24 protein-coding genes are annotated in these 55,634 nt (G+C 62.9%); 10 read left to right on the top strand and 14 right to left on the bottom strand.

Annotated elements, in window-relative coordinates; translation table 11 throughout:
• Window positions 1–2,506: 2,506 nt before the first annotated feature.
• The 9 genes from UNPF46_RS15895 to UNPF46_RS15855 all read right to left on the bottom strand — a co-directional run bounded on the left by UNPF46_RS15895 (window position 2,507) and on the right by UNPF46_RS15855 (window position 11,327).
• The gene (locus tag UNPF46_RS15895; protein WP_142250633.1) at window positions 2,507–2,800 is read right to left on the bottom strand and encodes a hypothetical protein; all 294 of its coding nucleotides are present in this window, start codon (window positions 2,798–2,800) and stop codon (window positions 2,507–2,509) included.
• The gene (locus UNPF46_RS15890) at window positions 2,797–3,990 is read right to left on the bottom strand and encodes an ERF family protein (RefSeq protein ID WP_142250632.1); all 1,194 of its coding nucleotides are present in this window, start codon (window positions 3,988–3,990) and stop codon (window positions 2,797–2,799) included. The genes UNPF46_RS15895 and UNPF46_RS15890 overlap by 4 nt, the downstream gene beginning before the upstream one ends.
• Window positions 3,974–4,828 carry a YqaJ viral recombinase family protein gene (locus UNPF46_RS15885; RefSeq protein ID WP_142250637.1) on the bottom strand — a complete coding sequence of 285 codons (855 nt, stop codon included), beginning with the start codon at window positions 4,826–4,828 and terminating at the stop codon, window positions 3,974–3,976. Before UNPF46_RS15885 ends, UNPF46_RS15890 begins: the two co-directional genes overlap by 17 nt.
• A 200-nt stretch (window positions 4,829–5,028) precedes the next feature.
• A complete protein-coding gene (locus UNPF46_RS15880; RefSeq protein ID WP_246668670.1) occupies window positions 5,029–5,628 on the bottom strand; it encodes a DUF5681 domain-containing protein in 600 nt (199 codons plus the stop codon).
• A gap of 17 nt (window positions 5,629–5,645) precedes the next feature.
• A complete protein-coding gene (locus tag UNPF46_RS15875) occupies window positions 5,646–6,194 on the bottom strand; it encodes a DUF5681 domain-containing protein (protein WP_142250631.1) in 549 nt (182 codons plus the stop codon).
• A complete protein-coding gene (locus UNPF46_RS15870; RefSeq protein ID WP_246668669.1) occupies window positions 6,191–7,465 on the bottom strand; it encodes a site-specific DNA-methyltransferase in 1,275 nt (424 codons plus the stop codon). The genes UNPF46_RS15875 and UNPF46_RS15870 overlap by 4 nt, the downstream gene beginning before the upstream one ends.
• Window positions 7,466–8,159: 694 nt before the next feature.
• Window positions 8,160–9,056 (bottom strand): DMT family transporter, encoded by an 897-nt coding sequence (locus UNPF46_RS15865; RefSeq protein ID WP_142250629.1) that lies wholly within the window; start codon window positions 9,054–9,056, stop codon window positions 8,160–8,162.
• Window positions 9,057–9,110: 54 nt separating this feature from the next.
• Window positions 9,111–10,412, bottom strand: a complete 1,302-nt coding sequence (locus tag UNPF46_RS15860) for an MFS transporter (protein ID WP_246668673.1) — start codon at window positions 10,410–10,412, stop codon at window positions 9,111–9,113.
• Between the two features lie 120 nt (window positions 10,413–10,532).
• Window positions 10,533–11,327, bottom strand: coding sequence for a protein-L-isoaspartate O-methyltransferase family protein (locus tag UNPF46_RS15855; RefSeq protein ID WP_142250627.1), 795 nt, complete (start codon window positions 11,325–11,327; stop codon window positions 10,533–10,535).
• 68 nt (window positions 11,328–11,395) lie between these two features.
• Between UNPF46_RS15855 and UNPF46_RS15850 the strand changes: the two genes are divergently transcribed.
• From UNPF46_RS15850 to UNPF46_RS15815, 8 genes are all read left to right on the top strand, one after another.
• Entirely contained in the window at window positions 11,396–16,657 is a 5,262-nt protein-coding gene (locus UNPF46_RS15850) for a non-ribosomal peptide synthetase (protein ID WP_142250626.1), read from the top strand.
• Between the two features lie 188 nt (window positions 16,658–16,845).
• Complete coding sequence (locus UNPF46_RS15845) at window positions 16,846–17,826, top strand: LLM class flavin-dependent oxidoreductase (RefSeq protein WP_142250625.1); 981 nt, start codon at window positions 16,846–16,848, stop codon at window positions 17,824–17,826.
• A 47-nt stretch (window positions 17,827–17,873) separates the two neighbouring features.
• Complete coding sequence (locus tag UNPF46_RS15840; protein ID WP_142250624.1) at window positions 17,874–21,902, top strand: non-ribosomal peptide synthetase; 4,029 nt, start codon at window positions 17,874–17,876, stop codon at window positions 21,900–21,902.
• Window positions 21,903–22,205: 303 nt separating this feature from the next.
• Complete coding sequence (pks2, locus tag UNPF46_RS15835; RefSeq protein ID WP_246668672.1) at window positions 22,206–28,484, top strand: sulfolipid-1 biosynthesis phthioceranic/hydroxyphthioceranic acid synthase; 6,279 nt, start codon at window positions 22,206–22,208, stop codon at window positions 28,482–28,484.
• Window positions 28,459–29,901, top strand: a complete 1,443-nt coding sequence (locus UNPF46_RS15830; protein WP_181769958.1) for a condensation domain-containing protein — start codon at window positions 28,459–28,461, stop codon at window positions 29,899–29,901. Before pks2 ends, UNPF46_RS15830 begins: the two co-directional genes overlap by 26 nt.
• Before the next feature lie 71 nt (window positions 29,902–29,972).
• A complete protein-coding gene (locus tag UNPF46_RS15825; protein WP_142250621.1) occupies window positions 29,973–31,280 on the top strand; it encodes a hypothetical protein in 1,308 nt (435 codons plus the stop codon).
• Entirely contained in the window at window positions 31,273–32,658 is a 1,386-nt protein-coding gene (locus UNPF46_RS15820; protein ID WP_142250620.1) for a hypothetical protein, read from the top strand. The genes UNPF46_RS15825 and UNPF46_RS15820 overlap by 8 nt, the downstream gene beginning before the upstream one ends.
• 449 nt (window positions 32,659–33,107) lie before the next feature.
• The gene (locus UNPF46_RS15815) at window positions 33,108–34,142 is read left to right on the top strand and encodes a hypothetical protein (protein WP_142250619.1); all 1,035 of its coding nucleotides are present in this window, start codon (window positions 33,108–33,110) and stop codon (window positions 34,140–34,142) included.
• 58 nt (window positions 34,143–34,200) lie between these two features.
• On the opposite strand, the gene UNPF46_RS15810 is transcribed toward UNPF46_RS15815, so the two are convergent.
• Genes UNPF46_RS15810 through UNPF46_RS15795 form a run of 4 tightly spaced genes read right to left on the bottom strand, consistent with a single transcriptional unit; the run spans window position 34,201 to window position 38,515 of the window.
• The gene (locus tag UNPF46_RS15810; RefSeq protein WP_100179292.1) at window positions 34,201–35,367 is read right to left on the bottom strand and encodes an ABC transporter permease; all 1,167 of its coding nucleotides are present in this window, start codon (window positions 35,365–35,367) and stop codon (window positions 34,201–34,203) included.
• 2 nt (window positions 35,368–35,369) lie between these two features.
• Window positions 35,370–36,530: an ABC transporter permease gene (locus UNPF46_RS15805; protein WP_142250618.1), complete on the bottom strand. Its 1,161-nt coding sequence runs from the start codon at window positions 36,528–36,530 to the stop codon at window positions 35,370–35,372.
• A gap of 9 nt (window positions 36,531–36,539) precedes the next feature.
• Window positions 36,540–37,229 carry an ABC transporter ATP-binding protein gene (locus tag UNPF46_RS15800; RefSeq protein WP_245448441.1) on the bottom strand — a complete coding sequence of 230 codons (690 nt, stop codon included), beginning with the start codon at window positions 37,227–37,229 and terminating at the stop codon, window positions 36,540–36,542.
• 38 nt (window positions 37,230–37,267) lie between these two features.
• The gene (locus UNPF46_RS15795; protein ID WP_100179294.1) at window positions 37,268–38,515 is read right to left on the bottom strand and encodes an efflux RND transporter periplasmic adaptor subunit; all 1,248 of its coding nucleotides are present in this window, start codon (window positions 38,513–38,515) and stop codon (window positions 37,268–37,270) included.
• Between the two features lie 154 nt (window positions 38,516–38,669).
• Between UNPF46_RS15795 and UNPF46_RS15790 the strand changes: the two genes are divergently transcribed.
• Window positions 38,670–39,983, top strand: coding sequence for a glycosyltransferase (locus UNPF46_RS15790; RefSeq protein ID WP_210248338.1), 1,314 nt, complete (start codon window positions 38,670–38,672; stop codon window positions 39,981–39,983).
• Between the two features lie 88 nt (window positions 39,984–40,071).
• Here the strand turns inward: UNPF46_RS15790 and UNPF46_RS15785 are convergent, their stop codons facing one another.
• Window positions 40,072–41,172 (bottom strand): helix-turn-helix transcriptional regulator, encoded by a 1,101-nt coding sequence (locus UNPF46_RS15785; protein ID WP_142250617.1) that lies wholly within the window; start codon window positions 41,170–41,172, stop codon window positions 40,072–40,074.
• Window positions 41,173–42,194: 1,022 nt separating this feature from the next.
• On the opposite strand from UNPF46_RS15785, the gene UNPF46_RS37520 reads away from it, so the two are divergent.
• Complete coding sequence (locus tag UNPF46_RS37520; RefSeq protein ID WP_181769957.1) at window positions 42,195–55,316, top strand: VCBS domain-containing protein; 13,122 nt, start codon at window positions 42,195–42,197, stop codon at window positions 55,314–55,316.
• Window positions 55,317–55,634 lie beyond the last annotated feature (318 nt).

The raw sequence follows: 55,634 nt of genomic DNA, 5'->3' as shown, positions 1-55,634 counted from the left end.
CGTCAAAGTTAATGTCAACTAGCGGCTACGCAGTTCCTCATATCATGATACTTCAAATTCGATCGTGGCGAGTTAGTCGCGCTCCGACAATACATATAATCAATGGCCTATTCCCGATTGTGCTCAGAATAGACTATAGCGCTCCAGAGCATCCACGAGGGAGGTGAGGACTGGATTTGAGTTGTCGAGCCCAACATTGCATGCCTCTTACGAACTAGAAGTGAGGTGATGCTCTCTAGTTTGCGTGCATCACGACTTCTGCAAGAAGGGCGGAACTGGGCTGGTCAAAACGGAGCCAAGAGATGGCGTTTGTTGACAGCGTAGTCGCGCAGTTGCAATCTGACGAAAATATCCGCCATTCCGCATACGGCGGAATCCCGCTCTCTCCACCGCTGAGCGGATGGCTCTAACTCTGCGATCATTGTGGCGCCGACCGTGATCGGGGTACTCGATGCAAAAGCCGGAAAAACGACAGCGGTGGGGTCATCGCCGCTTGGGACTCGTAGTTTGAATAGTCTCACCGGCAGCAGGCCAATTCCGACCTTGCTGCATCTTTGGCCGGCTGGCAAAGCGCCTCGGGTCAGGAGGTGCATAGTGTGCTTTAGCAAGCGGCGAGAGCTTTCCGCACGTCATCCCTGGTCCACAATGCGAGGCGCCGCGGTGGAAAGGGGTCTACGTAGTCAACGATGGAGTCGCGGAAGGAAGGTAGGTTGAACGGCGGCCGCCGCAGATTGATGAGCCTGAAGCTTCCAACGGCAATGTCGGTGTTCCGTCTGCCAAAATTGTATTGTGTTGTGAGCAGATAGCTGATCTCGGACTGTGCAAAGTTACGCAGCGCAGCGAGTACCAAATCATTTGGAAGATGGATGAAACAATCTCGGCACATCCAGAGGTCCGCTCGTGGTAAAGGAGACGAAGTTATATCGATTTGCAAGAAGGTTCGGTTGTCGTTTCCGTACCGTTGGTTAAGTTCATCGATCAACGGCGGGACGATGTCGCCCCCCACGTACCGTTCGACGGGAAGAGAAATGGAGCGCATCCAGGCAAAGTCACCGCAAGGCGCGTCTAGGAAGGTCTTTACGTCTAGCTTTGCAAGCATGTTAGGCAGCTGAGATTGAAGTCGGTCTGTGTAACCCGGTATAGACCCGGAGCCGCTAAGTGAGGCGCTCTCGCCCCAAATATTCTCCGTATAGATCTTGGTGAAGCTTTCGGTCGTTCCTGCGCCACCCAGTTCAACCGGTCTGGAATAGAGCGGTCTCGACAGATATTTGAGATCCAACAGAGCCTCGTGGGCAGCAGGAAAACGACTAAATGCTTTTCGTAAAACTGACATCAAGCCCCTCAGAGCATCGTGTTGAAAATCTACTCTATATTGCCACCCCGTCTATTCGATGCATAGAGGGTGGCAGCGGCATGTTTCAGCCATAGGTCGTATGGTTAAGTGCTCAGTTTGCGGGAACGGCGAACGGATGACCGCGGTCAGGGTCTTTTTAGGGTTGGTTAGATTGGCCTGGGCGCGGGCGAGGGCGGCCGCGATCGTTCCGATACGCTCACTGGATTGGTGCATTGACAGCCTCCTGAGCAAGTGCCTCGAAGCTGATCGAGCCCGACTTCAAGCGCTTGGCCTTGATGCCGTGGCCACTGGCCTCCTTGGCGCATCCTGGATCAGCTTTTTGAGCTCGGCTTTGGCCGGCTCGCGCTCTGCGTGTGCATCCTTAGTGCGGAGGTGGGTCGCGACGAAATCCGCCCACGCATTTAATGAAGCCATATCCACGACCCTGACCGCTTCCCGCCTGGGCGAGGCGTTTCGACGTTGAAAAGGGCGGGGTGATCGCCGGCACGAGAACCGCTTTTCCTCACGCGCGAGCAGTACAAGGTGGGTGCTCTCCGCTTGCTCGGAGGACGACCTCGGCAAGAAGGAGTGCCGAAGTGGGCCAGCCGGATAGTAGCCGCAGATGGCGCTTGGTGACGGCTTAGTCGCCGTAATTGCCGACGTCAGAGAATATTTGCCATTCCGCGTCGCGTCGACTTGCGGGCGGATCCTTTGGGGCTATGCCGAAATTCACCGTCGCATTGATCTGGGCGAGCTCGCGCCAACGCTGAATTTGAGGAGCGGAAGTCTCGGATCCTGCGATCGTCGTGACGCTGGCAGTCCTCAGGATATTGAATGCAGAATTGCGAGAAAGACAGCGGTGGCGTCACCGCTTGAGATTCATAGCTCGAACAGGCGGGCTGGCTGCAAACGCAATACATCATGGCCAGCACGCGGACCGCATGTCGGATCATCGAAAGTTCGCCTGACATTTCTGATTGCTAGGCGAATTATATTGCGATGCGGTGGAAGCGCTATGACAATTGCGAGGCAATGATGCCCAATTGTGGAGCAGCGCGCGGACCCGAGCCGATCGGCGAGGTATGACGATCATGCCGACGAAACGTTATTCAGAGGCATGATCGTCGTGCGTCTCAGCAACTAGCTTCCAGAGGGCGGGGGACCGCATGGACGCTAGTCGATGCGTTTCACCTTGTATCCGTCGATCAACAGAGACTTGCTCGGCTTCGAAGTATGTGCGTGCTGCGGCTCGCCGAACAACACGCTGGTGGCTCGCTCCTTCGCGCTGCCCGCAAGCAGGAGCGCGAGGAGCAGGAGTGCGAGCGCTCCAACCGAGACGATCAGTTCAGCGAAAAACGGTGCGGCCCCTGGACCGAAGAATGGCTCGTGCTGCTGTTCGTGGCCACAGGACGAGCTGTGCTGCTTTGGTCGGACTGTAGGCCCCTGTGTTTTCACGGGATCGTTCATTGCTGGGCTCCCGTTTCGAGCATCGATATCACCATGCGTTCCGGCATGCCGATGCCGCCGGCAACAGCGTGCGCGGGACTCGATGCCCACAATCCGCTCGCGACAGGCAGGGGCGACATCTGAACGTCAGCCCACCATGTGCGTTCATCGCCGTGTCGGTGCAGGGCTTGATGATGCGTTCGGCAAAGCGGCACAGTGAACTCGTCGCTGACCTTGCGGCCCAAGGTTCTCGGCTGGGCGAATTTGAGATGATGGGCGTCGGACGGGGTTTGCTTGCAGACAAGGCACGGCTGCGCGCGGATGAAGGCGAGATGTGCCTTGCTCCTTTTTCGGGGAGGCTCTTTGGGGAAGGCGAGGGCGCTGTCAGCCCTGAGGGCGGCGATGCCCGGCTCGGCCGCGGGCGTATCGCCGCTGGGCGGCCCGGCCGCGTGTGCCGGGTCGGTCGCCACCGTGTGAGCTGACTCGTCGCCAACCGTGTCAAGAGACGCAGGAGCATCAGCCGCCTCAAGCCTTTCCTGATAGGCGCCCTCCACGGCTCGCGCGTCGGCTTGGAGCAGAGTGTTTTTCAACGGAAGGCTTTTCTTCGCCCAGTCCAGGAGGTCGCCGCCGCCTGCGAATTGTGCGAGCTCGGTCATCAGGCGCTCGCGCAGCTCGGCTGAGTGTTCAGGAGGAAGCACCGAAGGGCGGTTCAAGGTGCCCTTGGACCGGTTTCCCTTCGGGCCCGAACTTGTCTGTAGTCGAGGGGCCGATGGCGGTCCGGCGACGATGTCCGGAGCATCCAGATCGTCCTCGCCGGCGATGCCGACCAGGGCGAACAGGGCGTAGCGGCGGGCATAGGTGAGCGCTGCGCCCATCCGGTGCGGGGCTTCGACGTCCTTGCCGGCACAGACCGGCAGATCGGAGGAGATCCACTCGCCAGAGGCGTGGGCGAGCAGGGTGGTGAGGTGAATCTGGCCGGTGGCCTGCTCGATCCGGGTGGTCTGGATGGTTGCGATTTCCTGCCGGCTCAGTGTCTTGCGGACGATGTCGAGGCCCGCCGCCAAGGAAGCATAGCGGAAGGTGCGATCATCCTCGCGCGGGAAGGGGGAGCGGATGACCGCGGTCAGGCTCTTCTCTGGGTTGGTCAGATCGGCCTGTGCGCGCGCGAGCGCAGCCGCCATCGTTCCGATGCGTTCACTGGATTGATGCATCGGCGGCCTCCTGAGCGAGTGCTTCGAAGCTGATTGCGCCCGACTTCGAGCGTTTTGCCTTGATGCCGTGGCCGCCGGCCTCCCTGGCGTCTTCCGGGATGAGCTTCTTGAGCTCGGCTTTGGCAAGCTCGTGCTCTCCGTGTGCCTCCTTGGTGCGGAGGTAGGCCGCGGCGAAGTCGGCCCAGGCATTCGACGAAGCCATGTCCGCGACCTTGACCGCTTCCAGCCTCGGGCGCGGCGTTTCGATGTTGAACAAGGCGGGGCGCTCGCCGCTCTGGACGCATCGCCAGAACTTCTTTTCGGCGGTGAGCAGCAGGTGCTGGTACAGCGGATCGGCGTGAACCTTGATCTCGACCCATTTGCCGCCGCCGGTGATGATCGAGAGAACGGCGCCGCGGGACGTCGTGACCCACATGTTGTGCTGCAGCTGGGCCATGTGCTTCTCGGCCGCGGCTTCTTCCGTGAAGGCCCATGGCAGCATGAACTTGGCCTCGAACACCGCGCCGGTCTGTTCGACCATGCCGTCGAGGGTTGCGGCCATCCATTTGTGGACGGGATGGCGTACGCGCTTCTGGATGTCCTTGATGGTCGTGCCCGTCGACCGTTGATACCAGGCTCGATTGAGAACCTCCGTCACCGTGCCGAGCTGGACGATCAAGTTGTCGCCGAGGTCTTCCGGCTCTATCTCGCCGCGTTTCTCGCGCCAGAGGCGGATGAGGCGGTCTTCGTCGTCGCCCATGATAATGCGGGCGTCCGAGCCGCCGATGAAATTGCGCCGGTCGTGCGGATTGAACCTGATAATGTCTGGATGTGCGGTGGGAACGTTTGGCGCTTCGATATGGGTCGTACTCAACGGAATCTCCTGCTCTGGGCTTGCGCGGCTTGGCCGCCGCACTGCCCAAAACCCCGCATCCGCGAGGTGAGATCCGATGCCGTTTTGCGCCCGGCAGAATCAGTAACGCTCCGTTTGACTTCGGATGCCAGTCATTTCCGGAGCAAGATTCTTGCTCTTTTGCGCGGCTCCTGACCCAAAGATGATCAAGGGTGCTCGCTCCACCATCCCGGCCATCGCACCTTCTGCGGCGAGCGCGTAGCCTTCACGATGATGCTTTGCTCTGCCGGGGCAAGGGGCCGTTTTAGGCGCTCCAGCGCAGCTTGCACAAGCCACGCCTCCAGCACCATCCGAGCCGTCTCGCGATACGGATCGAGCTTTGTTGCCATCCGCAGCGCTTCGAGTGCTGCCGTGACGCCGCCGGGACTCACCAATGCCAGCACGATGGTCAGCGGTTCGTTACTGTAGCGTCCATCTCTGGCCTGCTCGATGAGCGCCAAAGATGCGCGCGCCGCTGCGCCGTCGCCCTCCATCCCGCGCTTTGCAAGCTGAAGCACGAATGCCTCCGCTGCCGTGATGCTGCGCTCCCGTCCACCTTCGCGGATGGTGACGGTCTGACCGAGTACCGCCTCGTAGGGCGCCTGCCTGCGGCGCCCGCGGGGGCGACCGGCAGGATTTCCGCTGTGGCCCTTCTTGAAGCGCGTGCTCCGAGGCGGCCGTCGATAACCGACGTGCTCGTTCTCCGCGTCAGTGTTGCGTTCGTCGATGCCCGGTTTGCAGTTGTTCCCTCGCTCCGGAGCGCTCACTGATTTGGCCCGACCGCTCACGTATCGCGTTTCCGCGTAAGGGCGAGAGCATCGGGATTGCGCGTGCAGCGCCTCACCGCCGCGCGCTCGTCGTCGTCAAGGTTGGCGCCGCCGCGCTCGCGGTGGAGCGCAGCCTCGACCGCCCAGGGTTCGAGAAGAAGTTGCGCCCGATCAGCACCGATATCTGCGCGCACCGGATTGGGGGCGGCAATGCCGAGAAGCACGAGGGCCTCATCGGCATTATCAGGATCCGGCGAGATGTGCTGGGTGACCTTGCGAGGGAGAGGTGGGCCAGGATGGCTCTTCTTCAGCAAGGCTTCGCGCTTGATGATCCATTTCACCACTTCGCGCATGGCCGTGCGCTTGCCCGCAAGGGCGTCCTTGAAGAGCCGCTGCTGCAGCGCCTCCTCCGCGGAGATCTCACGCGTCTTTCCGCCAAGACTGACCGTAAGGGTCTTGTGCAGTAGGACCTCGAGCGTCGAATTCACCATGGAGCGCTTGCCGGACCCTCGCGGCCGTCCCCGGGGATTGCCGCTTCGGCCCTTTTGAAATCGGCCGGTGTTCATGACGGAGCTCCGTCGCGCTCGAGCCGTGGTTCGCGGCCCGTCAGGGCAGTCCAGCGCTCGATTGCGACATCCACATAGGCCGGATCGATTTCAAGTCCGCGGAAACGGCGCGCGGTGCGTTCGGCGGCAAGCAGGGTCGTGCCGGAGCCCACAAAGAGGTCGAGCACAAGATCGCCGTGCCGCGTGACGTCCTTGATGGCGTCGGCGACGAGGCCGATGGGCTTGACGGTCGGATGCAGGGTGAGGTCTTCCCGCCGGCTGCCGCGCATCGAGTTGGCGGATGCATAGTCCCAGACATTGGTCCGGTTGCGACCATGCTTGCCAAGCTCGATCATATTGAGATGACCTGCGCGCCCCACCCGGTAGACGAAGACCAGCTCATGCTTGGACCGGTAAAGCGAGCCCATCCCTGCGTTGGACTTGTTCCAGATGCAGAGGTTGAGGAGGTCGCCATAGATGGCCTGGCCGACCGCGGAGATGCTGTCCATGTGTCGCCAGTCCATGCAGACGAAATGGACGGCACCCTCGCGCGAGACCGCGGCTGCCGCGCCAAGCGTGTCCTTGAGAAAGGCGCGGAATTCGCCTTCGCTCATTTCGCCTGAGGCCATGGTAAATTCGCCGTGGCGGCCTGTAGGGCTGGCGTTGCCTGCGATCTTGACGTTGTAGGGAGGATCGAGAAACGCCGCATCGATGCGCATGCCTTCGCCAATGATCTTTCGAAGGAAGGCCGCATCGCGGCTATCACCGCACCCGATCCGGTGCTCTCCGAGGATCCAGACGTCTCCGGGCTTTGCTCTCGGAGTTGTCGGGACCGGCGGAACGACTTCCTCCTCCGGATCTGCGGGCTTTGCGAGAATGACGTCGATCTCGCCGGTCGAAAAGCCGGTCAGCGTGGGATCGATATCGAGGTCGATCGCGGCGAGCTCCCCGAGTTCGGCTTGCAGGATTTCAATGTCCCAGCCGGCATTGAGCGCAATCTTGTTGTCGGCGATCCGCAGCGCCCGCTTCTGCGGCGCGGAGAGACCTGCCAGGGTGATGGTGGGGACCTCGGCAAGGCCGAGCGTGCGGGCGGCCTGCAGCCTGCCATGGCCCGCGATGATGTGGCCATCGGGGTCGATCAGGATCGGGTTCGTGAACCCGAACTCCTGGATGGAGACCTTGAGCTGATCGATTTGCCGTTTCGGATGCGTCCGCGCATTGCGCGGATCGGGAACGAGATCATTGATTGGGCGATAGGCGATGGAGAGCTGCAGATGGGCAGCGAGTGGCATTGAGTTGTTCATGCGTGAAGGGATAAGGGTCGAGCCCTGCGGAAATGTTTCCTTCCAATGTTGCGCGCCAACAGGCGATAAGCACCCCTGTTGACCGCCTGCGGGATAAGTGCGCCTGCGGATATGATCCCTGTTTTTAGCCTGTTATCTGCAGGATCAGGAAACTGTGCTTTTCAATGCATAAGTTGCGGCAAACAGGCCTCTATTTCCCGGAATTTGGCGCCGGTACCGCGCAGAGATGCCTGTTCTCCTGGCCAAAATTTGAGAAATTCCCTGTTCCCCCCGCCCCATGTTTTTCCCGGCCTATCATGCGAGGACGCGCCAGGAAACGCGTGGTGGCGAGATATCAGGCAACAAGCGCACTGTTTCTCTTGCCCATGAATGCATCCGTGGCGGTTCGCAGCCGTAGATGAAAAGGTGAAGCGCAACCCTCAGGCCACGACCGTGTGCAGGTCGAGGTCATGCTTCGAGCCAAGAAGGAACATGCGTTGCTCGCCGGACTCGAGGGACTGCCGCTATTAGCCGTGGATTGGGCATGATGAAAACGTACGGGGCGCTTGAACCCGGGCACCATGTGGGATCAAGGCGAGATGTACCTTGCGGCTCCTGCTTCGGAGAAGCTGGCGTGAAGGCGAGCGAGTCTTCGCCACTTCGAACGGTGGAGCCCTTCTGGTCGCGGCCGCATGGCCGTAAACTACGCCCTCGTCGCCAGCACGACGCTTGCGAGCGTGAACAGAAGGGCGGCGATTTGGCCGGCACCGAGCGGTTCGTGCAGGGTCGCTGCGGATGCCACCACGCCGACGACGGGAACGCCGATCGTGCCGATCGAGGCGATCGATGCCGGAAGCCGGGCCAGCGCCGCGAACCAGCTCACATAGGCGACACAATATTGCATGATCGTCACATAGACGATCAGGATCCAGCCGAGCTGCGTAATGGCGAAAACGTCAGTGGTCTCAATCGCAAGTCCGATCAAAGTAATTGGAAGACAGCCGATCAGGATCTGCCAGGCAGCCGACGAGAGCGGCGGCATCTGGATCGGCAGTTTCTTGGCGAAGACGGTGCCGAATGCGAATCCGATCGCGCCGCCTAGAGCCAATACAATGCCCGGAAGCTTTTCCCAGCTCGCGGAGATGCCATTGCCGCCCATGATGGTCGCAAGCCCGGCGAGCGCCATGAACAACGCTGTCGTGCGCAACACGGTCGGCTTCTCGCCGAGCACCGGCCAGGCAATGATCGCGGCCCACACCGGCATGGTGTAGCCGATCAGCGCGACTTCGCTCGCGGGTAACCAGAGTAGAGCAAACCCGATCAGGACCATCCAGCAGGTGACGTTGAAGGTCGCCGACAGAACGATGCGGCCCCACATGCCTTCCGGCACGCGAAGGCTTTGGCCCCGAAGCCCGGCCAGAATTGCGAGCAGCGCCGCACCGACGAGCCCCATGACGCCTCGATAGGTCAGCGGTGGAAGCTGCCCAAGCAGGTATTTGGTCGCGGGCCAGTTGCTGCCCCAGCCAATCGATGTGATGGCAAGGAATGCGAGCCCCGCGGGAGCGATGCGCGCTTTCGCCTTGGATATCGGCTCGTGCATCGGATCACCAGAGGGGCGAGTAGCGGAATCCAAACTGAACTTCTGGCGCTCGTCTCAGTACTTGAGCGGAAGCCGGGCAGTCTCCGGTGCGGCAAGGACGGACACCAGCGTGAGCATGGAAAGCGCGATGATGAAGATGGAGATTGCCCAGGCCCCGCCGGTCCAGACCAGCAGTGCAGTTGCGATCAGCGGTGAAAGCCCTCCGCTAAGTGCGGCGGCGATGTTGGCACCGAGCGAGGCACCGCTGTAGCGCAGCCTCGTGCCAAACAATTCGGGCATGTACGCGGCCTTCGGTCCGAACAACAGCGCGTGGGTCAGGGTCATCGTGACGATCAGCGCGAGCGTCACGATGGTGGCATCCTTTGTGTCGAGCAGCCAAAACAGGGGAAAAGCCATAACGATGGAGGCGATGGCGCCGGCGAGATAAAGCGTCTTCCTGCCATAGATGTCGGATAGCCACCCCGCCAGCGGCAGCGTCACGAACTCAACCAGAGCCGCATAGACGACGGAATTGAGGACGGTCTGCCGCGGCATTCCAAGCTTCGTCGTCGAATAGGTGATCACGAACACGGTCAGGAGATAAGCCAAGCCGACCTCGGATACCGTGATGCCGATGGCGAGCAGAAGGTTGCGCCAGTCGCGTCGGAAGATTTCGAAGATCGGTTGGCTTACGACGTCCTTTCGCTCGAGAACCTGTCTGAACTCCGGCGTTTCCGTCAGGCTATATCTGGCGAACAGCCCCACCAAGACCAGGACGATACTGAGAAGGAAAGGGACGCGCCAACCCCAGCTCAGAAAGCTTGCTTCGGGCAGCTGCGTAACGAGCGCAAAGATGCCTGTCGAGGCGGCCACTCCCATTGGAAAGCCCACCTGCACCAGGCTGCCCCAAAATCCGCGCCGTTTGCCCGCGTGCTCGATCATCATCGTCACCGCGCCGCTCCATTCGCCGCCGATCCCGATGCCCTGAACAAAGCGAAGCGCCACCAGCATGATAGGCGCCCAGATGCCTACCTCCGCATAGGTGGGAAGGCAGCCGATCAAGAACGTGCCGATTCCCATCATCAGCAGTGTTGCGACCAGCATCGACTTGCGTCCGATGCGGTCGCCAAAATGACCGATGATCGCGCCGCCGATCGGGCGGGCGATGAACCCGACGGCATAGGTGCCAAAGGCGGCCACGGTGCCGATCAAAGGGTCGAATGCCGGGAAGAACAGCTTGTTGAATACAAGCGCCGCGGCCGTTCCATAAATAAGGAAGTCGTACCACTCGATCGCGGTACCCAGAACACTCGCCCACGCTACCTTTGCGATCGAAGGAGTTCGCACGGACCATTGGTCCGCGACGTCGTCGGTGATGATCGTCAAGGTTGATCCCCTGCTCAGACCGCGCCACAATCCCTGACAGAATTGAAATCCAAGCCGAGCGTACAGGCAAGCGAAATCTCGATCGGATCGGCAAACCGGTGGAGTGGGCTTTCAACTGTCCGAAGGAAGGCCATGTTCGATTGCCTGAAAGCGAACCGGCGCGAGAACGGAGGCCTGCTCCCACCAATCGGCGACCTGCTCGTCTAGCTCGGTCTCGCCGCGCCCCTTGCAGGGGAATATCTCGACGCGCCTAACCGCCTCCGCGTGAAATCCATCGACTTTTCGCGTGACCTTCACCACCGTTCCTTCGCGGTTATGTTTGGTCAGTGGCACCAGGAGCCGTCCGTCAGGGCGAAGCGACTGCAGCCAGAGCGGGTGGGGGTGCGTGAAGCCGGCGTGGACTACGATGACGTCCGCCGGTTCTCCGATATTGCGGCACGCATCAGTGCATAGCGCGCGGACATTCCTGTAGCCGCGCAGGTGCGCTTTTGCTTGGGCGACAAACTCCTTTTCGCAGTCGATCGCGAGGACCTTGCCATGCGGGCCGACAAGTTCGGACAGGATCGCCGAGAAATAGCCGAGGCCGCACCCGATCTGGACAACCCGCTCGCCGGCCTTGATATCGAGAATTTCGAACAGATTGGCCCAGAGGCTGGGAAGGCCGGTGTGCAGCCGTCGCTTTTCGTCGATCGCAACCAGTACGTCATCGTAGAGATGGACCGGATCGGCGTCTGGCGTGGTTTCATATTCGCGACCTTCGGAGGCTCGCACCCGCCAAGGCCCTGGGCCGGCAAAGTGTTCGCGCGAAACAGATGTGAACGCATCAAGCAATCGCGATGATGAAACTCGTCCACGCTTCTTGATTTGCTCGACGTAACGTTTTCGCGCAGCCGCGATGTCGCTCATCTTGCTTCTTCCGATCACCGACGATATCGTCGTGCACGATAGCTCAGGCCCGAAGAAAAGGCACGACCTTGGCCGCTCGAGTCGCATCATCGCAGCGATCGCCGTCGGATCGCGACACGTTCTCCAGCATTGCTGGCCTGCTCGAGTTCTATGCGCGAACCGCGCCGACGCAAAACGCCATCATGGATTCATCAGGTGTTTCCGTCAGTTATGCGGAGCTTTGGGTTTGCGCGGAGCGTGTCCGACAGCGGCTGCGGCAGTCTGGCATTGCTAGTCACCATCGCGTTGCAGTTGTGCTTCCGCGTGGTGCTGAAAACGCTATCGCGCTGGTTGTGATAGCCGCCGCAGCGGTTTGCGTGCCGATCAATCCTGATTTTACGCCGGATGAGCTGCAGCGATATTTTGCCGATTTGAAGCTGGCAGCGCTCGTCACAAGCGGTGAGGCGAAGCCCGCGAGTAGAAATGTTGCCCAGGCGTTAGGAATTCCGGTTCTCGACGTGGCTTCGCGATCGAGAGCAGTCGACTTCGAGCTTTCCAGCAGCACTCGTGGATCACGAGTAGCAGCCGGAGAAGTCGGTCCGGATGACGATGCATTCGTCCTTCTCACCTCCGGCACCGCCGCTCGTCCAAAGATGGTGCCGATTACCCAGGCAAGTGCCTGCCTTTCCGCCAGGAATGCTGGAGCCGTTCTGTCCTTAACAAAGGCCGACCGGCTGCTGAACGTGCTCCCGCTCTTTCATGCGCATGGCCTGATCTCTGGACTCTTGACCGCACTTGCCGCTGGGTCCTGCGTGATATGCACGAAAGGCTTCGACGGAGCGTCCTTCTTCAGCTGGCTGAGGGATTTGCAGCCAACTTGGTATACGGCCGTACCGACCATCCATCGCGCAGTGATAGCGGCTGCGCCTGTGGATGGTCGCGCGGCGGGGCGGAGCTCCTTGCGCATCATCCGCTCTGCTTCATCCTCCCTCGCTCCGGCAACGCTTGACCGGCTTGAAGCATTGTTTGCGGTTCCGGTTGTCGAGACTTATGGAATGACGGAAGCCGCCTCGCAGATTGCCGCCAATCCCCAGCATCTGCGCAAGTCCGGCTCGGTCGGCGTGGCTTCCGGCCCGGACATCGCGATCATGGATGGTGACGGCTGCTTACAGGCGAGCGGCCAGCATGGCGAGATCATGCTGCGCGGTCCGACCATCACGCGCGGTTACGACAATGACCAGGAGGCGACGAAAGCAGCGTTCAGGGACGGCTGGTTGCGCACCGGCGATCTCGGTTATCTCGATGAGGACGGCTATCTCTTTATCGTCGGACGCATCAAAGACGTCATCAACCGGGGAGGCCAGAAGGTTTCGCCGCTCGAGGTCGAGGAAACCCTGCTGACGCACCCCGACGTCCTAGAGGCCGGAGCTTTCGGTATCCCTCACGACAGGCTCGGTGAAAACGTTGCGGCGGTCGTGGTGCTGAGGCGGGGGGCCGACGTCACGCCGCAACAGATGCGGCAATTGGCGGCAAGCCGGCTCGCCGCCTACAAGGTACCGAGCTTGATCCACATCGTCGACGAAATTCCCAAGGGGGCCAGCGGAAAGATCACGCGAAGCGCGCTCCCCGGCCTGATCGCCTCGAGTCCCGGAGCGCCAACCGTCGCGGCTCGCTCGAAGTTGGAGGCCGAACTCGCCGCGATCTGGTCCACGGTCCTCGAAGTGGACCGCATCGGGATCGATCAGGATTTCTTTGCGCTTGGCGCCGATTCCCTGGCGGTGACGCAGGTATTGTCGCGCCTACGCGAGCAGTTCGGGGTCGACCTTACGTTCGGCGATGTCTTTGACGCCGGAACGATCGCGGCACTAGCGGCCCGATTGCAGGCGGCATCGGTCCGCCATGAAGAAGCCGCGCCCAAATGGAGGGTTGCACCCGATGGGGGGGCCGGCCCGCTCTCGTTCCAGCAGCAGAGGATGCACATCCTCAGTAAGCTCGATCCGACCAAGTACAATTACAATGTCGTTGAGGTGGCGCGATTGTCTGGCCGGCTCGACGTGAAGGCTCTGGAAGCGGCTATCAAGGCCGTTGCCCGGCGTCACCAGGTCCTAAGATCTACTTTCTCCGAGGCTGATGGTGAGCCGCTGCAGAAAGTCGGCCGCGTCTCGCCGGAGCTCGAGCAGGTCAGGTTGGCCGGCTATGCGGGCGGAAAGCGGTCGGGCGCAATCCGGCGCGAGGCAATGAAGGTTGCCCAATATTGTTTCGATCTCGAACGAGAGCCGCCGTTCAAGGCAACGCTCTTACGATTTGACGCGACGGATCACGCTCTTATCGTCACGCTGCATCACATCGCGACCGACGGCTGGTCTCAGCGGTTGTTATGGCAGGAGCTCGCGGCTCACTACTCGGCCGGGCGAGACGGAAAGCGGACATCGGTTCCCCATCTCAGATACCAGTATCAGGACTATGTCGGTTGGCAACAGGCGTGGGCGCGGACGCAGGCGGCCGGCCAACAGCTCGACTATTGGCGTAAGCAGCTGGATGGTGTGACCACGCTGCCGCTTCGCACGGATCGCCCCCGCGGCGAGAGCTGGACGGGGCGCGGCGCCAGACACTACGTCAAGATTCCGCGGGCGCTGTCCGTCCGGATCAAGGAGCTTGGCCAGCACAACAGTGTTACCCCCTTCATGACGCTGCTGGCCGCGTTCCAGTGTTTTCTGTGTCGGTACACAGGTCATGAGGACGTGGCTACGGGTTCCCTGATCGCCAATCGCAACCAGATCGAAGCCGAGCCGCTCATTGGCATATTTGCCAACAGCGTGATTATGCGGACAGACCTGTCCGGCGATCCGAGCTTTCGCGAACTGCTGCAACGCGTACGCCGGGTTACGCTCGATGCCTATCGCAATCAGGATGTCCCCATCGAAACGGTTTTGCGTGCGCTCCAGGCATCGCGCCGGGACGGCAGCCCACCGTTTCAGATCATGTTCATCCTGCAAAACGCCGCGGTCGAGGCCGGCCGTTTCCCTGGCTTGTCGACGCAACGGATCGAGATCGACCCGGCGGTTGCCCGGTTCGATATCACCCTCGAGCTCCTTGAGACCGACGGGCAGTTCTCGGGATTCTTCGAGTACGCCACCGATCTGTTCGACGCGGACACGATTGTGCGGATGGCGGGTCATTTCCAATCGCTGCTCCAGGGCATCGTGACCGATCCCGACATGAGAATATCCCGCCTGCCTTTGCTCGGTTCGGTGGAACGGCAACGCCTGCTCCAGGACTGGAAGGGCGCAAGCCTTGCCCGACGTGGCAATTTCATCGAGCGCTTTGATCGTCGGGTGGCGCGTGATCCCAAGATGACGGCCGCCAGCGACAGCTACGGCAAATCGAGCTATCACGAGCTCGCCAGCCGAAGCCTTGCCATCGCGCAGCGGCTGGCCCGGGAGGGCGTCGGGGAGGATATGATCGTCGCGCTCCTCGCCGAGCGGAGCGTCGACCTGCTTGCGGCAATGATCGCGGTCCAGCGTGCCGGCGCGGCATTTCTCTGTCTGGACCCGGCGCAGCCTGCTGCGCGGCTTGCCGCAATCATCCAGTCCGCGCGACCCCGGCTGCTCTTGAGCTCGCGCAGCTGCGCCGCTCGGCTCCATGAGATGTTATCGCTCTCTTCGGCTGCTGGTCTGCCCTGTGCGACGCTCGAGGACATCAAAGGGCGCAGCCAGGGCAAGCCGATGAAGGCACGTGCGCCATCGGGCCTTGCGTATCTCATCTACACATCGGGCTCGACGGGCGCGCCGAAGGGCGTGATGATCGAGCAGCGGGGTTTGTCGAATCATCTGGCTTCGCTGGTGTCCGAGCTCGCCCTCTCAAATAAGGACGTGATCGCTCAGACGGCGCCGCAAAGCTTCGTCATCTCGGTCTGGCAGTTCCTGGCCGGCCTGACCGCCGGCGCGCGTGTCCACATCTGCGCAGATTCAATTGTTCAGGATCCCCTGTTACTCGCACAAGACATGCATCGTGAAGGCGTCACGGTCCTGCAGATCGTTCCGTCGCTCCTCAGGTTGATCCTTGAGCGGGTGAATGAGACCGCAATCTATCGTGCCTTTGCGGGCCTTCGGTTGTTGATCTCGACGGGCGAGCCGCTGCCAGCCGATGTCTGCCGGAGCTGGTTCCAACATTTTCCGGGCGTGCCGGTGATCAATGCCTACGGCGCATCGGAATGTTCCGACGATGTTTCGCTGCATCGTTTGGATGCGGCCCCAACAGGGTCCGTCGTGTCCGTCGGTCGCCCCCTGCCGAATGTCCAACTCTATGTTCTTGACGCCGGGCTGCAACCATTGCCGATCGGCGTGACCGGCGAGCTGTATGTCGGCGGCGACGGCGTGGGCCGAGGCTACGTTGGAGACAACGAGCAGACCAGCGCGCGTTTTCAGCGCGATCCCTTCACTGATCGTGCACACGCGCGGCTCTATCGTACGGGTGACCTCGCGCGCTGGCGCGTGGATGGAACCATTGAGTGTCTCGGTCGGGCTGATCATCAGGTAAAGGTCCGCGGCTATCGCGTCGAGCTCAAGGAAATCGAGCATGTCCTTCTGGATCATCCACGGATCGGCGCCGCGGTGATTGAGCCGCGCCGTGAGGCAAGTGGCGACATCAAGCTGTTTGCCCATGTCGTTGCCACGGGCGCGCATCAGCCGAGCGCGACCGATCTGCGCGAATTTCTCAAAGCCAGGCTGCCAAGCCAGGCGGTGCCGTCGGCCTTCCTGTTTTTGGAGCGGATGCCCCTCAATGGGCACGGCAAGGTCGATCGCGCAGCAATCGCCGCGTCCCCCCGATCGGAGCCGATTGTCGTGCCTCCGGCGGTCGAGCCGTCCCGATCTACCGAGAAGGCCATCCGCGACATCTGGAGTGACCTGCTGAATGTGAGCGATATCAAGGTCTCCGACGATTTCTTCGATCTCGGCGGTCACTCCCTGCTGGCGGGCCGTGCGATGGCCCGCATCAAGCAGGCCTTCGGGGTGACGCTGCCGATCCGGACGATCTTCGATCTGCCAACGATCGAGGCGCTCGCCAAACGGGTCGACGAGGCCCGCGGTGTAAAGGTGCCCACTGAGGCTGCGTTGCTTTCGAAAGACGAGCAAAGTAGTCCGGCCGCACTATCGTTTGCACGGGCCGAAATGACGGCCGAGCAGGAAGACGATGTGAGGGACCTGCTCGCACGCCGCAAGCGCGAGCTTCAGGATGCCATTCGCAATGCGGGAGCAGGCATTGGCTCACCAGTCCCGCGCTCCGGCAAGTCAAATGCGAAAGCCGGCAGGAAGAATGCGATCGAGCAGATGCCGGATGCCCAGGATTAGGCGTTTTGGGGCGGGGGAATGGCACACGAACGGATCGGCCTCGATAGCGGACTGCTCGATGTCCTCGACTCCCGACGGGCTCTGAGCGTCTGCGCGCGATCCTGTCGCCGGCGGAGCCGGATCGTGCGGCGCGGTTCGCGTTCGACGCCCATCGCCGTCGCCGCTGGCCCCCGTCCAGGAGCGCCTAGATGAACAATGCAAGTCTTCGTGTCTTTCCCGCCATTTCGCGCAATCGGGATCCCGGCAAATATGTCGACGAACTGATGCACGTCGCGCATTTTGCGGATCTCCATGGTCTCGCGGGAATCCTGCTCTTCGAAGGCAATGACGTGCTCGTCCAGCCTTGGGCGATGGCGCAGCACATCGTGGCCCAAACCAAGCGCAGTTCGCCGTTGATCGCGGTCAACCCCGTCTACATGCATCCTTTCACCGCGGCCAAGCTGGTGTCGTCCTTTGCGCAGCTCTATGGGCGTAAGCTGTATCTGAATATGATCACCGGTACCGCCGTGAGCGACTTGCAGGCGTTGGGCGACCAATGTGTGCACGCCGACCGGTATGTCAGGCTGGGCGAGTTTATCAAAGTAGTCCGCCTGCTACTTGAAAGCTCCCGCCCGGTCGATTTTCGCGGAAACTTCTACACGGCGTCCGGCCTGCATCTTCACTACCGGCCTCCGGCCAACCTGCTGCCCGAATTCCTGATTGCCGGCCAATCCGACGCAGCCCAGCGCATCGCCTCTGAATCCGGTTGTATCAAGATGCAAATGCTACCGACGGATCACGACCGCGGCATCAAGGCGCCCGGCTTGAACTTCGGGATCTTTGCCCGGCAGGGCCGTGAGGCCGCGCGTCGGGCCGCGCGTGAGCGCTTCTGCGACAGTGCAGAGGGTCGCGAACTGCTCACGCTTACGATGGAGAATACAGATTCGGTGTGGAAGCGGCGGCTCTTTGAGGGACAGACGGCCGAGATGCAACACAACGGGTATTGGCTACTGCCGTTTCTCACCTTCCAGGCGGATTGTCCCTATCTGGTCGGCAGCTATGCGGAGATCGGTGAAAAACTCAGAACGTTCGTGGCCCAGGGCCTTACGACGATCATGCTCGACATGATCGCCGACGAAGCCGAGATGCGGCATGTGGGCAACGCGCTGGAGGCGAGCGGCTTGTTCTGAGCCGGGAAGCTCGTCTTCGTTCGGACAATCAACCTGAGTTGCGAGTGATGTCGGATATTCGTTCTCCACCCCTCGAACTGTCGGATCCGCCGCCACTGACAGTGCGCTCGGCTGGCAGTCGGGTGCCGCTGTCCCACGCGCAAGAAGGGCTATGGTTCCTTGAGCAGCTTGGGCTCGTGGGCGCGGCTTACAACATGCCCTGGATGCTGCAACTCGAAGGAGCGTTGGATGCTCTCGCTCTGGAGCAGAGTTTCGGAGAAGTCGTGCGACGTCATGAAAGCCTCCGCACCAGGTTCGAGACAGTGGACGGCCGCGGCTTTCAGGTGGTCGACGAGGCGGGAGCCTTCCGCCTCGATACGGTCGATCTTTCGGCGCTTGGAGACGACGAGCGGCGGGCGGAGACCGGGCGTTTGATGTCGGAGGATGGACAGCGCTTGTTTGACCTGTCGGCCGGGCCGCTATTTCGCGTCACGCTGCTTCGATTGACACAGAACCAGCACATCGTGCTGGTCAACATGCATCACATCATATCGGATGCCTGGTCGATCGGCGTGATGTTGGCCGAGGTTACAGCCCTGTATGCAGCCCGAGTAGCGGGACGAGTGTCGCCCCTGGAGAGCTTGCAGGTTCAATACGCGGATTACGCGCTTTGGCAACGCCAATGGCTTCGGGGCGAAGTGCAGACGCGGCAGCTGGATTACTGGAAGCGGCAGCTCGCAGACGCGCCGCAGGCGCTGGCGCTGCCGACCGATCGCGCGCGGCCACAGATCCAGAGTTTTCGAGGTGCAAGCCGCGGCTTCAGCCTGACGCCACAGCTTTCATCGGACCTGCGCGTTCTCGCGCGTCAAGAGAAGGCGACACCTTATATGGTGTTCTTGGCGGCATTTTCGGTGCTGCTGGCGCGCTATAGCGGGCAACGGGACATTCTCATTGGCTCTCCCTTCGCTGGTCGCGGGCTGCCGGAGCTGGAGGCTATGGTCGGTTGCTTCGTGAACATGCTCGTCATGCGCACGGATGTGTCTGACGATCCCAGCTTCCGCGATTTGCTGCAGCGCGTGAAGGAAACGACACTTTCCGCCTATGAGAACCAGGATGTGCCGCTCGAAAGGGTGGTGGAGGCGCTGCAACCTCATCGTGATTTGTCCCGCCAGCCGCTGTTCCAAGTCGCCTTGATCCTGCTGAACGGCCCCCCGGCCCAGCTCGATCTTCCGGGACTGCGAGTAAGTCAGGTCGCCACCGAGCACGTCACGACAAGGTTCGACCTGTCATTGACCTTGTACGAAGCCTCCTCCGGGATACGCGGATGGTTCGAGTATGCGTCGGACTTGTTCGATGACGATACGATCGCACGTATCGCGGGCCACTTCGAGAATTTGTTGAGCGCAATTGCTGCCGGTCCGGACAAGCACGTCTCAGAGCTTAAGCTTCTGGATGCGCTCGAGCACGGTCACCTGATCACCGAATGGAACGCAACGACGGTCGATTATCCTGCTGAGAAGTGTGTTGGCGAGTTGTTCGTGGAGCAGGTGGGGCGCACGCCGCATGCGGTGGCGGTCGTTGGCGGAGCTCACGAGCTGACGTATCGTGAGCTGAACGTGCGGTCGAACCGCCTTGCTCACCACCTGCGCGGACTTGGCGTCAAGCCGGATGATCGCGTTGCGATTTGCGCCCTGCGCGGGGTCGAGATGCTAGTGGCTCTGCTCGCGGTCCTCAAGGCAGGTGGGGCTTACGTCCCAATGGATTCCACCCTTCCGATCAGGCGGCTGGCGGACATGCTGGCGGACTGTGCGCCACGCGCAATACTGTCGGATGCGGAGACTATGGGAATCCTGGAGGGCCACACGGGAGACCTGCCGGTGATAGATCTCGACAATGAGGCGCTTTGGACGAATGGTCACGAGAGCAATATTCGGCCCGCTGCGGTTGGATTGCGACCCGAAAATCTCGCCTACGTCATCTACACGTCGGGCTCGACCGGACGGCCCAAAGGCGTCATGGTCGAGCATCGGTCGCTGGTGAATCTCCTGACATCTATGAGTGAGCTCGTCGGTATGAATCCGGCTGATCGCTTGCTGTCGGTGACCACTGTAGCGTTCGATATCGCGGGCCTCGAGCTGCTCATGCCTTTGCTTGTCGGCGCCAGAGTTGTCATCGCCGATCGTAAGACGAGCAGCGATCCACGACGGATGATGGATCTGCTGCTGCGGGAGCAGATCACGGTCTTGCAGGCAACTCCGGCGAGCTGGCGGGCTCTGATCGAGAGCGGTTGGGTGGGAGAGCCACGTCTCCGCGCGCTGTGTGGCGGCGAGGCCATGACGGCCGATCTTGCCGACCAATTGCTCCGGCGAACCTCGGCATGCTGGAATGTTTATGGGCCTACCGAGACAACAATCTGGTCGTCGGCTCACGCGATCAAGGAGCCGGTGCATCCGTCGACCGTCGTCCCGATCGGCCGACCCATCTCGAACACGAGGATCTATGTCCTCGACGAGCACCGTGCTCCCGTCCCGATCGGAGTCGTCGGCGAAATTTATATCGCCGGCACGGGGGTGGCGCGCGGCTATCTTAATCGACCCGAGCTGACCGTGGAGCGGTTTGTCACCGAGCCGTTCGCTACCGACCCGGACGCGCGGATGTATCGGACAGGCGATTTGGGACGGTTACTGTCAGCGGGAAGTATCGAATATCTCGGGCGAAACGATTTTCAGGTGAAGCTGCGCGGCTACCGAATTGAACTTGGTGAAATCGAGGCAGCATTGATGGGCCATGCGTCGGTGCGGCAGGCGGTGGTCGTCGCGCGCGAAGATCGTGCCGATGATCCTCGCCTGGTGGCCTATGTGGTGGAGAACCGCGGGACATCCGTAAAGCGGCGGGGAGGGCGCGAGAGCCGTTCGACAGCGACGGGCACGTTGTCGGACGACTTGCGAACTCATCTCCAGAAGCACCTGCCGGACTACATGGTGCCGTCGACCTTTGTTGTGCTCGACGCGCTGCCGCTGACCCTCAACGGGAAGCTGGACCGGGGCAGCCTGCCCGCGCCTTCAGGCCATTCGCGTAGATCCCGCGCCTATGAGCCCCCGCGTGGCAGGCTGGAGAAGATGTTGGCGCAGACTTGGAGCGAGTTTCTGGAGATCGATCGCGTCGGACGTGACGACAATTTTTTCGAGCTTGGTGGCCACTCGCTCTTAGCCGTGCGCCTGGTCAACGAATTGAGTCGTCGGGGCACCGACATCTCGCTGGCCAAGCTGTTCGCAAGCCCGACAATAGCGCTGCTCGTACGCGAGGAGGCTGGCACTGATAACCGCGCGAGCGACGGCGCTGCAATTACTCTTCGTGCGGAGGGAAGCGGCGCTCCGCTATTCCTCGCGCCGGATCTCTTTAATCAGATGGTCTATGGTCCGATCCTTACCCGACACCTTCGCGGCGGCTTCCCTGTGTATGGTTTGACGATGAGCGAAGTAGGAGCCGCATCGGCACGCACGATCGAGGCGATCGGTAGGAGCTTGGTCCGGACAATACGGTCCATTCGCCCGAGCGGGCCGTACCGCCTGGCAGGCTGGTCGTTCGGCGGAATACTGGCCTACGAGATCACAAGACAGCTCGTCGATGAAAACGAGACCGTACAGTTCCTGGGATTGATCGACGCGCTGTACGGGCAGCCGAGCTCCCCGTCGAAGACGTCAGACGTCGTATTCCTGCGGAACTACATTGGCAGCCGGACGGGCGGTCGAATGCATCAGTCCGACTTTCGCTCGATGGTTCTAGAGTGTCGTGAGAAGGCGTTGTTGCCCTGGTCATCTACGGAAGAAGACGTTCGCCTCATGATTGCGCAGTCGCGGACACGCGAGCGCGCGGGCAGCAGATACGTTGGGGCGGCTATTCCGATCGCTCTCCAGCTTTTCACGGCGGCGGAAAATCCCCTGGATGACCGGTTCTATGGTTGGGATCGAGTTGTTCAGGCGCCCCGGATCCACAAGACCGTTGTTCAGGGTACGCATCATTCGATGCTGCAGAGCCCTTACGTAGCGTCGCTGGGGAAGGTGTTCTCGGAAGCTATCTTGCTGCCGGCGGGATAGAGATGTCAGCTCTGGCTGCCAGCTCAGACTGTTTCATTCGCATCGTTTGCGGGAGGCGCACCAAGACGGTTGGCATTGTGCCTTAGGTGGCTCTTGATTACGGCAGCGTTCTCGCGCTGATCCGAAGCAAGGCGCTGGCAGGTCGTCGAGGAGCGGCATGAAGTCAAACTCGTTGGGATATAATTTGGTAGGCTTCGGGCCCCAGCAGTCTGCGGGCTGGACGATTGATCGACCGATCAATAACCTATTACGCATGTATTGATTTGGACCGAAAAGTCTTCTCCCCAGAATAAGGCCTTGATTGTGACTGCGATTGCTGTTGTCGGCATTGGCTGCAGGCTTCCGGGCCATATCGATTCGCCGGATGCCTTTTGGGCCGCGTTGCTGGCAGGGACCGACCTCGTTACCGAGATTCCGCAGCAGCGCTGGAATGCCGACGATTACTACGATGCCGTGGCAGGCGTGGCGGGCCGCTCGGTTTCGCGCTGCGGCGCGTTCCTGGACGACCCATCGGGCTTTGATCATCGCTTTTTCGGCATTGGCGAACCCGAGGCCCTCGCCATGGACCCCCAGCACCGGCTGTTGCTCGAGGTCACCTGGGAGGCCGCCGAACATTCCGGCCGCGATCCGCGCTGCCTGTTTGGAACGGAAGCCGGCGTATTCTTCGGCCTTTCGCACCAGGACTACATGCAGGTTACGCGCGACGCAGGTGCGATGGGCCAGGCCTACGCTTTCACGGGAACGCCTTTCAGCATGGCGTCAGGGCGGGTCGCCCATGGGATGGGGCTTACGGGGCCCGCTATCACCATGGACACGGCCTGCTCGTCCAGTCTCGTCGCCGTGCATGCGGCTCGGCGAAGCCTGCTCGCGCGCGAGTGCCGCGTCGCGTTTGCCGGCGGGGTCATGCTGATGTTCTCGCCCGCAACGTTCGCCTCGGCGTCCGGGCTCGGTATGCTTTCGCCGACTGGGCGGTGTCATGCGTTTGATGAGCGCGCCGATGGCTTCGTGCGCGCCGAAGGCTGTGGCGTGGTGATGCTCAAGCTGCTGAGCGACGCCTTGCGCGACAACGACCGGGTGCTTGCCGTCATTCGCGGTAGCGCGGTCAACCAGGACGGACGCACGCACAACATTCTCGCGCCTTCCCGCGCGGCCCAGATCGCGGTCATCGATCGGGCACTTGCCGAAGCACAGGTTGACCCCTCATCCGTCGGCATGATCGAGGCGCACGGCACTGGCACGCCCGTGGGCGACACTGAGGAGTTCCACAGTCTTTCAACGCAGTATGGACGGCAGTCGCCCTGCGCTCTTGGCTCGCTCAAAAGCAATCTTGGTCACGCGGAATCGGCGGCGGGCGTCCTTGGTCTGATCAAGGCGACGCTCGCACTGGCGCACGGCGCCGTACCGCGATCACTTCACTTCCATCGGCTGCCTGCGCATCTGCAGCCAATCGCAACGCGGCTTTTCGTCCCGACCGACACTGTGCCTTGGCCCTCGACTGGCGCCGACGGACTCCGCCGCGCAGCCGTCTCGTCTTACGGCATGTCCGGCACGAACGCGCACGTCGTGCTCGAACAGGCTCCTCAGGCACCTGCCTTATCGTTTTCACCAGAGGCCGCCCGAACACAGGAGCAGCCGTGGCTGTTTCCAATTTCTTCCACATCGCCAGGGGCGCTTCGTGCGACAGCCGCGCGCCTCGTGGCTTGGCTGAACGCGAACGCCGTCAGTCATCGTCCCGGTGACGTCGCACGGACCCTTGCCTGCAGACGCGGGCACCGGCCGGTCCGGCACGCGCTCGTTGCGAAGACGCTCGGCGATCTGACGGCGCAATTGCGCGGACTGGCAGCCGATCAGTCTATCGATGCGGATTGGGCCGACCATGATAGCCGCGGTCCCGTCTTCGTATTCTCCGGACAGGGCTCGCAGTGGGAGTCGATGGGTGCGGAACTGCTCGATATCGACCCGGCCTTCGCCGGGATGGTTGCCGCCATCGAGCCTCTGATTCAGGCGATCGGCGGTTTCTCGGTAACCGATACCCTGCGTCGGCCCGCGCAACTCGAGGGCATCGAGCGTATCCAGCCCGCCATTTTCACATTTCAGGTCGCGATGGCGGCCTCGTTGAAAGCCCTGGGTGTGGTGCCGTCGGCACTGATCGGCCATTCGATGGGCGAAGTGTCGGCGGCAGTCGTGGCCGGCGCACTCTCGCTCGAAGATGGCGTGCGGGTGATCTGTCATCGCGCCATGCTGTGCCAAACGCTCGCTGGATCCGGCGCGATGGCAGCCGTCGGGATGGCATCGGCGACGGTTCGCGAAGATCTGGCGCGCCGACGGATTGACGATGTCGAGATCGCCGTGCTGGCTGCGCCGGCTTCAACGGTCGTCGGGGGCCCCGTCGCGGCCGTGCAAGGTCTCGTGGCTGCGTGGCAAGCCGAAGGCCTGTTCGCCCGCGAGGTCGCGGTCGATGTGGCCTCACACACGTCGCAAGTCGAACCGATCCTCGCGCAGCTGTCGGAGCGTCTCGCGGAGGTGACTGCGCACAATCCGCGCATACCGATGTACTCCACCGTGCTGCTTGATCCGCGCGAATCCCCCGTTTGCGATGGCGCCTACTGGATCGACAACCTTCGGCAGTCGGTTCGCTTCCGTCCCGCCGTGCAGGCGGCGCTTGAAGATGGCCATCGCGTTTTTGTCGAGCTTTCGCCGCACCCGATCGTGACCCGCGCGGTGTTGGAGAATGCTGCCGCAACGGACTTCGCAGCCCGCGCGCTTCCGTCGATGTCGCGCGGCGAGTCCATGCCCAACGGGCTTCTGAACCTGGTGGGCGCGATCCATGTCGCGGGGGCCTCGATCGATTTCAATGTCCTGTATCCGGATGGCCAGCTGCTTGACCTGCCGTTGCCGGCCTGGACGCACACTCCGCTGTTCCTTGCGCCGGCGACGCCGGCCGCAGGTCCGTATCACGTGGCGGCAACGCATCCGCTGTTGAACGTCCACCGCGTCCTGCACGAAGAGCCGGAACGCCACATCTGGGCATGCGAGGCTGGCCTCGATGCTCACCCCTGGCTTGCGGACCACCGGGTCAACGGAACGCCGCTCTTCCCGGGCGCCGGCTTCTGCGAAATGGCGCTCGCTGCGGCGCGCACCGCCCTTGGTACGTCGCTCGTCGAAGTGCAGACGATCACGTTCGACCATGCGTTGCGGTTGGAGCCATCGGTGCCGATCGTCTGCACGGCAGTGTCGGACCGACCGGGTGAGTTGAAATTCAGGCTGGAGAGCCAGGCGATGAGCGAAGCGCGGGTGCATGCAAGCGCCCGGCTTTATGGGGCAACAACCTCTGCAGGGCCGCCTGCCACGTACGACCTAGCCGCGCTGCGCGCCGCTCACGCGACGCCCGTTGCCACCGACGCGGTGTGGCGGTGGTTCGACTCGCAGGGTATCCAGTACGGACCGTCATTTCGGGCACTGGCTGCCGGCCTGGCCTTGTCCGCGGACGGCGCCTCGCTCCTTGCGGATCTTCGGCTTCCGAGTTCGCTCCGAGCGGGCGGGCGTGGCTACACGGTGCATCCCGTGCTGCTTGACGCGTGCTTCCAGTCCGTCGGGGCGTTCGCCCGGGTCGTTTCAGAGACAAGCGGGCGTTTGCTGCTGCCGCTCTCGGTGCGGCGCCTCCGGCTCCACTGCTCGGATGCGGACGCCGCCCACTGCATGACTCGCTTGGTCGCCATCGACGCGCTGCACGTCGAGGCGGACATTGAATTGCTCGACGCGTCCGGTCGCGTGCTGCTCAGCGTCGATGGATTGGTAATGGGGAGCGGCGCGGCTGAACAGGATGCTGACGCCGTCGCCTGCAACTCGCGCCTGCTCGACATAAGCTGGCAGCCATGGGGCATCCCTCCTGCCACGGTCAGGCCGGACGATGGTGCCTGGTTGCTGCTCGATGCCGATGATGCGGGGCATCGCTTGATGCTGGATCTGGAAGGAAGCCTGCGCGAGCAAGGGTTCAAGTCTCGCATCCTCAGCAGCGCCGGGGCGGGGAAGGGGGACGCATGGCGCGAGCAGATTGAGGAGACTCTGCGTCTGCATCGCCCTGGAGGCGTGGTGGTGGTCTTGCCACGCGGCAATGAGCCGGCGAGTCCCGACGCATCTCGGGCGAACATAAGCAGCCTGCTCTATCTGACCAACGCATTGAGGCAATGCGAGCGGCTGCCCCGCCTCTTCGTCGTCACATGTATGAGCCAACGCGTACTGCCGGACGATTCCGTTCGGCTCGCGCACGCCGGTGTGCGTGGGTGGCTGCGAGCCATCGGCGCCGAATTTCCCGCACTCCGTCCTACACAGATCGACGTGAACTCGCAGGCGGACGTGTCATCGCTTCGGTCCCAGTTGCTGAGCGGCTCGAGCGAAGACGAAACGGCGATCCGCGGAGCGAGCGCGTATGTCGCACGACTGCAGCGAAGTCCGCTTGGTCGCGCTGATCGCCGAACGGTGGACCGCGACGCGGCCCGCGAGGGTCTACGCCAGGAAATCCGTACGCCCGGTGACCTACAGAGCCTGGAGATGGCGGCCTTCGAGAGGCGTGCGCCGGGCGCAGGCGAGGTGGAGGTCGCTATCCATGCCACGAGTGTCAATTTCGCCGATGTGCTGGTTGCACTTGGCCGCTATCCTTCATTCGATGGTCGTCCGCAGGGACTTGGCCTGGACTACGCCGGCATTGTCACCGCGGTCGGACCTGGCGTTTCGGCATTTCGCGTCGGCGACCGCGTGGCCGGGCTCTGCTGCGGGGGAGCCTGGGGCACCTTTCTGACTTGCGATGCACGCCTGCTTGTCGCGATTCCCCGCACGCTCACGGATGCCGAAGCCGCCGCCATTCTCACGACAACTGTCACGGCCATGTATGGCCTCGAGGATCTGGCCCGGATCGGCCCTGGCGACAAGGTGCTCATTCACTCGGCGACGGGCGGCGTGGGTCAGGCGGCTGTGGCCATTGCCCGCGCGGCCGGTGCAGAGATCTTTGCAACAGCGGGCTCGGAGGCGCGACGAGAGCTGCTGCGCGCAGACGGCATCCGGCACGTGTACGACTCGCGAACCGCATTATTCGCCGAGCAGATCCGGCAGGACACAGCGGGCTACGGCGTGGACGTTGTCCTCAACTCGCTCACGGGCGCGGCGCAGCGCGCTGGCCTGGAGCTCCTTGCGGCCGGCGGGCGGTTCGTCGAGATCGGCAAGAAGGACATCTATGGAGGTACGTGGCTCGGATTGTCTCCGTTCAAGCGCAACCTCTCGTTCTTCGCCGTTGATCTTGCGCAGATGTGCATGACGGCTCCGGCCCGCGTTCAGGCACTGCTGTCGCGAGTCATGCATCTTGCCCGGGAGCAGCGGCTGCCCCTGCCGGACATCGCGACCTGCCCCCTCGTCGAAGCGGCCAGCGCCATTCGCACTGTTGGCGGCGCCGGTCACACCGGCAAGCTCGTGCTCACCGTTCCGAGAACCGGCCGCTACCGGGTACCGGCGGCACCGGAGCGCTTCACGCCGTTCAGGCGCGATGGTGCTTACATCGTCACCGGCGGCCTTGGCGGGCTCGGCCTTTTCCTCGCTGACGCGATGTCCGCCGCCGGGGCCGGTCGCGTCATCGTCAACGCGCGCTCCAAGCCAGCCGACGCCGCGACGAGCGTGCTCGTCGCAATGAAAGCACGGGGCACCGAGGTTCGGGTGATAAGTGCAGATATCGCGGAGCCGTCGACGGCGCGACGTCTGGTCGAAGCTGCCACCGCGATGGGCCTGCCGTTGCGCGGCGTCCTGCATGGTGCAGCCGTCGTCGAGGACGGCACGCTTCCATCCGTCACGGAGGAGAGGCTGCATCGGAACTGGGCCCCCAAAGCGGAGGGCGCCTGGCATCTGCATGAGGCAACGCTGGCGCAACAACTAGACTGGTTTTGCTGTTTTTCCTCGGTTGCCGCGCTCTTTGGTTCGCCGGGGCAGTCCGCGTACGCAGCCGCCAACAGTTGGCTCGATACGTTCACACAGTGGCGGCGCGCCCAGGCGCTGCCTTCGTCGGTCATCGCCTGGGCGGCGTGGGCGGATATTGGTGCCGGTGCGCAGCTCTCGGCCCGCGGCGATGCGCGAATGATCGAGCCGGGCGACGGTGCCTACGCATTCCGGACGCTGCTGCGGCACGACCGAGGGTATGCCGCCTATGTCCATCTCGACGGCGCCCCATGGCTGACGGCGCTCGCTGCGCGGAGCCCGTTTGGAGCGGCGTTGTCGCAGGCTCCAGAGGCAGAGAGCGAACCGGCGCGCCGCCTGCGTTTGGAGTTGAGGCGCGCGCCGTCCGACGAGCGGCCGGCCCTGCTGCGGCGTCTGATCATCGAGCATCTCGCTGTCATCCTGCGCCGCACCGTGAATCCAGACCGCTCGTTCTTCGATTACGGCCTCGACTCGCTCGGGACGCTCCAACTGCTGATCGCGCTCGAGGCCGATACAGGCGTCCGGCTCCGTTCCGTGAACGTGACGACCGTGCGGGCACTCGCCGACACGCTGAATGGCGCCATGCAGGCGCTGCAGGATGCTGGAGCAGATGCCGGTGACTGATTTGCGTCCGCTGCATGATTGGTCAGGGCCTCCGGCAGTGCTGACTCTCTGGTGTCCGTCTGCTGCGTCGATGGAAAGTGCGAAACACGCACCGGTGTCTCCCGTATTACCCAGCTACGAACAGGAGCAGCATCTGCACGCCTTCCATGCGTGCGAGCAGCGGCACGAGGCGATGGCGCGGCTGCTTGTCGTTGTGTGGGACGAACCCGGGCGGTGTGACCTCAGAGCCATGACCCATGTGGTGACGGCACATCTGCGCAGGCACGACACGTATCACAGCTGGTTTGAAGAACGCGGCGGAGCGATCGTACGGCACGTACTCTCGGACCCCACGGCCATCCAGATGGAGCCCAGGACACTCGGCGAGGTGCGCGCGGAGGATTGGCAGAGACATGTCATGGCAACTCCTCATCCGTTTGCATGGGATTGCTTCCGATTTGGCATTCTCCAGCACGACAGGGGCTTCACTTGCTTCGCAAGCATCGATCATTTGCATGCCGACGCTACCGTCATAGCGTTCCTGATGGCGGAGATCCGCTCAGCGTATCGCGCCGTGCTCGATGGTGAGGGGCCGCTTCAACTCGGACCACCGGGAAGCTATCTGGATTACTGCGCCAGTCAGCGTCAGCGGGCAGCGGCGATGACGCTGGCGGATCCTGAGGTGAAACGATGGATCGCGTTCCTGCACCGCAACGGCGGGCGGATGCCCTCTTTCGCGCTCCCGCTCGGTGTGCTGGAGGATCGCTATCACGCGGAGTATGTGCATCTGGACATCCTTGATGATGCTGTCATGGACGCGTTCGAGTCCGCGTGCCACGCTGCTGGTGCGCGAGCGATCGGCGGTCTCTTGGCCTGCGCGGCCCTGACCGAACGGGGGTTGGCTGGTCGGTCGCGCTACGGTGTCGTCACCCCCACGACGACGCGAAGATCGCCAAAGGCTTTCAGGACGACCGGCTGGTGCGTGGGAGTGGTGCCGATCGACTTCGACGTGCAACAACGAGCATTTCCTGAACTTGCCTTGACGGCCCAGCGCAACTTTGACGAACGGTTGAGCCTGGCCGAGGTGCCGATCGAGCTCGTGCTCGAACTCGCAGCCGGATTGCCGACGGTAGGGTCCGTTGCCACAGGCGGCGTCATGCTGTCCTTTATGGATGTGAACGTTCCCCCGCTCAGTGCGCACATTGCCCGTGAATGGCATCAGGCGAATGGGAGGGTCTATATCAACCAGGGCATCGCCGCACAGGTTGCGATCTGGCTGTTCCGTACGCCACGCGGGCTCTCGCTTACGGCGGCTTATCCGGCAAATGAGACAGCCCGCGCATCCATGCACCGCTATGTCAAGGCGTTCGCAGGCGCATGCCGTCAAGCAGCCGAGGCATTGATGCCGACGTACTCCGATGCCGGTCGCGAACAATGACGCATGCGACGGCGCACCCAGCGAACGTGTCGGATATGCCGGCTGCATTCTTGTCCTTCGCAGATCAGGCCATGTATCTCGCGCATGTCTCGCTCGGGCAGCACGCGGTCATTCAGGTGCTGTGGCGCTATCTGCGGCCCATGGACATCGACACGTTGACCCGGTTTCGTGACAATCTCGCGCATGGCGATTTGGCGCGGCTGATCCGGCCGGCGCTGCTTCCGTTCGGACGGCACCAATGGGCTCACGCGCCACCGCCGTCGGCTGCTCTAGCTACCGTTGAGGCGCCGCTTGAGCCCGAGGCGATGCAGGCGTGGGCCGACGCGCAGGTGGAGCTTCCATTGGACCCCGTGCGCGGACCTGCATGGACCTTGACGAGCCAGGCCTTTACCGATGGCTCCACGCTGGTCTCGCTTGTGGTGTCGCACTGCATCGCAGACGGAGTGACGATTGCAAGGGCCGTGAGCGACGCTGTGCGCGGGGAACGGCGGATTCCAATCTATCCTGGAGTTTCGACGCTGCAGCGTGCTGCGACAACGCTGCGAGCTGAGCTCCAGCGCATTGCACGTGACGCGCCCGCGACATTTCGAGCGCTCGGCCAACTGGCCCGTACGGCATACACCTCGCCCGGCCCGTCCAACACACCCGCCGCATCGCCGGTGTTGCCGGCCGCAGATGACCGTATGGTCGTGTTTCCGTCGGTCTTCATACGCGTGCCCATGTCGATCTGGGACGCCAGGGCACGGAGCCGCGGAGCGGCCCGTCTCACGCTCCTGGCCTCGATCACCGCGGCGTTCGCCGAGGCGCTCGGTCGCGTCCGCGACGATGGAGTGACCCTGCTGATCCCTGTGAACCAGCGCGAAGGTCTGTCGCACACCGGCGGAAACAGCGTCGCGCTCGCCACATTGAAGGTGCGTGTCGATGAAACGCGCGGAGGCTTGTATGCGTTGCAGCGGCGTCTGCGGACTACGCTGCTGCGAACCAGACGTGAGCCTAATCGGCTTGCTGCACTGCTGCCCTTGGTACCCTTTGTGCCCAGACGCGCATTTTCGGCTGCCAGCCATCTGGCGCTTGGCGCGCTCGCAGACCTGCCGGTCACGTGTTCGAACTTGGGCGACTTGCCCAAGGACGTACTCCAGATCGATGGCAAAGCGGCTGATCGAATCTGCTTTCGTGGCATCGATCGCGCGGTCGCGCGCCGAGCGATCGAAGCGCGTCAAGGCGTGGCCACGCTCTTCGCCGGCGTCATACCGGGATTTATCGCCCTGAGCTTCGTTGCCTACCAGCCTGGCGTGGTAACGGAGGCTCGGCATCTTCGTACGCTCGTCGAGCGTCTTTTGGCCGGTTACGAGCTCGCGGGCGAGTTTTTCGATGCTTGAGACGAGCACGGCCGGCACCTCCACCTACGCAAGGCACCGCCTCGCCTGGCTCGACCAACTGGCCTACGAATTGTTCAGGGTCACCGGCCGGAACCAGTTGATGCAATGTCTCTGGCTCTACGATCGTGACGTGAACCTCGATGCGCTGGTGCAAACATACGAAAGGCTCACCGCCCTGTCATTCAACCGGCTCATCGAGCCGTCACCTCTGCCATGGGGCAGGCCGCGTTGGGTGAAGCCGCTCGCAGGGTCCATTCCGTTCGAGCATAGCTCGGACTTGCTGCCACGATCGCAGCTGCTGCACTGGGCCAACCAGCACGCGCGCGCGCGGGTGGACCCTGTCCTGGGTCCCCCCGGGCGAATGGCCATTCAGCCATTCGACGATGGCAGCACGGCCGTGAGCATCGTCGGATCGCATTTGGTACTCGACGGCATGGGCGCCTTGCGCGTCATCGCGGCTGCCGTGAACGGCACGGGCGTCCCGAATCGGTACTTGCCTCAAGGCGCTCGCGGGCGGCTGTCCGGGTGCGTGTCGGACGCGTGGCAGATCCTCGCCGACGCTCCACGCACAGTTGCCGCGCTCGCTCGGATTGGGCTGGCGAGCTGGTCGAGACCCGTCACCTCCGGAGAAAGTCTGGCCGGAACGGCAGCAGAAGCACTTCACGGCCAGTCAGTGATCGTGGAGCTTCCAACTGTCGCGGTGACCGCTGAATCGCGTGTTTGGTTCGCGTGTGAGCAGCGGCTCGGTGGTGGCATGAATACGCTGCTGCCTGGCTTCGTGGCGTCGCTGGCATCGCATCTGGGCCGTCGCCGCTCATCGGATGGCGCTGTCAGCCTGCTGATCCCAAGAAGCCGAAGGCGTGGTCTGGCCGACGAACGTGCGCTGGCGATCGAATTCCATATGATGAATGTCGCGCCCGAAGGCCTGACCGCGGATCTGGAGCCCGTGAATGCAGCGAGGGCGCTGCTTCGTGGCGCGAGGAAGAAGCAGACCGATGTCCTGACCTCGTTGCTGCCCGCCGTCGCCTGGATGCCCCGCACTGCCGCAAGGACGCTCGTGAACAGGTTGTTTGATTATGCCGATGAGCTGCCGGTAAGCTGTTCAGATCTTGGAATGCTGCCGGAAGGGCTCGCGCGCATCGACGGCGCACCGTGCCGGCACGTGCTGACACGAGCGGTGGATGTCAACGTCACGCGCCAGGACTTGGAGCGTTCTCACGGTCATCTCGTCGTCGTGGCCTCCCACTACAACAAGACTATTTCTCTCTGCATCGAGGCCTGCCAATTGCGACCCGCCCCAACCACCGCGGACGAACTTCGCCTGCTGGTCTCTCGAACGCTTGCCGATTTTGGACTGGAGGCGGTCATTGATGCCTGATCCCGACGCGTCTCGGGAGCCGGCTATTCCCAATCGATAGGAGATAGAGCCGTGATTTGCGGCGGTCACATCGTGCAGCAAGACGCCGGGGGACCTGAGGCGTGAGCGCTTCTGCCAACAAAAGGCGGAGCGGATCCCGCGCCGGGGCGAGCGTCCCCGATGCCGGGGCGAATGACGTTCTGTGCTATATGGACCAGGCCTCGTTCGTCGGGCTGCGGGCGCTTGGGCGCGGGCCGGCGCTGCAAGTCACTTGGCTATATCCTCACGCGATCGATGAGACCGCCGTGACGCAATTCAGCGAGCGGCTCGCACAGGGATTGCTCGGACGCCTCGTGCAGCGTTCAGCATTGCCATGGGGGCGGCACCGTTGGGTGGCCAACCCCGTGCCAGGCCCGGTGGCGTGGTTTCGCGATCCGCTCCCTCGCGAGTCTCTCTCAAGGTTGCGACGCGTGCTGCTGGATCTGCCCGTGGATCCCGAGCGTGGTCCAGGCTGGCGCTTGGCAGTCCAGGCGCTGGAAGGCGGTGGCTGCGCGCTGACACTGCTGGTGTCGCACACGATCGCCGACATGCAGGCCACCAGCCAAGCCATTGCCGACGCGGTGGCCGGTCGACGTCTCGGCTGCGGGTTCTCGCCTCCATCTTGGCGAGGGTCTCCCCTGATGCTGGCGCGCGACAGCGTCGAGAGCCTGCGCGCCCTGCCTGGTGTTTGGCGCGCTGTGGTGGCTCTCACGCAGCGCTCGGGCAAGCGGCGGGCGAGCTTGCCGCGCTCGAGGCCTGGCGCGCGAAGCCGGTCTCAGTTTGAGCCGGCAGTGGACGTGCCGCTCGTGCAGGTGGTCATCGACGCAGGAGTGTGCCAGCAGCGTGCGTCGGATCTGGGCGTCGCGAGCAACACGCTGATCATGGCGTTCGCGGCACGGCTCGCTTTCAGGATGGATCGCGTGGACGCATCAGGACGCGTGAAACTGGTGTTGCCGGTCAGCGACCGTCATTCGAATGATCGGCGCGGCAACGCGCTGCGGTCGATCACGGTGATGGCGGACCCCGATGCTTGCCGCAGCGATCCGCGCACCTTGCAACGGGATCTCAAGGCCGCACTGGCCTCGCTGATCCGAAACGGCGACGATCTATCGCCATTGTTTCCGCTGATCCCCTATGTGCCGCTGTGGCTGGCGCGCCGCCTGGAGCGGGAGGCGCTCGGGGCGGACCTGCCTGTTGGCTGCAGCCTGATCGGCGAATTGCCGCTCGATGTGAGCCGCCCCTGCGGCGAGGCATCGCTCCTGCAGATTTCGTTGCTGGAGTGCTATACAGCTTCGGAGCTCGAGCGGCTGGGAGGCGTGCTATTCATCCCGTGCTACCGCGTCGGCGAGCGGCTATTCATGACCGTGTCCGGATACGCGCCAGGCCGCGTAACGACCCGTGCTCAGTTGGCGCCCTTCGTGCGCGATGCGCTCCGGGATATGCGCATATACGGGACGGCGAGCTGACGATAACCGAAGATGGAATATCGCGCCACGATCGAGATGGAGAACCTAGGTTTCACGTTCAAGCGACGCGCAGCGCGTCGACGATCTTCATGCGGGCGGCTCGCACCGCCGGCAGGAAACCGCCGAGGAAGCCCATCACGAGAGCGAAAACGAGCGATTTCAGCACGATCCCGGGCGTCAGTACAAACCGAAATGCGAGCTCGGAGAGCGATGTCCAGTTGAGCGTCGTGATCTTCACCTGCGTCATCAGTGACGCGAATAGGATTCCAAAGGCCCAACCGATCAGCGCGAGCAGCAGCGCCTCGACAAGGAATGCAATCAGGATCCGTGAGCGCCGAAACCCGAGCGCGCGCAGCACCCCTACTTCCATCATGCGGCTGGCCACGGCCGCGTACATGGTAATCGTCGCGCCGATGACCGCGCCGAGCGAGAACATCACCGAGAGCGTGAGCCCGAGAACCTGAATAAACCCTGAGAGCAGGCGTGACTGCTCCTCGTAGAAGATGCGCTCGCGCTTGGCCTCGATGGTAAGGCGGGGATCCGCTTCGAGGCGCGCCTTGAGTGCGTCGAAGCCGGAGCGATCGGCCAGCCGTACCGTGATCGAAGAGAAGAAGTCTCGGCGGAACGATTGCATCAGCTGTTCGCTATCGCCCCAGATCTCGGAATCGAACCCGCTGCCGCGCGCGTCGAACCGGCCCACGATCCTCCACTCCCGCTGAGCAAACCGGAGGCTCGATCCGATCTCGACGTCTTCGAAGCGTCCCGCGAGGGCTCGGCCAATGACGATCTCGTTCGATCCCGGACGAAACATGCGCCCCTCGGCGATCCGCACTTGCGGGCGCACGGCCAAGGCGGCCGGACCGACCCCGCGGATCAAGAGGTTGCTCGCCTGCCTGGTCTTGCGCCTTGGCTGCGCGATCAAAACCGCCACCTCCTTCGATACGAGCGGCGCGCCTTCGGCCCCGATGACGATTTCGGGCTGGCTTTCGATGATCCTGGCCTGCCGGCGGTCGATCAGGCTCTGGATCTCGACTTCCGCAGAGCGGCGCACGAAGATGACATTCGTGTCTTCGCCGGTCGCGACGAGCGTCTGTTTCAGTCCGGAGTCGAGCATGAGCACGGCAGCGTAGACGAACACCACAAGGGCCATGCCCGTCGCGGTCAGCAAATTGGTGAGCTTGCGCTCCTGCAGGTTTCGCAAGCTGTAGGAGAGCAGCAACGGCATGGTCAGCCCAACGCCCGAAGGCCGTCGACGATGCTGACGCGGGCTGCCCTGCGCATCGGCAGGACCGCGGCCAGGATTCCGACCACCACCGCCGCAAGTGCCTGCAGCATGACAGTGTTGGTGCTCACGATCAGCGTCGGGAACAGCGTGGCGGAGAGCTCGGCAAGGTGCGCGGCGACCGGAGGCGTGAGCCCGATGCCGATCGCACCGCCGATCGAAGCTATCAGGATGGATTCCCCGAGGATCAATCGCGCCACGTAGCCGGGGCTGAAGCCGATGGCTTTCAGAGTGGCATATTCGCGGAGCCGCTCGCGGGCCGTCATCGCCATGGTGTTCGCCATGACCGCCAGGATGATGAAGATCACCACGAAGGAGACGACACGAATGGAAATGAGGATTGCCTCGGTCTGCTTTACGAAGCCGATCTGGAACGCGCGCTCGGTCTCGGTGAGCGTCTCGGCGAGCGAGTTTCGAAACACTTGGTCGATGGCCTGACTGACGTCCGCGACGCTATCCAGGCCGGCGACGTCCACGGCGAACACGCCTACCTGGTCGGCTTGTGCCCTGGAGCGCACGCGCAATGTTTCGTTCAGGTAGTCCCAGCGGAAGAAGAGCTGCGACGTGTCGGTCTTGGGATCCCGGCCGTCGAAGACGCCGCAGATCAAGAACTCCCAATTGCCGGGGAAGATGGTCCCGCGCAGCTGGATCACGTCGCCGGGCTTGAAGCCGTAGCGTCTGGCGAGCTTGCGCCCGACAATCGCGCCGCGGCGCTCGTGCAGGAATGCGCGCCGCACCTCGTCCGGAACCAGGATCTCGGGGAACATGTCGAGATAGCTCGCGGCATCGATTGCAAACTGGGGAAAGAAGTTCTTCGAATCCTTGTAGACGCCGCCGAACCAGCTCAGATGGGTGACGCGCCGCACGCCTTCGACGGCGCTGATGCGCTTCTGATAGGATTTCGGCAGCGGCAGCGTAAAGGAGACGGCGTTTCGGGTCAGCAGCCGCGAAGGCACGGCGCCGTCCACCCCCGCATACCACGTTTTGACGACGGTCTGGAGCACGCCGAAGGCGAGGATCGCGACAATGAGCCCGACGAGCGTCAGCGACGTGCGCAGCCGGTGGCGCAAGATGTTGCGCGCCACGAGCGTGAGCCACTGGCTCATGACCGGCACTCACTCAAGGCGTTGCTCCACCAGATAGGAAAGATCGCCCTTCTCCAGACTCATGATGCGTTTCGCATGCGCGGCGGCGCGGTGATCGTGCGTGACCATGACGATCGTCTTGCCCATGTCGCGGTTCAACCGCTGCATGATCTCGAGCACCTCCTTCGCCGACTGCCGGTCGAGGTCGCCTGTCGGCTCATCGGCCACCAGCAACGTCGGGTCGGTCACGATCGCCCGCGCGATCGCCACGCGCTGCTGTTGTCCCCCCGATAGTTCCGAGGGCAAATGCTTGACGCGATCGCTGAGGCCGACCAGGCCGAGCGCGAATTGCGCGCGGTCTCGGCGTTCGCGCCGCCCCAGATCCGTGAGCGTGAGAGGCAGCTCGACGTTCTCGAGCGCCGTGAGCACGGGCATCAAATTGTAGAACTGGAAGATGAAGCCCACGTTCGCCGCGCGCCAGTCGGCGAGTTCTGCTTCCGGAAGGAGCGTGATGTCCTCGCCCCCCACCTTGATCGAGCCGTGATCCGGACTATCGATGCCGGCGATCAGGTTGAGCATCGTCGATTTGCCCGACCCCGACGGGCCCATCAGAGCGAGGAACTCCTTGCGACGGATGTCGAAGGTGAGTCTGGAAAGAACCGGGACGATCTGCGCGCCTCGCCGGTAGCTCTTGCTCACGTCGCTCAGCGCGATCAGCACGTCTTCTCCGGTCCGCGCCTCGGAGAGGTGAAGCACGGTCACTTCGTCGCCTGCTTTACTGCGCGCCCGTCGACGAGATCTTCCAGCGGCCGAACCACGACGCGGGTGCCGGCTTTGAGGTCGCGGACCTCGATCTGGTCGCCCACCTTCGCGCCGAGATCCACACTGCGCAGTCGGGCCTTGCCATCCTCGACGACGAAAAGATGCTGTCGCCCGTCGAGCTCGAAGACAGCCGCCATCGGCACTGCAAGAACAGGCTTGCGCTCCGGTTCGGATACTTCACGCTCGAGGAAAGCGACCTTGGCGCTCATGTCCGGAAGCATTCTCGGGTCGCGCTGCACGAACCGGGCTTTCACGAGGGTCGAGGCCTTGGCGCGATCGACGGTCGGCACCATCCGGCTGACCAGGCCCTCGAAACGCTCGCCGGGGATCGCGTCCAGCTGGATCTCGACCGGTTGCCCGACGTGGATGCTGAGATACGACGACTCCGCCACGTCGGCTTCCACCTCCAGCGAGTCCATGTCGGCAATGGTGACGACTGCACCCTTGGTGTCGACCGCCTGCGAGAACGGCGTGATCGTGTCGCCCACGTTGGCGTGCCGGGTGAGGACGACGCCGTCGAACGGCGCTCGGATCTGGGTCTGTCCGACGGCAACTTCGGAGGCGCGGAGATTGGCCTGCGCCGCGGCAATGGCGGCCCCGTATCCGGCAAAGGCAGCGCGTGCCTTGGCGAGGCGTGCCTCGGCGCTTTCGCGCGTCGAGTCGCTGATGATGTTCTTCTCGCCGAGGGCCTCGGAACGCTTGAACGCGATTTCAGCCTGCGTGAGCTCCGCCCGTCCCTGGGCAAGGTTGGCTTCCGCAACCTGCACGTTGGCGGCTGCCTGGTCGCGCACCGCCACCGTGTCGCTGCTTTCGATCCGGGCGATCACCTCACCCTCGTGCACCTTGCTGCCTTCAAGCACACCGAGCCATTCGAGACGGCCCGTCGCCTTCGAGGCGACGGACGCCTTGCGTTGCGCGACGACGTACCCCGTCGCGTTCAGCAGCGTCAGCGCCTGCGACGGATAGATGGAGTAGACGACCGCCGTCTCGACGACGATCTGCGAATGCCGGCGCCACATCCAGATCGCGCCGGCGATACCGACGAGCAGCGCGACGAGAAAGACCCGTCCCAGGGTACGGCGGAATTGTCTGCGCCGCCGCGAGCCAGCGCTACGGTCGATTGCGAGGCCGGACAGATCGGAGGCGTCGGATGCGCCGTCGCTCAGGGCTTGGGGCAAAGTCATGGTTTGATCATGGACTTCCGAACAAAATAGCGCAGACTTTTAAGGAAATATCCTATCCAGAAAGCCGTAAGCCATGCGCTTGACCACTGTCAATTAGCATTAAAGGGTCGCCCTTGACATCCGTGATTTCGTATTCTCCAAATCTTCTTCGAGCGTGAGACATAGCCGCTGGCAGCCGCGCCGACGCGATCGCCATAACTCGACACCGCGAAAACCGGAGCGGGCCATAAGGTTTGCTATCGCAGTCCACGGGACACGAGGAGACATCGAGCCTGCAACTGCGGTGGCGCGTGAGCTGCAGCGCCGCGGGCACGACGTGAGGATGGCCGTGCCTCCCAATCTCGTCGGGTTCGCCGAGTTGGCCGGTCTAGGTTCGGTGAGTTCTTACGGCCCCGATTCCCAACGGCAGCTCGAGGCGGAGGTTTTCCACGACTGGTTCGAGTTGCGCAATCCGGTCAAGGTGCTGCGCCAAGCGCGGGAGTACCTCGTCGAGGGCTGGACGGACATGAGCGCGACCCTCACCCGTTTGGCCGCCGGCGCCGATGTGATCCTCAGCGGTACGACCTATCAGGAGCTGGCCGCAAACGTTGCCGAGGCCCAGGGAGTGCCGCTTGCCGCCCTGCATTACTTCCCCGTCAGGGCGAACAACCACATCCTGCCGTTTCGATTACCCCAGAGTTTGGTCGCGCCCCTGTGGTCGGTTGCCGAGTGGTTGCATTGGCGCCTGTTGCGGCCGGCCTATGATGAACAGCGCCGGGCTCTGGGGCTTCCGCACTCCAGAATTCGTGCCGTGCGTCAGATCGTCGAATCCGGCGCGCTGGAGATTCAAGCCTATGACAAGGTGTTCTTTCCCGGACTTGAGGCGCAATGGGGCTGGAAGAGACCGTTGGTGGGAACGATGGCTTTGGAATCCGCCACCTGCTTCGATGATTCCGTGAATTCCTGGATCGGCGCCGGCCGCCGGCCAATCTACTTCGGGTTCGGCAGCATGCCGGTCGACAGGCCGGCCGAGACCGTTGAGATGATCGCAAATGCGTGCCGGGAACTCGGTGAGCGTGCGCTGATCTGTTCTGGAATTCTGCCCCTTGAAGGCACGGCCCCGACACGGGACGTCATGATCGTGCCCTCGGTCAATCACGCCACGGTCTTACCGCGCTGCCGCGCCATCGTTCACCATGGCGGCTCCGGCACCACGGCCGCGAGCGTGCGCTCCGGCGTTCCGACTCTTGTCCTCTGGATCGGCGCCGACCAACCGGTATGGGCGACACAGATCAAACGCCTGGGAGTGGGTACCTCACGTCGGTTCACCGCAACGACCGCGGAGACCCTTCGACATGATCTACGAACCGTTCTGGCGCCAGGATGCGCCACTCGGGCGCGCGAGGTGGCCAATCAGATGACGCCGCCGAGCAGAAGCCTGACGGCTACCGTTGCGCTTCTCGAAGAGTTGGCCGCCATGCGCGCGTGACGTTGATCTCCAGGCGATCCGCGCACGAGGCCCGGGCCGCGAGCGGTTTAAGGAAGCGCGATCTCGGCCGACGGAGACAACCAGATCCTCACCCCAGCTGCGAAACCAGCGTGACCAGCTCCGACTGGCGATGAACTCCCGTCTTCGAGAAGATCGACTTGAGGTGGTTGCGGGCCGTTTCGCGCGAGATGTTCAGGTGTTCGGCCGCGCCGGCGATCGATGTGCCGGTTGCAAGCAGGGCGGCCAGGCGGGATTCCGCCGGGGTGAGATCGAACGCCTGGCCGATCAGCACCGGGTCCGGCGCCGGGCGCGGCGTGAGGTTGGACAGGATCAGCAGGACGCGCGCGCCGAGGAAGACGGAACGCGCCGCGCCGTCCACTGGCAGGGTCCGCAACACGACCGGGGGCTTCATCGTCCGCCGAATGAGGATGGGAGAGGCCGGGATGGCGGCAGCGTCCGGCGTCGATCGGATCATGCCGATCAACTGATCGAACCTCGTCATCGCCTGCTTGTCGCGGAGAACGAGACGCCGCTCCCTGACGCGGATCTCGTCGTCGAAGCCGCGATCGGCCGCCGCGTTCGTGCGCAGGACCATTCCCTCCCGGTTGAGGATCAAGGCGGGCTGTCGGACCCGGTCGAGGACGTCGGTCATCGAGGTCAGCGCCGCCCGTCCAACCACTGTGGCGAGCGTGGCGGTTTCGGTCAGGCGCGGCGCCAATTGGGCCAGTAGCTCCTTGTCGCGCGCCGCGAAGGAGCCTTCGCGGCCAGTTCGCTGGAGCGTCAAGGCCCACGCCGCGCTGCCAGCCCAGAAGCCGATGCCGGCAAACCAACGGTATCCGAATGGAAACAGCACCTCGTTGTACATGGGATCGGCACGAATCTGCTCAGCGCTCATCACATCGAGATCGGTCACGACCTCGCCCGCCATCATGCGCGGAAAACCCTTGGCGCGCGGGTCCCTCAAATGCCAATTATTCCTGAAGTAGAAGTCGGTGGCTTCGGCGATCGATTCCGTGCGTGGAACGTCCGGCGTCCTGATGTCGCTCTGAAGGAGTATGGCCGCTGAGGCTCCAACCGCCTTGCAGATGTCGTCCATGATGCCGCGCCAGGCTTCCGGATTTACGGCAGCCTCGCCAAGTCGATCGAGGACCTTCGAAAGCTCCCCATCGTCAATCTTACTCGCCTTCACGCGCGGTCCCCCTCCGCCGAGCCCTTGGTCACGTGCTGCAGGCCGGCGTGCATCTCCCGCTGCATGCCATGCGGACACTGGCTCATGTCGGGCCTTCTGGTGTGTTTCCCTGACCCGTCATGCTTCGCGAGGAGGCAGCCCGACGCAAGCCCTTTGCCGGTTTTTCCTGAGAGTCGGCGCTAAACCAAAGTCTAACCGGATAATGTCCGCACGGATGGCGCTACCAGGTGCCGGATGACCCATTCGGGTCATGCGTCACGACGCACCGGCGCTATTCCATGAACGAGGAATAGTCTTCATTTCGGGAATCGAGATGACGTTGCCCTGCGAGAGCCAAATGGTCTTCGGTGTTGCTGCTCCGCTCACGGTGCCGATCCGCGGTGAGATTGGGGTGCGGCAGAGTGTCGCAAGAGGCTCGGCGCGGCGAGGCGCGAACGGCATGCGGGCGCCATCAGTGGTGGTAGCTGGCTGGATTGGCAGCCTGGGCGATCTCGTCACTCCCGATCCGGGGCGAAGTGCGATCGCTTCGTTGGAGCCCTTAATGTGTGGCAGTCCCGCAAAGCTTCGATCTCGCGGGTCACCGAAATCGGGCGCGACCGCCGGTTGGGTGCGCGCGCATCCCAGGCTGCGCTGTCCAGTCCACACCCCGCTTAAGGTTAGCCGCTGTGCTGTCTTGACGCAGTCACGCAACAGTGGAAACAATTTGCAATTATCAGAAAAGTCTTTTCGACGGTCGGAAATTGCAATTGCGAGAATCCAGGCGATGCCGGGCAACGGAGCAAGGCGTCGAACAATAACAAGACCATTTCATTTCAAACTCACGCCGTTGGGCTGACGGCGAACCCAAGAAATCAAGAAAGTTACGGGAGGGGCTCACCATGAGCGACCGCACGATGTCACGCGTCGCGTCCATACCGCGTTCCGTTTTCGACGATTGAACATTTCTCCATCCGCACAACGCGACGTCGCTTCCGCGCGCTCGCGAACAATGCCTGTTGCCCCATCGAGAAAGATGAATCGCCATGATCATTAACGGCACCAACGCAAACGATCAGATCACCGGCACCAGCGCGTCTGACATCATCAATGCGAAGAATGGCGACGATACCGTCGGCGCCGGGGCGGGGAATGATCTCATTCAGGGCGGCAACGGCAACGACAACATCAGTGCCGGCTCGGGCAACGACATCATCGACGCCGGCAATGGCAACGACACGGTGGATGGCGGCAGCGGCAACGACATCATCCTCGGCGGCAACGGCAACGATACGCTGCTCGGTGGGGCGGGCAACGACCTGATCTCCGGCGACAATGGCGACGATATCATCGACGGCGGCGCCGGCACCGACCTCGTCAGCGGCGGCAACGGCAACGACATCCTGATCTATCGTGCTTCGGAGAACGTGGGCTCGGTCGATATCTACGACGGCGGCAGGGGCCAGGACACACTTCGTCTCGTCGTGACGCAAGCGATGGCGAACTCGGCTTCATTCAGGTCCGATCTTGCGGCCATCCAGGCCCTTATCGCGCGCTATGGCAGCGCGGACTATGCGTTCAGGAGCTTCGATCTCGCCGTCGCCTCGATCGAAAAGGTGGAAGTCGTCATCGAAGGCCCGACCAACCATGCGCCGGTCGCGGTCGCGGATACCGCCTCCGTCAAGGAGGACGTGACGACGATTGCCAGCGGCAATCTGCTCGCAAACGACACGGACGCCGATGCCAGTGATACCCACACCGTGTCGGCCGTGGCGGGAGGCACGGACAACGGCACCACGATCACCGTCGTCGGCACCTATGGAACGCTGGTGGTCACCAAGGCGACCGGCGCCTACACCTATACGCTCAACAATTCCAGCGCCTCCGTGCAAGCGCTCGCCGCAGGCCAGCAGGTGACGGAGCAGTTCACCTACACGAATGCCGACAACCACGGTGGAACAGGTTCGTCGACGCTCGCGGTGACCATCACCGGCAACAACGACGCGGCCACGATCACGGTATCGGGGAGCCAGGACATTTCCGTGACCGAGGCCGGAAGCATCGCCGGCGACCCCAGCGCGTCGGGCAAGCTTGCGGTGCTTGATGCCGACACCGGCCAGGACCATTTCGCAGTCCCGGCCTCGCTGACCGGCACCTATGGCAATTTCACCTTCAATGCGGCCACGGGCGCCTGGACCTATACGCTCGATCCCGTGAAGTCGAACCCGCTCACCGCAGGGCAGCAGGTCACCGACACCCTGACGGTCGTCTCCGCCGACGGCACCGCTACGCGCGACATCGTGGTGAACATCACGGGTACCAACGACGCAGCCGTGATCGGCAATCCCGATCAGCACGATGTCACCGAGGACGGCGTCCTGACGGCGTCCGGCACGCTGTCGATCAACGATGTCGACCTGAATCAGAATTCGTTCCAGACCGTCGTCGCCTCGGCGCCCGGCAATCTCGGGACGCTGACCATCGGCGCCAACGGCGCCTACAGCTATTCGGTCGCCAACGGCCTCGTTCAATATCTCGGCCAGGGAGAGACCCGCGACGAGACCTTCACCGTCAAGGCCCTGGACAGCACGACCAAGGACGTGACGTTCACGATCCACGGCATCAACGACGCCGCAGTCATTGGCGGCCCGATTCAGCACGATGTCACCGAGGACGGCCAACTTACGGCATCCGGCCAGCTGACCATCAGCGATGCCGACCAGAACCAGGCCGCGTTCCAGGCCGGCCAGATCACGGCGTCCGGCAATCTCGGCACGGTGACGCTGCAGGCCGATGGCCATTACAGCTATTCGGTCGACAACACGGCAATCCAGTATCTCGGCGCCAACGACGTCAAGACGGAGACGTTCACGGTCAGGTCGGTCGACGGCACCACGAAGAGCATCAGCTTCGACATCCACGGCGCGCAGGACGCGCCAAATCTGAGCGTCCAGGACTCCTCGGGTAACGCCGATCAGAACATCACGCTGCACATTGCCGCAAGCAAGATCGACCTGGGCAGCACCCTGTCGGTGAAGATCGAGGGCGTGCCGTCGAGCTTTACGGTCCAGAACGGCGCAGCGATCGGCGACGGCACGTGGCTTGTGACGGGCGACTCGATCCAGAACGTCGTGCTGATTCCGAACCATGCCGTCGGCAGCCCCGATCCGTTCACCCTGCACATCACCGCCATCTCCGACGACGGCGTTCATCAGGCCGTGAGCACGGCCGATCTTGCGCTGACGGTGAATTCAGGCGCCAACGAGATCAACGCGCTGGATATCGACGGCTATATCGGCGGCGCGACCGTCTTTGCCGACGCCAACAACAACGGGATACTCGACGCCGGCGAGGCGTTCACGACCACGCGGGCGGACGGCAGCTTTACGCTGGCGGGCGGATCCGGCCCGCTCGTGAGCATCGGCGGTGTCGATATCTCGACGGGCTTGCAGGTCGCGGGTGTGCTGCGGGCGCCGGAGGGCTCCACCGTCATCACGCCGCTGACGACGCTGATCGTCGCTTTGGTCGACAGCACGGCAGGAGATGAGCATCCGCTGACGGTGGACCAGGCCATCGGCGCCATTGCGGCCGCGTTCAACGTCAATCTCCTCTCTGATCCCCAAAACCCGATCGACCTTCTCTCGTACGACCCGGTGCCTGCTGCGGTGAGTGGCGATGCGACGGCGACGGCGATGCTTGCGGCGGCCATCCAGGTCCAAAGCACGGTGGCTCAGGTGTCGGCCGTCGGCGTGGCACCGGATGCGGTCATTTCAGCAATTGCGGGGGCCATTACCGCATCCCAGACCGTGCCCAACGCGCCGGCCTTCGATCTGGCGTCTTCGAACACGGTTCAGAGTGTTGTCACGCTGTCCGGAGTCAGCACAGCCGCTGCTGCGACGGTTATCCAGGTCGTTGCTGCCGCGAACGACAGCATCCAGACGGCCACGAACGTCACCGAGCTGGCGCAAGCCGGTCAGGTTGCCCAAGGTGCGGCCGCCGATCAACTGGCTTCGACCGACTTCACGGATCAAGGTTCCATCGATCAGCTTACGGGCCGCTTTGTCGATCACCTCGACACAGAGGTTGCCAATGCCGTGCTGACCCCGATCGGGAGCACCTTGTTCGGCTCGCTCGGCGATGACGTGCTGTCCGGCGGAAGCGGCAATGATCTGATCGATGGCCAGGACGGCAACGATCGCATCAGCGGCGGTGACGGGAACGACATCCTGTTCGGCGGCGCCGGCAGGGACTATCTCACCGGCGGTTCCGGCGATGATATCCTCGACGGCGGTCCCGGCTTCGACCGCGCTGTCTATACGGACGCGACTGGCGGCGTCACGATCAACCTCGCATTGGGGACGGCGAGCGGTGCAGGCGTGGGGACCGACACGCTCGTCAACATCGAGGCGGCCATCGGCAGCAACTTTGCCGATACGTTCAACGGCGCCGGCTTCATCGGCGACGCTCATGTCCCGGGCAGCCCGGTCGGCTACAACGAGTTCGAAGGCAAGGGCGGCGACGACACGATCATCAGCAACACCAACAGCCAGGGAGCCGAGCTGACGCGCGTCTCCTATGTCAGCGCCACCGGGGCGGTGACGGTGGATCTCGCAGCCGGCTATGCGCAGGGTGATGCGTCGGTGGGCCACGACACGCTCGTTGGCTCGGGCTTCAACGGCGTCTGGGGCTCCGCCTACAACGATACGATTCTGGGCAGCAACAATCCGATGTTCACCGCGGAGGTGTATTCGGGCTTTGCGGGCAACGACTATATCGACGGCCGCGGCGGTTATGACCGCGTGGACTACAACGTCGATCCGAACACCACGACGGGAATTGCGGTCAATCTGGCTGGCGGCGTCGTGACCGGCGATTCGACCATCGGAACCGATACGTTGCGCGGGATCGAGGCGATCCGCGGCACCAACTTCGCCGATACCTACAATGCCACCGGCTTCGGCTCGGGCAGCATCAATGCCGGCTCGAACGGGACGTTCAACGAGTTCACCGGCAACGGTGGCGACGACCTCATCACCGGCAACGGCTTCACGCGGCTCGGTTTCAATAATGCGACCGGCGGCGTCAACGTCGACTTCGTCACCGGCTTTGCCACCGGCGATTCATCGGTCGGCACCGATCAATTCACCGGCGTCAACGCCGTCCAGGCTTCGATGTTCGACGACACGCTGCTGGGCGGCGCGACCAACGACACGTTCACCGGCCTTGCCGGCAACGACTACATCGACGGCCGTGGTGGATTCGACGTCTCGTCCTACAACAATATCTTCTTCATCACGGGCAGCATCACCGTCAATATGGCGGCCGGCATCGTCACCGGAGATGTGTCGAACGGTACGGATACGTTGCGTTCGATCGAAGGTATCCAGGGCACCAACTTCGACGACACATATAATGCGACCGGTTACGGTACGACGGGGGCCAATGTCGGTAACAACGGCACCTTCAACCAGTTCGAAGGCCTTGGCGGCGATGACCAGATCACCGGCAACGGCAACACGCGCCTGATCTTCGTCAACGCGACCGGCGGCGTGACCATCAATCTCGCGGGTGGCACCGCCACCGGCGACGGCTCGACCGGCCAGGATAGCTTCACGGGCGTCAACAGTGCGTTCGGCAGCAATTTTGCCGATGTTTACGACGCGACCGGTTTCACCGGTCCCAACGCGAATTTCAATTCGTTCCAGGGCAACGCCGGAAACGACATCATTACCGGCAACGGCAATACCCAGATCCAGTTCGGCAATGCGACCGGCGGCGTGACCGTCAACCTCACTGCGGGCACGGTCGACGGCGACGGCTCGGTTGGCCACGACACCATCACCGGTGGCGTGTTCAACGTGGCGGGATCCAATTTCAACGACACCATCATCGGCAGCGCCAGCAACGACAGTCTCTCCGGCAACGTCGGCAACGACACCCTCGACGGTCGCGCCGGCAACGACTTCCTCAGCGGCGGCGCCGGTGCGGACACTTTCGTCTATGCGACCGGCGGCGGCTTCGACTTCATCCAGGACTTCATCCATGGCCAGGACAAGATCGATCTGACCGGCGTCTACGGCATCTACAGCCTTGCCGATCTGCAATCGCATGCGGTGCAGAGCGGCCCCAATACCGTCATCACGTTCAGCGCGACTGAGGGCCTCACGCTTCAGAACGTCAACCTGAACGGCTTGACGGCCAGCGACTTCCTGTTCGGCACGCCGGCGGCACCGATCGTCGGCGACGACAATCCGAATACGCTCGTCGGCACGGCGAACGCCGAAGCCATCAGCGGCCTCGGAGGCAATGATCGGCTTCAGGGTCTGGGCGGCAGTGATTATCTGGATGGCGGTCTGGGCTTCGACCGAGCGATCTATGCCGACGCGACCGGTGGTGTTTCCGTCAATCTTACGGCAGGCACGGCATCTGGACCGGGCGTCGGAACGGACACGCTCGTCAACATCGAAGGCGCGGTCGGCAGCGACTTTGCTGATACGTTTAATGCTACCGGGTTTGTGGGTGACAGCGGGATTCCGGGAGCCGCAATCGGCTTGGCCGAGTTCGAGGGCAGGGGCGGAGACGATACTATCATCGGCTCAGTCAATGCGTCCGGTGAAATCCTGGGGCGGGTATCCTATGCCAGTGCCACGGCGGCCGTGACGGTCGACATCGCTGCGGGAACCGCCGACGGCAATGCTTCGGTCGGGCACGATACGTTCAGCGCCATCAACGCGATCGTCGGCTCCGCCTATGCCGACACTCTGCGCGGCAGCGACAATCCGAGCGGCACTTACGAGCAGTACGATGCCCGCGGCGGCAATGACCTGATCGACGGCCGCGGTGGCTACGATTTTGCGACCTATAATAACGACCCGACGACGACATCTGGCATTACGGTCAACCTCGCCGCCGGCATTGTCACGGGAGATAGCTCGGTCGGTACCGACACGTTGCGTTCGGTCGAGGCCGTGCGCGGAACCAATTTCGCCGACACCTACAGCGCCGTCGGTTTCAGCGGCGTGAGCACCAATGCCGGCTCGTTCGGCACTTTCAACAACTTCGAAGGTATGGGCGGCGACGATACGATCAGCGGAAATGGCTCGACCCGGATCCAGTACACCCTGGCGCTCGACGGCGTGACGGTCGATCTCGCCCTGGGAACGGCCCAAGGTACCGCGGCCGGCGACATCGCGCAGGTCGGCACCGATCATTTCACGGGTGTCAATGCGGTGATGGGATCGCTGTTTGGCGACGTCATCAACGGGAGCGGTGCCAGCGAAGTCTTTATGGGGCTCGCCGGAAACGATCAGATCGACGGAGGCGCCGGGTTCGACACCGCTCAATACAGCAACCTGACCTTCGTCACGGGGGGTATCAGCGTCAACATGGCGAGCGGCACGGTCACCGGCGACGCCTCGACGGGCACCGATAGCCTGCGCTCGATCGAGGGCGTTCAGGGCACAATCTTCGCCGATTCCTATGATGCGACAGGCTTTGGTCAGGCTGGCGCACTCAACGTCGGCAACAACGGCGCTTCCAACAATTTCGAAGGTCTCGGCGGGGACGATGTCGTCACGGGCAACGGCAGCACGAGGCTGATCTACGGCAGCGCTACGGGCGGTGTGACCATCAACATGAGTGCCGGCACGGTCACGGGCGATGTGTCCGTCGGCCATGATAGCTTCACCAATGTCAACGCCGTCAACGGCAGCAATTTCGCCGATCTTTACGACGCGACCGGATTTGTCGGCCCGAACAACAATTTCAATATATTCCAGGGCCTGGGTGGCGACGATCAGGTCATCGGCAATGGCAACACTCAAATTCAGTATGGCAATGCCACCACCTCGGGCGTGACGGTCCATCTGGCGGCGGGCACCGCGAGCGGTGACGGTAGCGTCGGCCATGATACCTTCACCGGCGTCAACCAGGTTGTCGGCAGCAACTTTGCCGACGTCTACGACGCGACCGGCTTCAACAGCGTCTACGGAACGTTCAACAACTTCATGGGCGGTGCCGGCAACGACACCATCACCGGAAACGGCGATACGCAGATCACGTTCGGCAATCCGACGGGTGGTGTTGTCGTCAACCTTGCCGCAGGAACCGTCGACGGCGATGCGTCGGTGGGGCATGACACGATCACGGGCGGCGTCAGGGCTGTCCAGGGCACGATATTCAATGACATCCTCACCAGTGGCGGCGGTGACAACGCCCTGTTCGGCAATGCCGGCAACGACGTCCTCGATGGCGGTGCCGGGAACGACTATCTGAGCGGTGGTACCGGTGCCGATACCTTTATCTACGCGACCGGCGATGGTTCGGACTACGTCCAGGACTTTCTCCATAGCGATGGTGACAAGATAGATCTGACCGGCGTCAACGGAGTGTTCAGCCTTGCCGACGTGCAGGCTCACGCGACACAAATCGGTTCAGACACGAGCCTGGACTTCGGGGGCGGCAACACGCTGTATTTGCAGAACGTCAATCTCGGCAATCTCACCGCTAGCGACTTCGTGTTCGGAACGCCGATCATGGGAGACGACAATCCCAATACGTTGGTGGGTACGGCGCACAACGACACGATCGTTGCCCTCGGGGGTAACGACAAGCTTGAGGGCGGCGACGGTCTCGACCTTCTCGACGGTGGATTTGGCTTCGACCGGGCCATCTATGCCGCTGCTACGGGCGGCATCATCGTCAACCTCGCGGCCGGCACCGCCTCGGGGGCGGGCGTCGGAACGGACACGCTCGTCAACATCGAGGGGGTGATCGGCAGCGATTTTGCCGACACGTTCAATGCGGCTGGCTTCATCGGTTCGACCGGTCTGCCCGGCGTCGCCAATGGTCAGAGCGAGTTTGAAGGGCGTGGCGGCAACGATATCGTTGTCGGCGATATCAACGCCCTGGGCCAGATCGTGACCCGTCTGTCCTATCTCGGGGCAACCAGTGCGGTTGCCGTCGACATCGCTGCAGGGACGGCGGATGGCGACGCCTCCGTCGGCCACGACACCTTCTCCAACGTCTCGACGATCTGGGGCTCCGGCTACAACGACACGATCTACGGCAGCAACAATGCGTCCTTCACGTATGAGACCTATGAAGGTCGCGGGGGGGACGACTATATCGACGGCCGCGGCGGCTACGACCAGGTCACCTACAATTCGGATACGACGACCACGTCGGGCATCTATGTTCACCTCGCCGCAGGCACCGTGAACGGCGACGCAACCGTGGGCACCGATACGATACGCAACGTCGAGGCCGCCCGCGGCACCAATTTCGACGACACGTTCGATGCCACCGGATTCGGCCAAGCCGGGGCAACCAATGTCGGCTCCTCCGGAACCTTCAACGACTTCGCCGGCGCCGGCGGCAACGACACCATCATCGGCAACGGCTTCACCCGTCTGAACTACCAGATCGCGGCCTCGAGCGTCAGCGTCGACCTCGAGACCAGCGCCATCGGGACGACCAATGCGGTCACGGTTGCCGGCAGCGCCACCGGTGCGACCGAGGGCACCGATACCTTCACTGGTGTCAATGCGGTGCAGGGCTCGACCTTCTCGGACACGCTGCTCGGCAGCAGCTTCAACAACAACTTCACCGGTCTCGGCGGCGACGACTATATCGACGGTCGCGGCGGCTTCGACACTGCGATCTACAACAGCCTCAGCACGGTCACGGGTGGTGTCACCGTCGACATGGCGGCGGGTACTGCGACGGGCGACGCGTCGATCGGCACGGATACGCTGCGTTCGATCGAGGGCGTTCAGGGCACGGGCTATGCCGACACCTATGTGGCGACGGGCTACGGGCAGGTCGGCGCGCTCAATATCGGCAACAACGGCACCTTCAACCAGTTCGAGGGCCTGGGCGGCGACGACCAGATCACTGGCAACGGCAACACACGCATCCTCTACGGCAACGCGACGGCTGGCGTCACCATCAACTTCCAGACCGGGACAGCCAGCGGCGATGCCTCGGTCGGTCACGACACATTCTCCGGTGTCAACAGCGCGACCGGCAGCAACTTCGCCGATGTGTTCGACGCAACCGGGTTCGCCGGCTTCAACGTCGTGCAGGGCCAGGGCGGCAACGACACCATCATCGGCAACGGCAGCACGCAGATCCAGTTCGCCAACGCGACCTCTGGCGTGATCGTCAACCTCGTGAACGGCACCGCGGATGGCGACGGTTCCGTGGGACACGACACCATCACGGGGGTGACAAACGTTTCGGGCTCGAACTTCGACGACACGATCACCGGGTCCAACGGCAGCGACCAGCTGTTCGGCAACAGCGGCAACGACCGGCTCAGCGGCGGAGCCGGCAGCGACGTCCTGAACGGCGGCACCGGCGCTGACACCTTCGTCTATGCCGCCGGCGGCGGCGCCGACACCATCGTCGACTTCCTGCAGGCAGACGCCGACAGGATCGACCTCACGGGGATCCCTGGTGTCTCGACCCTCGCCGACATTCAGGCGCTTGCCACACAACAAGGGTCGAACACGGTCATCGACTTCGGCAATGGTGACACTCTCACACTGCTGAACGTGACGCTGGCGAACCTCACGGCCGCCGACTTCATCCTGGGGCAAGGCGTGCACCTCACCGGCGATGCCGGCGCAAATACGCTGGTCGGTACCGCCTACGCCGACAATCTGAGCGGTCTCGCCGGCAACGACCGCCTCAAGGGCCTCGACGGCAATGATCTGCTCGATGGCGGCCTCGGCTTCGACCGCGCCGACTATGTCGCGGCTACCGGAGGCATTACCGCAAATCTCGCGGCAGGCTCCGTGACGGGACCAGGCGTCGGCACTGACACGCTGGTGAACGTCGAGGGCATCGTGGGCAGTGACTACGCCGACACGTTCAACGCGACCGGCTTCACCGGCGATACCGGCATTGCCGGCACCAACGCGGGCTTCAACGAGTTCGAAGGCCGCGGCGGGAACGACAGCATCACGGGCGCGACCAACAGCCTGGGTGCGCTCCTGACGCGCATCTCCTACGCCAGCGCAACGGGCAGCGTGACCGTCGATCTGGCGGCGCATTCGGCGACTGGAGATGGTTCGGTCGGCACCGATACCCTGGTGGGCTCGGGCTTCGGGGGCGTTGTCGGCTCCGGCTTCGCGGACCAACTGCTGGGCAGCACCAATGGTCCGGGGACCGTGGAAATCTTCGAAGGTCGCGCCGGCGACGACTTCATCGACGGCCGGGCCGGCTTCGATCGGGCGGACTACGCGCTCGACCCGGCTGCAGTGGGCGGTATCAACGTTCAGCTGGCTTCGGGAATTGTGACGGGCGACGCCGCAACGGTCGGCACCGACACGCTGCGATCGGTCGAATCCGTGCGCGGCTCGACCAAAGCCGACACGTTCAATGCCGTCGGCTTCGGCTCGGGCAGCACAAATGCCGGATCGAACGGGACCTTCAACGAATTCATCGGCATGGGAGGTGACGACAGCATCATTGGCAACGGAAGCACGCGTATTGCCTTCACCAATGCGACCGGCGCGGTGGTCGTTGACCTGCAGACCGGCGCGACACCCGGTACAGGTACCGCAAGTGGTGATGATTCTACGGGCAACGATACGTTCAGCGGTGTCAACGCCGTGATGGGGTCGATGTTCAACGACACCATCCGCGGCAGCAACATTACAACGACGACGGAGACGTTCACCGGCTTTGCCGGCGACGATTTCATCGACGGCCGCGGTGGGTTCGACATCGCCAGCTACAACAACCTCTACTTCTCGACCGGACCTGTTACCATCGACTTCACGGCGGGCACCGCGACCGGCGACGCCTCTATCGGCAACGATACGCTCCGCGGGATCGAGGGGGCCCAGGGCACCAACTTCAACGATGTCTTCACGGCCACGAATTTCGGCGCCGTCGGCTTCCAGAATGCCGCGACCAACAACGTCGGCAACAACGGCAATTTCAACCAGTTCGAAGGTCTGGCCGGCAACGACACGATTACGGGCAACGGTAACACCCGGATCATCTATTCCAGCGCGACCGATGCGGTGACCATCAATCTGCAGGCGGGGACGGCAACCGGCGGCAGCTCGATCGGTACCGACACCTATGTCGGCGTCAACAGTGCGACCGGCAGCAGCCTGAACGACGTCTACAATGCCACAGGCTTCACCGGCGTCACCTCGGCCGGATCGTTCGGTACCTTCAACCTGTTCGAAGGCCTGCTTGGCAACGACACCATCACCGGTAACGGCAATACGCGGGTCTCGTATTCCCAGGCGAGCGGAGGCGGAGTTTCCGTCGACCTTTCAACGGGAATTGTGAGCGGCGCGGCCGGCGCCGATTTCATCACCGGCGGCGTCAACAGCGTCCAGGGTTCGAACCAGGCCGACCTGCTGGTCGGCAGCTCGAACAACGAGTTCTTCTTCGGCGGCGGTGCCGGCGACACGATCAATGCCGGCGGCGGCAATGACGGCATTACCGGCCAGGGCGGCGACGATGCGATCGACGGTGGCGCCGGCACCGACATGGCGATCTTCTCGGGCACGCAATCGCAGTACACCATCACGACGGCGGCTACGATCCAGGTGCAAGACAATGTTGCGGGACGTGACGGCACCGACACCTTGACCGATGTCGAAGTGCTGCAGTTCAGCAATGCCATCGTGCTGCAGTCGGCGGGTACCTTGGGAAATCCGATCGATCTCTCGACGCAGCAGTTCTCCAACTCAGCACCCGTGATTGGAACGGCTGCAGACGATTATCTTCGCGTCGGAAGCAACATCTTCGGACATGCGCTCAATCTGGGTGCGGGGACGGGCGACACCGTCCTGCTCAACGGCACCTTCGGCAACGGCTACACGCTCAATCTCGCCGGCGTCGAGAACGTGATCGGCACTGGCAGCGACGAGTTCGTCAACCTCACGACGAATGCCAACGGGCTGGTCGTCGATCTCGGCGGCGGCAACGATCAGCTCAGCCTCGCGGGCGGTGCCAACACGCTCAGCCTGATTGGCGTCGAGAATATCGGCGGAACCGATTACGGCGCGACGCCCGGCGTCAACGACGTGCTCACCCTGTCGACGACGGTCACGGGCCTGAACATCAGCCTCGGCAACGGCGACAATACGATGTATCTCGCGGCCGGCGCCAACTCGTTCGTGAACATCTACGACGTCAACCACGTGTACGGAACCGCGAGCCTGGACACCCTGACCGTCACCGGTGCGATCGCGGCTGCCAACGGCGTCGCGATCGACCTCGGCGATGGCGAGGACACGATCGTCCTGAACGGAAACTTCGCGGCCTTTGCCGCGACGGGCGTCGAGCACATCAACGGCAATTCGGGTGAAAATTCAATCAGTCTGACCAATGACGTCAACGGCATCGCCATCGACCTGGGCGGTGGAAACGATTGGGTCTCCCTCGCCAATGGCATCAATTCGCTCAGCATCAGCGGCGTCGAAAATCTCAACGGCAGTGATTTCACCGGCGGTCTCAATCCGTCCGACGATATGGTCACGCTGCTGAACACCGTGTCCGGCGTGACGGTCAATCTCGGAGACGGAACGGCGAACGTCCTGAATCTCGCCGAAGGCAGCAACTCGTTCGACAATCTGTGGAACGTGAACCTGCTCAACGGCAGCTCGTCGGACGACGTTCTGACGTTGCAGGGCAGCCCGGCGAACGTGATCGATCTCGGCGACGGCAACGACACCCTGAACTTCAACATGAATGTCTTCGACATCACGGTGACCAATGTCGAAACCATCAACGGCTCCGCGAGTTTCGACCGGATCACGATCGGCAACACGTCGGGCAGCACGACGATTACCGCCGGCGCGGGGGCGGACGAGATCTTCGCCAGCGCAGGCCATGACAACTTCCGCTTCGTCAGCACCGCAGACTCCGCTGCCGGTGCTGCCGATACCATTCACAATTTCGACGCTGCCAATGACAGCTTCACGTTCTCGGGCATCAACGTCGCCGGCGGCCACATCGAATATGTGGATGGGGCAGCTTTGCTCGGCGGTAACCAGGCTTCGGCCCATCTGCAGAACTTCGGGCCGGGTAACGACTATCTCCAGATCGATATCGATGGTGATGGAACGAGCGACATGGATGTGAGCCTGCAGAATGCGAGCGGCCCGCTGCACAATGGCAACTTCCTGCTGACCTGAGAGGGAACCCGCTTCGGAGAAGGCCTCGGCCGCCTCTCTCCGAGGCCATGGTTCTGGCAGGCTGTCTCGAGGTGCATGTCGGCGTCGGAGTGCCGGCGGCTGCCCGTTTTGGATCCGATTGAACCACCGCCGAGGGAACCGGCAAGCGATCCCAATAAAAGACCGCCGCCACCTTGTGTTCGGTGGACCGGCGGTCTGTGATCGAAGGCCGTTTGGCCCTTAAAGCATGATTCGGAAAAGTGCGAAGCGGTTTTCCGGAAAGATCATGCGCAAACAACAACCTAAAGCGCGATGACGATTCATCCAAATCTCATCGCG

The sequence above is a fragment of the Bradyrhizobium sp. UNPF46 genome (assembly GCF_006658625.1).
Taxonomy (GTDB): domain Bacteria; phylum Pseudomonadota; class Alphaproteobacteria; order Rhizobiales; family Xanthobacteraceae; genus Bradyrhizobium; species Bradyrhizobium nitroreducens.
Note: the sequence above shows the minus strand (reverse complement) of the source record. Positions and strands in the feature narration are given on the sequence as shown.

Excerpts from the sequence above, each read along its gene's own strand:
- UNPF46_RS15810 (WP_100179292.1), bottom strand. The coding sequence starts at position 35,367 with ATGCCGTTGCTGCTCTCCTACAGCTTGCGAAACCTGCAGGAGCGCAAG.
- UNPF46_RS15865 (WP_142250629.1), bottom strand. The coding sequence starts at position 9,056 with ATGCACGAGCCGATATCCAAGGCGAAAGCGCGCATCGCTCCCGCGGGG.
- UNPF46_RS15795 (WP_100179294.1), bottom strand. The coding sequence starts at position 38,515 with ATGACTTTGCCCCAAGCCCTGAGCGACGGCGCATCCGACGCCTCCGAT.
- UNPF46_RS15830 (WP_181769958.1), top strand. The coding sequence starts at position 28,459 with ATGCTGGAGCAGATGCCGGTGACTGATTTGCGTCCGCTGCATGATTGG.
- UNPF46_RS15895 (WP_142250633.1), bottom strand. The coding sequence starts at position 2,800 with ATGAACGATCCCGTGAAAACACAGGGGCCTACAGTCCGACCAAAGCAG.
- UNPF46_RS15805 (WP_142250618.1), bottom strand. The coding sequence starts at position 36,530 with ATGAGCCAGTGGCTCACGCTCGTGGCGCGCAACATCTTGCGCCACCGG.
- UNPF46_RS15855 (WP_142250627.1), bottom strand. The coding sequence starts at position 11,327 with ATGAGCGACATCGCGGCTGCGCGAAAACGTTACGTCGAGCAAATCAAG.
- UNPF46_RS15890 (WP_142250632.1), bottom strand. The coding sequence starts at position 3,990 with ATGCATCAATCCAGTGAACGCATCGGAACGATGGCGGCTGCGCTCGCG.
- UNPF46_RS15870 (WP_246668669.1), bottom strand. The coding sequence starts at position 7,465 with ATGCCACTCGCTGCCCATCTGCAGCTCTCCATCGCCTATCGCCCAATC.
- UNPF46_RS37520 (WP_181769957.1), top strand. The coding sequence starts at position 42,195 with ATGATCATTAACGGCACCAACGCAAACGATCAGATCACCGGCACCAGC.
- UNPF46_RS15825 (WP_142250621.1), top strand. The coding sequence starts at position 29,973 with ATGTATCTCGCGCATGTCTCGCTCGGGCAGCACGCGGTCATTCAGGTG.
- UNPF46_RS15840 (WP_142250624.1), top strand. The coding sequence starts at position 17,874 with ATGTCGGATATTCGTTCTCCACCCCTCGAACTGTCGGATCCGCCGCCA.
- UNPF46_RS15820 (WP_142250620.1), top strand. The coding sequence starts at position 31,273 with ATGCTTGAGACGAGCACGGCCGGCACCTCCACCTACGCAAGGCACCGC.
- UNPF46_RS15875 (WP_142250631.1), bottom strand. The coding sequence starts at position 6,194 with ATGAACACCGGCCGATTTCAAAAGGGCCGAAGCGGCAATCCCCGGGGA.
- UNPF46_RS15845 (WP_142250625.1), top strand. The coding sequence starts at position 16,846 with ATGAACAATGCAAGTCTTCGTGTCTTTCCCGCCATTTCGCGCAATCGG.